This window comes from Brevundimonas albigilva (assembly GCF_023503965.1).
Taxonomy (GTDB): domain Bacteria; phylum Pseudomonadota; class Alphaproteobacteria; order Caulobacterales; family Caulobacteraceae; genus Brevundimonas; species Brevundimonas albigilva.
The window spans coordinates 1,109,234-1,166,344 of sequence record NZ_CP097298.1 but is presented as its reverse complement, the minus strand read 5'-3'; the positions used below and the strand labels follow the sequence as shown (position 1 = coordinate 1,166,344).

General features: G+C 70.9%; 45 protein-coding genes and 8 pseudogenes (2 of these 53 only partly in view). 35 read left to right on the top strand and 18 right to left on the bottom strand.

Annotation, left to right across the window (positions count from 1 at the left end):
• The 3 genes from MU852_RS06075 to MU852_RS06065 all read right to left on the bottom strand — a co-directional run.
• Positions 1 to 361, bottom strand: partial view of a prolyl hydroxylase family protein gene (locus MU852_RS06075; RefSeq protein WP_249751441.1) — the beginning only. It extends 764 nt beyond the left edge of the window; only the first 361 of its 1,125 coding nucleotides appear in the window; its start codon is at positions 359 to 361; its stop codon lies beyond the left edge, outside the window.
• Positions 358 to 945, bottom strand: a complete 588-nt coding sequence (gene folE / locus MU852_RS06070; RefSeq protein ID WP_249751440.1) for a GTP cyclohydrolase I FolE — start codon at positions 943 to 945, stop codon at positions 358 to 360. Before folE ends, MU852_RS06075 begins: the two co-directional genes overlap by 4 nt.
• Before the next feature lie 195 nt (positions 946 to 1,140).
• Complete coding sequence (locus MU852_RS06065) at positions 1,141 to 2,532, bottom strand: SLC13 family permease (protein ID WP_249751439.1); 1,392 nt, start codon at positions 2,530 to 2,532, stop codon at positions 1,141 to 1,143.
• Positions 2,533 to 2,620: 88 nt separating this feature from the next.
• On the opposite strand from MU852_RS06065, the gene MU852_RS06060 reads away from it, so the two are divergent.
• From MU852_RS06060 to cckA, 5 genes are all read left to right on the top strand, one after another.
• Entirely contained in the window at positions 2,621 to 3,463 is an 843-nt protein-coding gene (locus tag MU852_RS06060) for a hypothetical protein (RefSeq protein ID WP_249751438.1), read from the top strand.
• Positions 3,464 to 3,625: 162 nt separating this feature from the next.
• A complete protein-coding gene (fliQ, locus tag MU852_RS06055; protein ID WP_249751437.1) occupies positions 3,626 to 3,889 on the top strand; it encodes a flagellar biosynthesis protein FliQ in 264 nt (87 codons plus the stop codon).
• Between the two features lie 29 nt (positions 3,890 to 3,918).
• Positions 3,919 to 4,692 (top strand): flagellar biosynthetic protein FliR, encoded by a 774-nt coding sequence (fliR, locus tag MU852_RS06050; RefSeq protein ID WP_249751436.1) that lies wholly within the window; start codon positions 3,919 to 3,921, stop codon positions 4,690 to 4,692.
• The gene (gene flhB, locus MU852_RS06045) at positions 4,685 to 5,761 is read left to right on the top strand and encodes a flagellar biosynthesis protein FlhB (protein WP_249751435.1); all 1,077 of its coding nucleotides are present in this window, start codon (positions 4,685 to 4,687) and stop codon (positions 5,759 to 5,761) included. Before fliR ends, flhB begins: the two co-directional genes overlap by 8 nt.
• A 71-nt stretch (positions 5,762 to 5,832) precedes the next feature.
• The gene (cckA, locus tag MU852_RS06040) at positions 5,833 to 7,860 is read left to right on the top strand and encodes a cell cycle histidine kinase CckA (RefSeq protein ID WP_249751434.1); all 2,028 of its coding nucleotides are present in this window, start codon (positions 5,833 to 5,835) and stop codon (positions 7,858 to 7,860) included.
• A gap of 73 nt (positions 7,861 to 7,933) precedes the next feature.
• Here cckA and MU852_RS06035 read toward each other — a convergent pair whose 3' ends face one another.
• Positions 7,934 to 9,505 carry a hypothetical protein gene (locus MU852_RS06035; protein WP_249751433.1) on the bottom strand — a complete coding sequence of 524 codons (1,572 nt, stop codon included), beginning with the start codon at positions 9,503 to 9,505 and terminating at the stop codon, positions 7,934 to 7,936.
• Positions 9,506 to 9,652: 147 nt separating this feature from the next.
• Here MU852_RS06035 and MU852_RS06030 point away from each other — a divergent pair, with 147 nt between their 5' ends.
• Positions 9,653 to 11,485: a DUF885 domain-containing protein gene (locus MU852_RS06030; protein WP_249751432.1), complete on the top strand. Its 1,833-nt coding sequence runs from the start codon at positions 9,653 to 9,655 to the stop codon at positions 11,483 to 11,485.
• A 7-nt stretch (positions 11,486 to 11,492) separates the two neighbouring features.
• Here the strand turns inward: MU852_RS06030 and MU852_RS06025 are convergent, their stop codons facing one another.
• The 3 genes from MU852_RS06025 to MU852_RS06015 are packed head-to-tail and all read right to left on the bottom strand — an operon-like array spanning position 11,493 to position 13,871.
• On the bottom strand, positions 11,493 to 12,401 hold the full coding sequence (locus tag MU852_RS06025) for an NAD(P)/FAD-dependent oxidoreductase (RefSeq protein WP_249751431.1): 909 nt from the start codon (positions 12,399 to 12,401) through the stop codon (positions 11,493 to 11,495).
• A complete protein-coding gene (locus tag MU852_RS06020) occupies positions 12,398 to 13,597 on the bottom strand; it encodes a DUF1176 domain-containing protein (RefSeq protein WP_249751430.1) in 1,200 nt (399 codons plus the stop codon). Before MU852_RS06020 ends, MU852_RS06025 begins: the two co-directional genes overlap by 4 nt.
• Positions 13,533 to 13,871 carry a hypervirulence associated TUDOR domain-containing protein gene (locus MU852_RS06015; RefSeq protein WP_249751429.1) on the bottom strand — a complete coding sequence of 113 codons (339 nt, stop codon included), beginning with the start codon at positions 13,869 to 13,871 and terminating at the stop codon, positions 13,533 to 13,535. The genes MU852_RS06020 and MU852_RS06015 overlap by 65 nt, the downstream gene beginning before the upstream one ends.
• A 180-nt stretch (positions 13,872 to 14,051) precedes the next feature.
• On the opposite strand from MU852_RS06015, the gene MU852_RS06010 reads away from it, so the two are divergent.
• From MU852_RS06010 to MU852_RS06000, 3 genes are all read left to right on the top strand, one after another.
• Positions 14,052 to 15,272 (top strand): NADP-dependent isocitrate dehydrogenase, encoded by a 1,221-nt coding sequence (locus MU852_RS06010; protein ID WP_249751428.1) that lies wholly within the window; start codon positions 14,052 to 14,054, stop codon positions 15,270 to 15,272.
• Positions 15,273 to 15,391: 119 nt separating this feature from the next.
• On the top strand, positions 15,392 to 15,958 hold the full coding sequence (locus MU852_RS06005; RefSeq protein ID WP_249751427.1) for a DUF2939 domain-containing protein: 567 nt from the start codon (positions 15,392 to 15,394) through the stop codon (positions 15,956 to 15,958).
• Between the two features lie 17 nt (positions 15,959 to 15,975).
• Positions 15,976 to 16,530 carry a DUF2939 domain-containing protein gene (locus MU852_RS06000; RefSeq protein WP_249751426.1) on the top strand — a complete coding sequence of 185 codons (555 nt, stop codon included), beginning with the start codon at positions 15,976 to 15,978 and terminating at the stop codon, positions 16,528 to 16,530.
• Between the two features lie 42 nt (positions 16,531 to 16,572).
• Here MU852_RS06000 and alaS read toward each other — a convergent pair.
• Positions 16,573 to 19,235 (bottom strand): annotated as a pseudogene (gene alaS, locus MU852_RS05995) (alanine--tRNA ligase).
• Between the two features lie 131 nt (positions 19,236 to 19,366).
• Here alaS and MU852_RS05990 point away from each other — a divergent pair.
• The gene (locus MU852_RS05990; protein WP_249751425.1) at positions 19,367 to 20,488 is read left to right on the top strand and encodes an acyltransferase family protein; all 1,122 of its coding nucleotides are present in this window, start codon (positions 19,367 to 19,369) and stop codon (positions 20,486 to 20,488) included.
• Here the strand turns inward: MU852_RS05990 and MU852_RS05985 are convergent.
• Positions 20,485 to 20,718 (bottom strand): hypothetical protein, encoded by a 234-nt coding sequence (locus tag MU852_RS05985; protein WP_249751424.1) that lies wholly within the window; start codon positions 20,716 to 20,718, stop codon positions 20,485 to 20,487. The genes MU852_RS05990 and MU852_RS05985 overlap by 4 nt on opposite strands.
• Positions 20,719 to 20,811: 93 nt before the next feature.
• Here MU852_RS05985 and MU852_RS05980 point away from each other — a divergent pair, with 93 nt between their 5' ends.
• The 6 genes from MU852_RS05980 (at position 20,812) to MU852_RS05955 (ending at position 24,961) form a co-directional block, all read left to right on the top strand.
• Positions 20,812 to 21,801 carry a helix-turn-helix transcriptional regulator gene (locus MU852_RS05980; protein WP_249751423.1) on the top strand — a complete coding sequence of 330 codons (990 nt, stop codon included), beginning with the start codon at positions 20,812 to 20,814 and terminating at the stop codon, positions 21,799 to 21,801.
• 72 nt (positions 21,802 to 21,873) lie between these two features.
• Positions 21,874 to 22,650, top strand: a complete 777-nt coding sequence (locus tag MU852_RS05975; RefSeq protein ID WP_249751422.1) for a hypothetical protein — start codon at positions 21,874 to 21,876, stop codon at positions 22,648 to 22,650.
• Positions 22,596 to 23,312 carry a hypothetical protein gene (locus MU852_RS05970; protein ID WP_249751421.1) on the top strand — a complete coding sequence of 239 codons (717 nt, stop codon included), beginning with the start codon at positions 22,596 to 22,598 and terminating at the stop codon, positions 23,310 to 23,312. The genes MU852_RS05975 and MU852_RS05970 overlap by 55 nt, the downstream gene beginning before the upstream one ends.
• Before the next feature lie 85 nt (positions 23,313 to 23,397).
• On the top strand, positions 23,398 to 24,228 hold the full coding sequence (locus tag MU852_RS05965) for a universal stress protein (protein WP_249751420.1): 831 nt from the start codon (positions 23,398 to 23,400) through the stop codon (positions 24,226 to 24,228).
• Between the two features lie 74 nt (positions 24,229 to 24,302).
• Positions 24,303 to 24,557: a type II toxin-antitoxin system Phd/YefM family antitoxin gene (locus MU852_RS05960; protein ID WP_249751419.1), complete on the top strand. Its 255-nt coding sequence runs from the start codon at positions 24,303 to 24,305 to the stop codon at positions 24,555 to 24,557.
• Positions 24,554 to 24,961, top strand: coding sequence for a type II toxin-antitoxin system VapC family toxin (locus tag MU852_RS05955; protein WP_249751418.1), 408 nt, complete (start codon positions 24,554 to 24,556; stop codon positions 24,959 to 24,961). Before MU852_RS05960 ends, MU852_RS05955 begins: the two co-directional genes overlap by 4 nt.
• Here MU852_RS05955 and MU852_RS05950 read toward each other — a convergent pair.
• A complete protein-coding gene (locus tag MU852_RS05950; protein ID WP_249751875.1) occupies positions 24,940 to 26,367 on the bottom strand; it encodes a helix-turn-helix domain-containing protein in 1,428 nt (475 codons plus the stop codon). The genes MU852_RS05955 and MU852_RS05950 overlap by 22 nt on opposite strands.
• A gap of 156 nt (positions 26,368 to 26,523) precedes the next feature.
• Here MU852_RS05950 and aceA point away from each other — a divergent pair, with 156 nt between their 5' ends.
• Positions 26,524 to 27,804 (top strand): isocitrate lyase, encoded by a 1,281-nt coding sequence (aceA, locus tag MU852_RS05945; protein ID WP_249751417.1) that lies wholly within the window; start codon positions 26,524 to 26,526, stop codon positions 27,802 to 27,804.
• 14 nt (positions 27,805 to 27,818) lie between these two features.
• A complete protein-coding gene (locus MU852_RS05940) occupies positions 27,819 to 28,028 on the top strand; it encodes a hypothetical protein (protein WP_249751416.1) in 210 nt (69 codons plus the stop codon).
• A gap of 115 nt (positions 28,029 to 28,143) precedes the next feature.
• On the opposite strand, the gene MU852_RS05935 is transcribed toward MU852_RS05940, so the two are convergent.
• The 3 genes and pseudogenes from MU852_RS05935 to MU852_RS05925 form a co-directional block, all read right to left on the bottom strand.
• A complete protein-coding gene (locus MU852_RS05935) occupies positions 28,144 to 29,484 on the bottom strand; it encodes a sigma-54-dependent transcriptional regulator (RefSeq protein WP_249751415.1) in 1,341 nt (446 codons plus the stop codon).
• Positions 29,484 to 30,448: pseudogene (locus tag MU852_RS05930) on the bottom strand (sensor histidine kinase). The gene MU852_RS05935 and the pseudogene MU852_RS05930 overlap by 1 nt, the downstream one beginning before the upstream one ends.
• The gene (locus MU852_RS05925) at positions 30,364 to 31,308 is read right to left on the bottom strand and encodes a cache domain-containing protein (RefSeq protein ID WP_249751413.1); all 945 of its coding nucleotides are present in this window, start codon (positions 31,306 to 31,308) and stop codon (positions 30,364 to 30,366) included. Before MU852_RS05925 ends, MU852_RS05930 begins: the two are co-directional and overlap by 85 nt.
• A 241-nt stretch (positions 31,309 to 31,549) precedes the next feature.
• Between MU852_RS05925 and MU852_RS05920 the strand changes: the two genes are divergently transcribed.
• The 7 genes and pseudogenes from MU852_RS05920 (at position 31,550) to MU852_RS05890 (ending at position 39,776) form a co-directional block, all read left to right on the top strand.
• Positions 31,550 to 32,905 carry a dicarboxylate/amino acid:cation symporter gene (locus MU852_RS05920; protein ID WP_430641198.1) on the top strand — a complete coding sequence of 452 codons (1,356 nt, stop codon included), beginning with the start codon at positions 31,550 to 31,552 and terminating at the stop codon, positions 32,903 to 32,905.
• Positions 32,906 to 32,968: 63 nt separating this feature from the next.
• Positions 32,969 to 33,559 (top strand): TonB-dependent receptor plug domain-containing protein, encoded by a 591-nt coding sequence (locus MU852_RS05915; RefSeq protein WP_249751412.1) that lies wholly within the window; start codon positions 32,969 to 32,971, stop codon positions 33,557 to 33,559.
• Positions 33,526 to 34,137 (top strand): hypothetical protein, encoded by a 612-nt coding sequence (locus MU852_RS05910; RefSeq protein ID WP_249751411.1) that lies wholly within the window; start codon positions 33,526 to 33,528, stop codon positions 34,135 to 34,137. Before MU852_RS05915 ends, MU852_RS05910 begins: the two co-directional genes overlap by 34 nt.
• Positions 34,134 to 36,035, top strand: a complete 1,902-nt coding sequence (locus MU852_RS05905) for a TonB-dependent receptor domain-containing protein (RefSeq protein ID WP_249751410.1) — start codon at positions 34,134 to 34,136, stop codon at positions 36,033 to 36,035. Before MU852_RS05910 ends, MU852_RS05905 begins: the two co-directional genes overlap by 4 nt.
• A 177-nt stretch (positions 36,036 to 36,212) precedes the next feature.
• A complete protein-coding gene (locus MU852_RS05900; RefSeq protein WP_249751409.1) occupies positions 36,213 to 37,391 on the top strand; it encodes an alpha/beta hydrolase in 1,179 nt (392 codons plus the stop codon).
• A gap of 95 nt (positions 37,392 to 37,486) precedes the next feature.
• Positions 37,487 to 38,801 (top strand): annotated as a pseudogene (locus MU852_RS05895) (UDP-glucose dehydrogenase family protein).
• A 1-nt stretch (position 38,802) separates the two neighbouring features.
• Positions 38,803 to 39,776 (top strand): annotated as a pseudogene (locus tag MU852_RS05890) (NAD-dependent epimerase/dehydratase family protein).
• 136 nt (positions 39,777 to 39,912) lie between these two features.
• Here MU852_RS05890 and MU852_RS05885 read toward each other — a convergent pair.
• The 3 genes from MU852_RS05885 to MU852_RS05875 form a co-directional block, all read right to left on the bottom strand.
• Positions 39,913 to 40,410, bottom strand: a complete 498-nt coding sequence (locus MU852_RS05885; RefSeq protein ID WP_249751408.1) for a TonB-dependent receptor — start codon at positions 40,408 to 40,410, stop codon at positions 39,913 to 39,915.
• The gene (locus tag MU852_RS05880) at positions 40,374 to 42,617 is read right to left on the bottom strand and encodes a TonB-dependent receptor domain-containing protein (RefSeq protein ID WP_249751407.1); all 2,244 of its coding nucleotides are present in this window, start codon (positions 42,615 to 42,617) and stop codon (positions 40,374 to 40,376) included. Before MU852_RS05880 ends, MU852_RS05885 begins: the two co-directional genes overlap by 37 nt.
• Positions 42,618 to 42,799: 182 nt before the next feature.
• The gene (locus MU852_RS05875) at positions 42,800 to 45,352 is read right to left on the bottom strand and encodes an ATP-binding protein (RefSeq protein WP_249751406.1); all 2,553 of its coding nucleotides are present in this window, start codon (positions 45,350 to 45,352) and stop codon (positions 42,800 to 42,802) included.
• Positions 45,353 to 45,552: 200 nt separating this feature from the next.
• Here MU852_RS05875 and rpsT point away from each other — a divergent pair, with 200 nt between their 5' ends.
• The 6 genes and pseudogenes from rpsT to gyrB all read left to right on the top strand — a co-directional run bounded on the left by rpsT (position 45,553) and on the right by gyrB (position 53,248).
• Complete coding sequence (gene rpsT, locus MU852_RS05870; RefSeq protein ID WP_249751405.1) at positions 45,553 to 45,822, top strand: 30S ribosomal protein S20; 270 nt, start codon at positions 45,553 to 45,555, stop codon at positions 45,820 to 45,822.
• 451 nt (positions 45,823 to 46,273) lie between these two features.
• Positions 46,274 to 47,749 (top strand): annotated as a pseudogene (dnaA, locus tag MU852_RS05865) (chromosomal replication initiator protein DnaA); the annotation flags it as partial.
• A gap of 277 nt (positions 47,750 to 48,026) precedes the next feature.
• Positions 48,027 to 49,145, top strand: coding sequence for a DNA polymerase III subunit beta (gene dnaN, locus MU852_RS05860; RefSeq protein WP_249751403.1), 1,119 nt, complete (start codon positions 48,027 to 48,029; stop codon positions 49,143 to 49,145).
• 62 nt (positions 49,146 to 49,207) lie between these two features.
• On the top strand, positions 49,208 to 49,495 hold the full coding sequence (locus tag MU852_RS05855; protein WP_249751402.1) for a GIY-YIG nuclease family protein: 288 nt from the start codon (positions 49,208 to 49,210) through the stop codon (positions 49,493 to 49,495).
• A gap of 49 nt (positions 49,496 to 49,544) precedes the next feature.
• Positions 49,545 to 50,674: pseudogene (gene recF / locus MU852_RS05850) on the top strand (DNA replication/repair protein RecF).
• Between the two features lie 144 nt (positions 50,675 to 50,818).
• A complete protein-coding gene (gene gyrB, locus MU852_RS05845) occupies positions 50,819 to 53,248 on the top strand; it encodes a DNA topoisomerase (ATP-hydrolyzing) subunit B (RefSeq protein ID WP_249751401.1) in 2,430 nt (809 codons plus the stop codon).
• A gap of 9 nt (positions 53,249 to 53,257) precedes the next feature.
• Here gyrB and MU852_RS05840 read toward each other — a convergent pair whose 3' ends face one another.
• On the bottom strand, positions 53,258 to 53,674 hold the full coding sequence (locus tag MU852_RS05840; protein ID WP_249751400.1) for a DUF6491 family protein: 417 nt from the start codon (positions 53,672 to 53,674) through the stop codon (positions 53,258 to 53,260).
• A gap of 40 nt (positions 53,675 to 53,714) precedes the next feature.
• On the bottom strand, positions 53,715 to 54,200 hold the full coding sequence (locus tag MU852_RS05835; RefSeq protein WP_249751399.1) for a hypothetical protein: 486 nt from the start codon (positions 54,198 to 54,200) through the stop codon (positions 53,715 to 53,717).
• On the opposite strand from MU852_RS05835, the pseudogene MU852_RS05830 reads away from it, so the two are divergent.
• The 4 genes and pseudogenes from MU852_RS05830 to MU852_RS05815 all read left to right on the top strand — a co-directional run.
• A pseudogene (locus MU852_RS05830) lies at positions 54,085 to 55,185 on the top strand (ABC transporter transmembrane domain-containing protein); the annotation flags it as partial. The gene MU852_RS05835 and the pseudogene MU852_RS05830 sit on opposite strands and share 116 nt — an antisense overlap.
• A gap of 179 nt (positions 55,186 to 55,364) precedes the next feature.
• Positions 55,365 to 55,544: an ATP-binding cassette domain-containing protein gene (locus MU852_RS17780; protein ID WP_347342372.1), complete on the top strand. Its 180-nt coding sequence runs from the start codon at positions 55,365 to 55,367 to the stop codon at positions 55,542 to 55,544.
• Position 55,545: 1 nt separating this feature from the next.
• Positions 55,546 to 56,100, top strand: a pseudogene (locus MU852_RS05820) (ATP-binding cassette domain-containing protein); the annotation flags it as partial.
• Positions 56,097 to 57,111, top strand: the 5' portion of a protein-coding gene (locus MU852_RS05815) for an HlyD family type I secretion periplasmic adaptor subunit (protein ID WP_249751398.1). 317 nt of this gene lie beyond the right edge of the window; only the first 1,015 of its 1,332 coding nucleotides appear in the window; the start codon lies at positions 56,097 to 56,099; its stop codon lies off the right edge, out of view. The pseudogene MU852_RS05820 and the gene MU852_RS05815, both read left to right, overlap by 4 nt.

The following is a 57,111-nucleotide window of genomic DNA, read 5'->3' as shown; positions in this document are numbered from 1 at the left end:
CGCTCAGCAACAGGTCCAGCGCCGCGTCGCCGCTCGGCGGGCGGCCCAAACCGCGCAGCAGCAGGACGGCGGCGCGCATCGCGGCCTCCACGCCGCCCATTTCGGCCGCGCGGTGGATGCGTTCGGCGCCCTGCGCCGGGGCGAAAGGGGCGGCCCGACCCACCAGAAGCCGCGACCCCAGAGCCGTTTCCGCCTCGAGGCTCCCGCCAGCGGCCGCCTGCTGCAACCACCCCAGCGCCACGTCGTGACGTCCCTCTCGGTCGAAGATCGCCGACAAGGCGATCTGCGCTTTCACGTCGCCGTCCCTGGCCCGGGCGTGAAGCGCCAGCGGATCCAACGGTTCGGTGACGGGCGCGGTCACCCTCGCACCAGCCGCAGGAACTCCTCGCGGGTGCGGGGGTCGTCGCGGACCACGCCCAGCAGGCAACTGGTCGACAGGCTGGCGCCGGGCACGTTGACGCCGCGCAGGGTCATGCAGCTGTGCTCGGCCTCGATGACCACGCCGACGCCCTGGGGCTTGAGCACCGTCTGGATGGCCTGGGCGATCTCGGAGGTCATCTTCTCCTGGATCTGCAGCCGCCGGGCGAAGCCGCGCACCACCCGCGCCAGCTTGGAGATGCCGACCACGCGGTCGGTCGGCAGATAGGCGACGTGCGCCTTGCCCACGACCGGCAGCATGTGATGCTCGCAGAAGCTGACGAAGCGGATGTCCTTGAGCACCACCAGCTCGTCATAGCCGCCGACCTCCTCGAAGGTCTTTTCCAGATACTGCAGCGGGTCGACCTCGTAGCCGGCGAACAGCTCGCGATAGCTGCGGGCGACGCGCGCCGGGGTCTCCAGCAGCCCCTCGCGGGCGGGATCGTCGCCGGCCCACTGGATCAGGGTGCGCACGGCGGCCTCGGCTTCGGCCTGGGAGATTTTCGGAGCGTGGGGGGCGTCGGTCATGGGGCCTTCATAGTCACGCGGGACGGCGAAGGGGAGAGCCGGCGGCCGGATAAGCGAAAACGCCCCTTCGGACCCGCGACGAAAAACACCGTATGAATAGTGTGAATCGTGTGAAATCCGCCGGACGCGAGACGGCGCCCGACAGGCCAGATGGTCGCGCGACGGCCGTTTTCAAGCCGCCCCGCGCGCCCGGCCTCAGAACGGGAAGAAGATCGGGATGGCGATCATGGCGGCCGCCCAGGTGATCAGGTTCAGCGGCACCCCGACGCGGACGAAGTCCATGTAGCTGTAGCCGGCCATGTTATAGACCAGCACATTGGTCTGATAGCCGAACGGCGTGGCGAAGGCGGCCGAGGCGGCCATCATCACCGCCACCAGGAACGGGCGGGGATCGACCCCCAGGCTTTCGGCCAGGGCCACGGCGACGGGCGTGATCAGGACCGCGACGGTGGCGTTAGACAGCAGTTCGGTGGCGAACAGGGTCACGCCGTAAAGCACGATCAAGGCGCCCAGCGGTCCCAGCGGCCGGATCACGTCGATCAGCCGTTCCGCCCCGGCCTGGGCCAGGCCCGTCACCTCGATGGCGGTGCCGACCACCACCATGCCGGCGATCAGCAGCAGGATTTCGGGACGCAGGCCGGCGTAGGCCTCTTCCGGGGTGATGGTCCTGAGCAGGATCAGCAGCACCGCGCCGGCGAAGGCCGCCGCCGCGATCGGCGCCCACCCCAGGGCCGCCGCCGCGATCACCAGGATGAAGACGACCAGCGAGGTCAGGGCGGGGCGCAGCTGGAACGGCCGGTCGGCCGCGCCGTAAAGCTCGACGTCGCCCAGATGGGCGTCGCCCGAGCCGTCGGACTGATTCCGCGATTCCCCCAGGCGAGGCAGGTTGAACGGCAGGCGGCGGCGCCGTTCGGCCCGCGCGCGCTGCAGCGCCTCGGCCTCCAGCCGGGCGGCCTCGGCCTCGTCGCGGGCGACCGTGCGCCCCAGCTGGCGCGCGCCGACGAAATAGAGCCACAGCCCGCCCACGGCGGCGATGACCAGGCCGACGGGGGTGATCTCGAACAGGCTGAACACCGGCTGGCCGGCGTTGCGGGCCATGTCGTTGACCAGCAGGTTGGTCGAGGTCCCGATCAGCGTCAGCAGCCCCCCCAGGACCGTGACGTGGCTGAGCGGCATCAGGAAGCGCTTGGGCGACAGCTTCAGCGACTTGGCCACGTCCCGGATCACCGGCGCGGCCAGCACCACCACGGGCGTGTTGTTCAGAAAGCCGCCCACCGCGCCGCACAGGCCGATGACGATCCAGATGCCGCGCGCGCCCACCCGCGACGCCAGCCGCGTGGCCTGGCGGATCAGCAGGCCCAGAAGCCCCGACAGCTCGATGGCGTAGGCGATGACGAACAGGCCGGCCAGGGCGATGATGGCCGGGCTGGCGAAGGCGCCCTGCACCTCGACCGGACGCACCACGCCGAGCAGAAGAAGCGCGGCCGAGCCCGTCAGCGCGACGACATCGGCGCGCGCCTTGCCGTGGATCAGCGCGCCGACGACGGCGACGAGCACGACCAGGGCGGCGATCTGATCGAAGGTCATTGGCCCTTGGAGACTCCCCTGCGCGGTCCAGGTCAACCTTTTTCCGCGCCCGCCCCCCAACCAGCGAACGGCGTGCTAGGGTGGTTCCATGCTCGAACCGATCGCGATCCGTCGCCTGCCGGTCGTCGCGCTCGCCGCGTCCGGCCTGGTCCTGACCGCCTGCCAGGAGGAGCCGGAGACGACCCCGGCCGCGCCGCCGCCCGCCGCCCGACCGACGTCGGCGCCCGCCACGCCGCCGACGCCGCCCGTGCTCAGCCGCGCCGACCTGATCCAGGCCGCCGAGGCCGCGGCCTCGGCCTATGCGGCCGGGGGCGCGGCGGACCGCGACAGCCTGTCGGGACGCCGCTTCGCCGTGCGACAGGCCTTCGGCTGCCAGGGCGCCGCCCCCGCCCCCGCCGCGGCCGAGGACGCCGCCGGCGACGGCCTGGCCCGCTGGTCGTGGGGCGCCGAGCGCAAGACCCTTCGCCTCAGCCTGACGCCCGGCGACTGGACGCAGTCCGCGCTGATCTCGGGCGGGGACGCCGGGTGGGAGGCGGTCGAGGGCTTCTGGTTGAACCGGCCTTGGATGCGCGCGGAGGGGTGCCCGGCCGCGCAGGGCGACCCGCTGGCCAGCGGCCCGGCGGCGCCCTCGCCCCAGACGGTGGGGCTGGCGGCGGTGCACGAGCAGGACGGTTCGCGCCTGGGCCGCCGCAACGGCCGCGCCTACAGCTTCGTGGTGCGCGGCGAGGGCGACCAGCCGGCGGCCGCGCCCGTCGGCGGCTATCGCCTGGTGCTGGAAGGCCGCCTGACCGCCTTTCCCGACGGGCGGGCGTTCCAGTGTCGCGCCACCAGCCCGGACCAGCGCCCGGTGTGCGTGGCCGCGGCCCAGATCGACCGCGTCGCCTTCGAGGACGCGGCCGGCGCCGTGCTCAGCGAGTGGCGACCGGGCTGAGGTCGACGGGCGTTCGCCCGCGCCAGGGCCGCCCGCGCGCGATCCTGGCGTGCGCGGGCCGATCCCACTGGGGCGATTTAGGGCGCGCGGCCGGCGGAAGTTAGCGCGCCGTTAACCATCCTCCCGGCATTTTCTGCCCGGTAGTTTTCCGGGGAGCGGCCGATGAGCGGCGCCGAGGTTTTGGACGTGGGCCGCGACGCCATCTGGCTGACGATCCAGCTGTGCGCGCCGGTGCTGCTGGTGGGCCTGGTGGTCGGCGTGGTGATCGGCCTGTTCCAGGCGCTGACCCAGATCCAGGAACAGACGCTGATCTATGCGCCCAAGATCATCGCCATCTTCGTCTCGCTGCTGCTGTTCCTGCCGCTGATGGGCGCGCTGCTGGGCGGCTTCATGCGCCAGATCGCGGCCCGCATCGCGGGGATGTAGTGGGGCGCCTGCGGATGGAGCGCTTCTAGATGGAGCCCTGGGCCACCGCCGACCAGGTCTGGGCGGGCGGGCTGATCTTCGCCCGGACGGCCTCGATCCTGATGCTGATCCCCGGCGTGGGCGAGGCCTATGTGCCGCCGCGCATCCGCCTGTCGCTGGCGCTGGTGCTGACCCTGGCGCTGTGGCCGGTGGTGGCCGGGACCCTGCCGGCCGTGCCGTCCACCGTCGGGGGCATGGCCGGGTGGGTGATCCGCGAGGCGGTGGTCGGCCTGATGATCGGCCTGTTGCTGCGAATGTTCATGGCGGCCCTGTCCACGGCGGGCGAGATCGTGTCGCTGCAGACCACGCTGAGCTTCGCCCAGACGGCCAATCCGCTGCAGGCCCAGCCGGGCACGACGATCGCGGCCTTCCTGACCCTGCTGGGGGTGACGCTGCTGTTCGCCACCAACACCCACCACCTGTTCATCGCCGGGATCGTCGGCTCGTACCAGCTGATGGCGCCGGCCAAGCCGCTGATGCTGAACGACTTCGCGGCGGTGGCGGTGCGCACGATGGGCGAGGCCTTCCTGCTGGGGGTGCAGCTGTCGGCGCCGGTGCTGGTGTTCGCCCTGATCTTCAACCTGGCCTCGGGCCTGGTGGCGCGGGTCATGCCGCAGTTCCAGATCTTCTTCGCCGCCGCGCCGCTGAGCGTGATCCTGGGGCTGTCGGTCTTCGCCCTGAGCCTGGGGGTGCTGGGCACGGTCTTCATCGACCGCTACCGGCGCCTGGCCGAATATTTCGTGGCGGGAGGGTCCGGTGGCTGAAGGCGCCGATCCCGAGTCCAAGACAGAAGAGGCCACCCCGCGAAAACTTGAGGAGGCGCGCAAGAAGGGCGACGTCGCCAAGTCCGCCGACGTCGGCCAGGTCATGGCCCTGACGGGGGCGGCGGCGGTGATCCTGGGCGGCGGGGGCTGGTTCGCCTCGTCGATGGCCGAACAGCTGCTGCCGTTCATCGCCCAGCCGCACGAGATGCTGGGGGCGCTGGACGGGGGCGGCGGAACCGAGATCTTCGCCCACGCCCTGTGGGCCATGGCGCCCTTCCTGGGGGCGGTGATGCTGGCCACCATCATCGGCGGGGCGGGCGGGCATCTGGCGCAGTCGGGCCTGATCTTCTCCGGCGAGAAGCTGAAGCCCAAGTGGTCGATGGTGAACCCGCTGGAGGGGTTCAAGCGCATCTTCGGCGTCGACGGCCTGGTCCAGTTCCTCAAGACCTTCCTGAAGCTGATCGCGGTGTGCGTGGTCTGCTGGCTGGTGCTGAAGCCGCACACGCGCGAGCTGGAGAACCTGGCGGCGATGAGCCCCCTGGCCCTGCTGCCGCTGGCGCGGGACATGGCGATCAGCCTGTTCGTGGCGGCCATCATCCTGCTGGGGGCGACCGCCGGGGCCGACTTCCTGTGGCAGAAGTTCCGCTTCGCCAAGCGGATGCGGATGTCCAAGGAAGAGCTGAAGGAGGACTACAAGCAGACCGAGGGCGACCCGCACGTGAAGGCCAAGCTGCGCCAGATCCGCATGCAGCGCAGCCGCCAGCGGATGATGCAGAACGTGCCGAACGCCACGGTGATCGTCACCAACCCGACCCACTATTCGGTGGCCCTGCGCTATGAGCCGGACCAGGGCGACGGGGCCCCGATCTGCGTGGCCAAGGGGGTCGACGCCCTGGCGTTGCGCATCCGCGAGGTCGCGCGCGAGCACGCCGTGCCCATCGTCGAGAACGTGCCGCTGGCCCGCGCCCTCTACGCCCAGGTCGAGGTCGACGAGGTGATCCCGAAGGAGCATTTCGAGGCCGCCGCCAAGATCATCGGCTTCGTCTTCCAGTCGCGCCGCCGCCGATAGGGGCCCGGTAAGGGTCCGGCAGCAATTGGGCGTATGATCGCCCTTCTGATTCGCCTTCGCCGCGAGGCCCCATGACCGCTCCCCGACGCCTGCCCTTCGATCCGTTGCTGGTCGTGATGGCGGTCGGGCTGGTGCTGGCCGTGGCGGCGATGGCCTATCCGGCCTTCCGGTCGGACCCGCTGTCGGCGCCGGGGCTGATGCTGATCGTCACCGCCGGCCTGATCGCCCTGATCGGCCTGTTCGCCTTCCGCCGGGCCGAGCCGCGGGCGGCCGACAGCGACGCCGCCATCGACATCCTGGACGCCATGGCCGAGCCGGCGGCCCTGGTCTGGGCCTCGGGCCAGGTGCTGGCCTTCAACGCCGCCTGGGCCGAGGCGAACGGGGCGACCACCGCCCTGCCGCGCGGCAAGTCGGCCCAGGCCCTGTACATGGCCTTCGCCCAGGCGCGGAAGGGCCTGCCCGGCCACGCCATCGTCACCATCGGCGCGCGCGAGGTCGAGGTGGTGATCGGACAGGCGGGCGAGGGGCGCTTCCTGCTGCGCGCGGCGCCCGAGGCGGCGCTGCCGGTTCCGGTCGCACCGCGTCCCGCCCCTGCGACGGGCGAGGCCCGCGCCATGGCGGCGGGCGCCCCCTTCGGATCGGCGGTGATCGCGGGCGAGGACCTGTTCGCGGGCCGCACCGAGGAGCCCAACGCCGCGCTGCAGGTGCTGACCGGCCCGGCCGCCGCGCGCGACGCCGCCTTCGGCCACCTGTTCGACGCCGCCGGCGTGATCGAGGCGCGGGCCAAGCTGGCCGCCGGCTCGTCCGGGCCGATCGAACTGGTCGCGCGCGCCTTTCCGGACAAGGCGCTGCATCTCTATGTGGCGCCCGAGGGCGACCGGCGGCGCATCTGGCTGTTCGACGTCTCGGCGCAGAAGTCGATGGAGCTGCAGCTGTCGCAGGCCCAGAAGATGCAGGCCGTGGGCCAGCTGGCCGGGGGCGTGGCGCACGACTTCAACAACCTGCTGACGGCGATCCAGCTGCAGCTGAGCGGCCTGCTGGAGCGGCATCCGGTGGGCGATCCCTCCTACGAGGGGCTGAACGAGATCCGCCAGACGGCGATCCGCGCCGCCGACCTGGTGCGCAAGCTCTTGGCCTTCTCGCGCAAGTCGACGGTGCGGCGCGAGCGGCTGGATCTGGGCGAGCTGGTGGGCGAGTTCGCCATCCTGCTGCGCCGGCTGCTGCGCGAGGACGTGCGGCTGGAGACCGACTACGGCCGCGACCTGCCGGTGGTCGTCGCCGACAAGAGCCAGCTGGAGACGGCGGTGATGAACCTGGCCGTCAACGCGCGCGACGCCATGCGCGGCCATGTCGAGCCGGGCGCCGGCGTCGTGACCATCCGCACCCGTCGCTTGACCGCCGAACAGGCGCGCGGCCTGGGCTGGGCCGAGGCGACGACCGACGAGGTGGCCCTGATCGAGGTGGCCGACACCGGCCCCGGCGTGCCGCCCGAACTGGTCGACAAGATCTTCGAGCCCTTCTTCACCACCAAGGCGGTCAACGAGGGCACCGGCATGGGCCTGGCCACCGTCTATGGCATCGTCCAGCAGGCGGGCGGCCACATCACCGTCGGAAACGGCGAGGCGGGCGGCGCGGTGTTCCGCATCTTCCTGCCGGCGGCGGGCGAGGCGGAACTGGCCGAGGTTCAGCCGGTCGAGGTCAAGGTCAAGGCGCCGCGCGACCTGTCGGGCGCCGGCCGCATCCTGTTCGTCGAGGACGAGGCGGCCGTGCGCGGCATCGCCGCCCGCCTGCTGCGCCAGCGCGGCTATGAGGTGATCGAGGCCGCCGACGGCGAGGAGGCCCTGCTGCTGGCCGAGGAGAACGCGGGTCGGATCGACATGCTGATCTCGGACGTCATCATGCCGGGCCTGGACGGGCCGTCGCTGCTGAAGAAGGCGCGCCAGTACCTGGGCGACGCGCCGGTCATGTTCATCTCGGGCTATGCCGAGAGCGACTTCTCGGACCTGCTGCAGGACGAGAAGGGCGTGTCCTTCCTGCCCAAGCCCCTGGACATCAAGACCCTGGCCGAGCGCGTCAAGCAGGAGCTGCACGCGGCGTAGCGCGCCGGCGCCCGGCGCGCGGGCCTCCGGCCCCACGCGCGTCTGGAGACGCGCGCTCTGGATCTGGGCCGCGTCAGCGCTTCAGCGGCGGCGCCACGGCCACGGCCCAGACCTGGGGCGTCTCAAGCGGGGCGTCGCAGGCGGCCTCCAGCACCGCGCCCTCGCGCGTGCGGTAGCGCACCGGCAGCGTCTCCGCGCAGCGCTTCTGGACCGCCTCGAACATCGCGGCGCTGTCCTGCTGCGGATCGAAGCCTTCCACCGCGTCGATGACCGGGCCGCCGGACAGGGGACCGCAGCGGTCCCCGTCCAGCTTCAGGGCGCCGGGCTCGTCGTAGAATCCGTAGGTGCCCTGGCAGTTGGCCGCGGCCACATGGAACAGGGCGGCGACCCGCAGGTCGTTCGGCCCCGGCGCGTTGACGAAGCGGACGCCCAGGCGGGCCATGCGGTCCTGAAGCCTCCGCCAACGGCCCTCTCCCGGCTCCTTCAGGAAGGTCCGGGCGGCGCTGTCGGGAGGAAGGGCGGCTTCGAAGTCGGCGACGCCATAGCCATCCTGCGGGTTGCGGCGGCCGGCGCCCAGCACGTCGCGCCAGACCGAAAAGACATCGCCCGCGCCGGCCTGCCGAAGTTCCAGGTCCGCGAGCCACTGGACCAGGGTCCCGCAGTCATAGACCGCGCCGCCGGAGCGGAGCGAGCTCTGATCCAGGCCGTCGACGCCGATGGCCCGGCGGCAGCCGTTCAGCCGGCCCGCCAGTGCGGTCCGGGCCTGCGCCTCGGACATGGCGTCGCTGGAGACGGCGCCCGCCAGGGCGGCGTATTCGGCCCCGCCTTCGTGCAGCCAGGGCGCGGCGTCGCCGTCGCGCGTCACGACGCCGTGGCCGTTCCAGAGGTGGAAGACCTCATGCCAGACGAAGAGGGCGACCGCATCGGGATCGTATCTCCAACTGTCGCCGTGAAAGCGGACGGAGATCACGCCGGTGTCGGTCACGTCGCCGCGAAAGCCGCTGGGACCGGGACTGTCGGTGCTGACCACGATCGCGGGCCGGTAGGGGAGGTCCAGCCCCAATCGCGCCTGATAGAAGGCCATGGAGGAGACGAAGGCGTCGCGGATCGGCTGCGCCAGGTCGGCGGGCAGGTCGGGGCGAGCGACGATGGCCCCACGCTCATCGCCGCCGACATGGTCCGCCGGACCGACGAAGGCGTAGCCGACGATCGCGTTGTCGGCCGGCAGGGCCACGTCCGACGCGGCGTCGGAAAACCGCAACCGCGTGTCCTGGCCCCTTGCGCGCAGGGCCGGGCCATAGACCACGTACCCCTCGCCCGCGCGGCTCAGGCCCATGTAGATGCGGTCCACCTCGGCCGCGTCGGGCGTGATCCGCAGGTCGAAGCTGGAGAAGGGGGCGTCGCCCGTCACGACGCCGTCGGCCAGCGCCAGCCCCTGGGTCTCGACCCGCCAGCGGTCGCGGATGACGTCCTTGTCGTCGAACGTGAAGGACCGGACGGGGGCGGGCAGGCGGTATCGGACCAGAACGCCCTCCGCCGTGCGTTCGACCCGGGCCTCGACCGGCGGCGTGGACGAGCTCGGCGTTGAGGCCGCAGAAGAGGCCGTCCACGCAAGCGCCATGAGCGATGCGGCGATTCCGTTCATCGTCTTTCCCCCGATTTCGCCTGGAGGCTAAACGTGTCGGTTGCGTCGATGCAAGCGACGACGGCGCCAAGGTCCACGCGCACATTTCGCTTGCGGCGCGGACGGACCAGGGCTCCAGTACGCGCCTGTCTTTGGGGAGCTGAAACCATGATCGATCGTCGCCGCCTGATGTTCACCGCCGCGGCCGGCGCCGCGCTGGCCGCTTCGGGCCAGGCCCTGGCGCAGGATGCGCCCGCCGCGCCCGCCGGGGACGCCGCCGGCCAGCTGAACGCCCTGATGGACCGCATCTTCAAGGAGATGCTGCTGGACTCGCCCGAGACCCTGACCAGCCTGGGCTTCGACAAGGGGCCGAACGCGGCGATGAAGTCGCGGCTGGACGACCGGTCCCAGGCCAAGGTCGAGGCCGACAAGGTCAAGTTCCGCCAGGCCATGACCGACCTGTCCGCCATCGACCGCGCGGCCCTGCCGGCCGCCTCGGCCGTGCACTACGACACGCTCAAGTATTTCGGCGACACGGTCGTCAGCGGCTACGACTTCCCCTACGGCGGCGGCTTCTTTCCCTCGCCCTATACGGTCAGCCAGCTGAGCGGCGCCTATCAGAGCATTCCCGACTTCCTGGACAGCCAGCATTCGATCGAGACGGCCGAGGACGCCGAGGCCTATCTGTCGCGCCTGGAAGCCTTCGGCCCCGCGCTGGACCAGGAGACCGAGCGGGTGCGCGCCGACTTCGCCGCCGGCGCCGTGCCGCCCGACTTCATCATCGCCAAGACCCTGCAGCAGATGGGCGCGATCACCGGGGCGGAACCGGCCAGCCTGACGCTGGTGGACTCCATCCGCCGCCGCACGGCCGAGAAGGCCATTCCCGGCGACTGGGCCGCGCGCGCCGAGGCGATCGTGAACGCCGGCGTGCTGCCGGCGCTGAACCGCCAGGCCGACGTGTTCAAGGCCGCCCAGCCGACCGCGGTGCACGACGCCGGCGCCTGGCGCCTGCCTGACGGCGACGCCTATTACGATTTCGGCCTGCGCTACTTCACCACCACCAACATGACCGGCGACGAGGTGCACGAGATGGGCCTGGCCCAGGTGGCCGAGCTGACGGCGCGCGCCGACGAACTGCTGAAGGCCGAGGGCATGACCCAGGGGTCGGTCGGCGAGCGCATCGCGGCCATGAGCAAGGACCAGCGCTTCATCTATCCGAACACGGACGAGGCCAAGGAAGAGCTGCTGGGCAAGCTGAACGAGCAGATCGTCGCCATGGAGGCGCGCCTGCCCCAGTATTTCGGCCGCATTCCCAAGTCGCCGGTCGAGGTCAGGCGCGTGCCCAAGGCGATCGAGGCGGGGGCGCCCGGCGGCTATTACAACAGCCCGGCCCTGGATGGGTCGCGGCCGGGCTACTACTACATCAACCTGCGCGACACGGCGGAATGGCCCAGCTGGACCCTGCCGACCCTGACCTATCACGAGGCGACGCCGGGCCATCACCACCAGATCGCCCTGCAGCAGGAAAACGCCGACACCCCCATGCTGATGAAGATCCTGGGCTTCTCGGCCTATACCGAGGGCTGGGGCCTGTACGCCGAGCAGCTGGCCGACGAGATGGGCGCCTATGAGGACGACGCCTGGGGCCGCATCGGCTATCTGCAGTCGCTGATGTTCCGCGCCGCGCGCCTGGTGGTCGATTCCGGCCTGCACGCCAAGCGCTGGAGCCGCGAGCAGGGCATCCGCTACATGGTGGACACGCTGGGCGACCAGGAAAGCGCGGTGACCACCGAGGTCGAACGCTATTGCGTCTGGCCGGGCCAGGCCTCCAGCTACAAGGTCGGGCACACCAAATGGGTCGAACTGCGCGAGAACGCCCGCCGCGACCTGGGCGACAAGTTCGACATCCGCGCCTTCCACGACACCGGGCTGAACGCCGGCGGCGTGCCGCTGACGGTGCTGGAGCGGGTCATCGGCGACTGGAAGGCCACGGTGGCCTGAGCCTTCGTCAGTCCGCCACCGTCCAGCCGTCGGCGCGTCTGAGGGCGTTGTGGATGTCGGTGGCGGCGACGGCGGCCTCGGCGGTGGCGACGGCGATCTGGTTCAGGCCGCGCACCACGTCGCCGGCGGCCCACAGGCCGGGCAGGCTGGTGGCCTGGTGCAGGTCGACCTCCAGCCGTCCGTCGGCGGCCAGCCGGGCGCCCAGGTCGCGGGCCAGTTCGGCGTTGGGCGATGTGCCGAGCGCCGAATAGACCAGGTCGAAGGCGCGGCTCTGGCCGCCCCAGCCCAGGGCGGTGACGCGATCCTGCTCCAGGCGCACGGCCTCCAGCGGGGCGGCGATCACCTCCACCCCCAGGCGGGCCATCTCGTCGGCCTGGGTCAGTCTGTCGGCCGGGCCGATGTGGATCAGGGTCACGCGGTCCGAATAGGTGCGCATGAAGGCCGCCTCGCGCGCGCCCTTGTCGCTGTCGCCCAGGATCGCCACGGCCTTGTCCGTGGCCTCGTAGCCGTCGCAGATCGGACAGATGCGCACCAGGGCGCGCTGCACGGCGCGCTCCACGCCGGGCAGGTCGGGATGGTGGTCCACCACGCCGGTCGCCAGCAGCACCGCCCGCGCGCCGATCCGCTGGCCGTCCATCACGGCGACGAAGGCGTCCTCGTCCCGCATCAGGCGCTCGACCCGGCCCGGACGGATCTCGGCGCCGTATTCCAGCGCCTGTTCGCGCATCCGGCGCAGGATGTCGGGGCCCGACACCCCGGCGGGGAAGCCGGGCATGTTGTGGCTGAGGGGGATCCAACAGGCGCGCGGCTCGCCCGCATCGACGACCAGCACCCGGCGGCGGAACCGACCCAGATACGTGGCCGCCGTCAGCCCCGCGGGGCCGGCGCCGACGATCACGACCTCGGGGGCGCTCATCGGCTGCGCCACAGGCTGGGCCACAGGTCGCGGGGCACGCCGGCGCAGTCGCGCATCTCGGACTGCTCGGCCAGGGCGAAGCCGCGCCCGTTCCAGACCCACCGCTGGGCCACGCCGCAGTCGCCGACGCCGCGGCCCTTGTTGAAGGCGCTCAGGCTGCGCGTGGCGGGGTCGTAGGCGGCGTTGACCACGGTGTCGACCGTCCCGCCCTCGGCGACGGGAAAGGCGAGGGGCGTGGGATCGGCGCCGTTCGGCCCGGTCACATAGACCGCCGAGCCCAGGTTGTAGGCCCCCGCGAAACAGGGCACGGCCCACAGCTCCCGGTCGGCCGAGAGCCGGGCCGAGAAGACGGCCTTCTGGACATAGTCGTTCCAGGCCGTCTCCTGGCGGCAGGCCTTGACGGCGGGCAGGGCCTCCAGGGTCCTGGGCAGGGTCTGGTCCTCGTCGCCGAAGCCGGCCTGATCGGCGGGCGGGGCGGCGGTCACCCGGGGCAGGTCGGGCGCGCGGGTCGAGGCGGGGCGGTCGCCGACCCGGACCAGGGCGCCGGGCGTTTCCAGCCGGCCCTGCCGCTCGTCGATCCACAGCAGGGCCGCCGCGGCGCCGGACAGGGACAGGTCGACGCGCTGGCCGCCCGCCGACAGGATCGCCTTTCGGCCGGCCGCCAGCGCCCGCGCCACGACGGGGGCGTCCGCGGCCTCCACCTGGCTGACGGGCAGGTCGGCGTCGGGGTCTCGCTGCGTGACGAAGGCGCGGCCGTCGATGGTCAGGGTCAGGGGCGCGGTCGGGGCGAGCCCTTCGGCGCCCGGCGACCACAGGCCCACGGCGATGCGGGGCGCGGCCTGCGCCTCGGGCGCCAGGGCCAGGCGCAGCCAGCCCTGGTCGGGCAGGCTGGACGGGGCGAAGGCGAAACAGGCCGCGCCGTTGTCGCAGGCGGCGCGCCAGTCGCGGAACGCGCGCTGTTCGGGTCGGGCGGACAGAACATCGCCGGCCGGTCGGTCCATCGCCGCCGGCAAGGCCGGCGCGGCGGCGTCGCCCTGGTCGTCGCCTTTCTGGCCGGCGCCCTGGCCGCACCCGGCCAGCAGAAGGGCGGACAGGCTGCAGATCGCCAGGGTCTCATCGGTGGTCTCCCGCTCAGGCCTTGCGCAGGGCGTCGGGCTTGTGCGCGGCCCGGGCGCCGGTCTTGTCGCTCTCGACAAGATACTCCGGCTCCGATGGAGAGGCGGCGACCTTGTGGCCCTTGATCTTGGTCGGCCGCGTCAGCTTGCGCACCACCTCGCCCTTGCTGGAACCCTGGCTGTGGTCCCAGCGCACCGTGTCGCCGGGCTTGAAGGTCTTGTCGGTCATGGCGGGCTCCGTCCTGGCGTCATGCTCAGCGAGCAGGCGGCGCATCAGTTCCGGATCGACGACGGGCGGAGGTTCCAGGAAGGTCAGGATCCAGCGATCCAGCAGTTTTCGGTCCTCATCTTGCATCCAAACCCCGCCTTGCTTCGCCGATGGGCGGAGATAACCCGCCGGCTCCGGAACGGTTCAGCTTGGCCGTGGGCGGCTTTTTCAGGGCGGGGTCGACGGCGGTCGGGGTTTGCGCGGCCGTTCGCGGCGGCTATATCGCCGCCACGACATTCCTTCCCCAGAGCAGAGGCGGACGCCCCCATGGCCAAGATCAAGGTCCAGAACCCCATCGTCGACATCGACGGCGACGAAATGACCCGCATCATCTGGCAGATGATCAAGGACAAGCTGGTCTTCCCGTTCCTGGACCTGGAGCTGGACTACTACGACCTGGGCATGGAGAACCGCGACGCCACCGACGACCAGGTGACGATCGACGCGGCCCACGCGATCCAGAAGCACGGCGTCGGCGTCAAGTGCGCCACCATCACCCCCGACGAGGCGCGGGTGAAGGAGTTCGGCCTGAAGAAGATGTGGAAGTCGCCGAACGGCACCATCCGCAACATCCTGGGCGGCGTGGTCTTCCGCGAGCCGATCATCTGCTCGAACGTGCCGCGCCTGGTGCCGGGCTGGACCCAGCCGATCGTCGTCGGCCGCCACGCCTTCGGCGACCAGTACAAGGCCACCGATTTCAAGGTCCCCGGCCCGGGCAAGCTGACCATCAAGTTCGTCGGCGACGACGGCGAGACGATCGAGCACGAGGTGTTCCAGTTCCCCGGCGCCGGCGTGGCGATGGGCATGTACAATCTGGACGACTCGATCCGCGACTTCGCCCACGCCTCGTTCGGCTATGGCCTGGCGCGCAACTATCCGGTCTATCTGTCGACCAAGAACACCATCCTCAAGGCCTATGACGGGCGCTTCAAGGACATCTTCCAGGAGGTGTTCGACGCCGAATACGCCGAGGAGTTCAAGAAGCGCGGCCTGACCTACGAGCACCGCCTGATCGACGACATGGTCGCGGCCGCGATCAAGTGGTCGGGCGGCTTCGTCTGGGCGTGCAAGAATTACGACGGCGACGTCCAGTCCGACATCGTGGCGCAGGGCTTCGGCTCGCTGGGCCTGATGACCTCGGTGCTGATGACGCCGGACGGCAAGGTGCTGGAGACCGAGGCCGCCCACGGCACCGTGACCCGTCACTATCGCCAGCACCAGAAGGGCGAGGCCACCTCGACCAACTCGATCGCCTCGATCTTCGCCTGGACGCGCGGCTTCAAGCACCGCGCCAAGCTGGACGGCAACGCCGCGCTGGATACCTTCGCCGACACGCTGGAGAAGGTCGTCGTCGACACGGTCGAGGCCGGCTACATGACCAAGGATCTGGCGCTGCTGGTCGGCGACCAGCAGGGCTGGCTGACCACCGAGGGCTTCCTCGACAAGGTCGCCGAGAACCTGAAGGCCGCCCTGCCCGAAGCGGCGTAAGACAGAAGGTCCTCCCCGCCTCGCGGCGGAGGATTTCAAAGCCCCGTCGGAGCCATCCGGCGGGGCTTTTCGTTGCGCACCTGTCCGGGCCGTGCATGATGGCCGTGGGGAGTGCAAGCGTGAAGCGGCTGTTCGGCAATCTGATCCTGGCGGCGGTGGTCCTGGCCGTCGTCGCCTTCTTCGCGGCGCCCGCCGTGGCCTTCCTGGCCATCCGTTCGGCGGCCGAGGCCAGCGACGTCCAGGGGCTGAACCGGCTGATCGACTTCAACGCCGTGCGCCAGTCGATCCGGCCGCAGCTGACCGGCCGGGCCGAGGCGATGGCCCCGCCGCCCGCCTTCCTGGAAGACCCCATCGGCGCGCTTCGCCGCCAGTTCGAGAACAATCCCATCATCCGCCCGCCCGACGCGGACGCCTATCTGACGCCGGCGGCCCTGGCGGCCCTGACGCGGGGGGAGGGGCGCCAGGCCGACCGCTGGTCCGCGACGCCGCCGCCCGCCGCGGCCGAGCCGGTGCGCAAGCCCTGGCCCCGCCCCGCCTATTGGGGCGTCAACCGCGCGCGGCTGGCGGTGTCCGACCGCGCGGGCGCCCGCACCGTCTTCACGTTCGAGCGGCGCGGGCCGTTCGAATGGCGGCTGGTCCAGATCGGCCTGCCGCCGGCGCCCGCGCCCGTCCCTCCCGCCGCCTGAACGCCAAGGTCACGCCAATGCGTCGCAAGCTTCTTCTGGGTCTGGGGATCGCCGTCGTCGCGGGCGTCGTGATCGCGGCCTTCGTCTCGCCCTTCGTCGCCGCGCAGGGACTGATCCGCGCGGCGCGCGCGGGCGACGCAGCCGGACTGGAACGGCGCGTGGATTTCCCGGCCTTTCGCCAGAGCCTGAAGACCGAGCTGAACGCGCGGGCCGCCGTGGAAATCCGCGAGCGGGCCGGCGACGACCGGGGGCTGGCGGCGCTGGGGATGCTGCTGGCGCCCAGCCTGGTCGACGGCGCGGTCGACAGCTTCGTCACCCCCCAGGCGATCGCCGCCATGGTCCGCTCGGCCGAACGCCCCGAACCGGAGGAGCCTGCGCCGTCCGAGGACACGCCGGCGGTCCCCAAGGACAGGGTGCACCAGGCCTGGGCCTATCGCGGGGTGAACACGTTCGCGGTGACCCTGACGCGCGACGACCAGCCCGACGAGGCGCTGGTCCTGATCATGAGCCGTCGGGGGCCGTTCACATGGAGGCTGTCGGGCGTGGACCTGACGCCCGATCCGATGATGTAGCGCAGATCCTCCCCCGTTTCGCTGCGCTGCACGGGGAGGATCTTAGCCCTGAAGCGCCGCTCGGACCGCCGCCAGGCCGTCCTCGGCCTTGGAGCCGTCGGGCGCGCCGCCCTGGGCGAAGTCGGGCTTGCCGCCGGCGCCCTGGCCGCCCATGGCCAGCACCGCCGCGCGGGCCAGGTCGGCGGCGTTGACGCGGTCCGTCACGTCGGAGGTGACGGCGACGGTGACCGCCGCCTTGCCGTCCGTGACGCCGATCAGCGCCACGACGCCCGAGCCGACCTGCTTCCTGAAGTCCTCGGCCACGCCGCGCAGGCCCTTGCCGTCCACCCCGTCCAGCACGCGGGCGATCAGCTTGATCCCGCCGATCTCCTCCGGCGCCGCCTCGGCGCCCGAGCCGCCGCCCAGGGCGAGTTGCTTCTTCAGCTCGGCGACCTGTTTCTCCAGCGCCTTGACCGAGGTCTGCAGGCCCTCGACCCGGCCCGGCACGTCGGCGGGCTGGATCTTGAAGTCGCGGGCCAGGCCGCGCGCGACCTTGGCCTGGCCCTCCAGATAGAGGCGCGCCGCCTCGCCGGTCAGGGCCTCGATGCGGCGGACGCCGGCGGCGACGCCGGTCTCCTGCACCACCTTGAACAGGCCGATGTCGCCGGTGCGGGCCACATGGGTGCCGCCGCACAGTTCGACCGAATAGGGCGCGTTGTCGGACGTGAGCGACCGGCCCAGCGTCAGCACCCGGACCTCGTCGCCGTACTTCTCGCCGAACAGGGCGATGGCGCCGGCCTCGATGGCGTCTGCGGGGGCCATCAGCCTGGTTTCGGCCGGCACGTTCTGGCGGATCACGGCGTTGACCTCGGCCTCGATGGCGGCCAGTTCGTCCTCGGTCACGGGGGCGGAGTGGCTGAAGTCGAAGCGCGCGCGTTCGGCGTCGACCAGCTGGCCCTTCTGCGCCACCGCCGCGCCCAGCACGTTCTTCAGCGCCGTGTGCAGCAGGTGGGCGGCCGAGTGGTTGGCGCGCGTCGTGGCGCGCTTGTCGGCGTCGACCAGCTGGGCGACGCGGGTTCCGATCTCCAGCTTGCCGGCCGTGACCTGGACCGACAGGACGTGCAGGTCGCCCGCGTGCTTCTTGACGTCGATCACCTCGGCGTCGCCCGAGGTTCCGTCGGCGCCGGACCATTCCAGGGTCCCGTGATCGCCCGCCTGGCCGCCGCTTTCGGCGTAGAAGGGGGTCGTGTCGAACAGGACCTCGACGATGTCGCCGGCCTCGGCGGCCTCGACCGGCTGGCCGGCCTTCATCAGGGCCAGGACCTCGCCCGATCCCTCGACGGCGTCATAGCCGGTGAAGACGGTCGGTCCCATGCGGTCGCGCACGGCCAGCCATTCGCCGGCGTTGGCCGTCTGGCCCGAGCCCTTCCAGTTCTCGCGCGAGCGCTGGCGCTGCTCGGCCATCGCCGCCTCGAAGCCTTCGACGTTGACGGAAAAGCCGCGGCGGCGCGCCTCGTCCTGGTCAGGTCCAGCGGGAAGCCGTAGGTGTCGGACAGGGTGAAGGCGGTCTGGCCGTCCAGCATGTCGCCGGGGCGGAAGCCCTGAACCGCCGTGTCGAACAGGGCCATCCCCTTGGACAGGGTGGTGCGGAAGCGGATCTCCTCCTGCTTCAGCGTGTCCTCGATGAAGGCCTGGGCGCGGGCCAGTTCGGGATAGGCGGCGCCCATCTCGGCCACCAGGGTCGGCACCAGCCGGTGCATCAGCGGGTCCGAGGCGCCCAGCAGGTGGGCGTGGCGCATGGCGCGGCGCATGATCCGGCGCAGGACATAGCCGCGCCCCTCGTTCGACGGCGTGACGCCGTCGGCGATCAGGAAGGAGGAGGAGCGCAGGTGGTCGGCGATGACCTGGTGCGAGGGCTTGCGCTCGCCCTCGGCCCTGGTCGAGGTGGCGTCCTCGGAGGCCGCGATCAGGGTCTTGAACAGGTCGGTCTCATAGACCGAATGCACGCCCTGCAGCACGGTGGTCATGCGCTCCAGGCCCATGCCGGTGTCGATGGACGGCTTTTCGAGCTTGCGAACGATCTCATCGTTCTCCTTCTCGAACTGCATGAAGACGTTGTTCCAGATCTCCACGAAGCGGTCGCCGTCCTCGTCCGGGCTGCCGGGAGGGCCGCCGGGCACGCTGTCGCCGTGGTCCCAGAAGATTTCGGTGCAGGGGCCGCACGGGCCGTTTTCGCCCATGGCCCAGAAGTTGTCCGAGCCGGCGATGCGCACGATCTTGTCGTCCGAGAAGCCCGCGACCTTCTTCCAGATCGCCGCCGCCTCGTCGTCGTCGATATAGACGGTGACCATCAGCCGCTTGGGATCCAGGTCGAAGTCCCGCGTCACCAGGTTCCACGCCCGCTCGATGGCGTGTTCCTTGAAATAGTCGCCGAAGGAGAAGTTCCCCAGCATCTCGAAGAAGGTCAGGTGCCGGGCGGTGTAGCCGACATTGTCCAGGTCGTTGTGCTTGCCGCCGGCGCGGACGCACTTCTGCGACGAGGTGGCGCGCGGATAGGGCGGCTTGGCGGCGCCGGTGAAATAGTCCTTGAACGGCACCATGCCCGCGTTGACGAACAGCAGGGTCGGGTCGTTCTGCGGCACCAGCGGAGCCGAGTGCACCTTCTCGTGGCCGTCGGCCGCGAAATAGTTCAGGAAGGTGGAGCGGATCTCGTTCAGGCTGGGCATGGCGTCTCGGGCTTTTAGGCGCGGGGCTTTGGGGAAACAGGCCATATAGGGCGTCGCGGCGCGCGAGGCCATGCGTTTCGCGACCTCAACGCCCCGCTATCGCCCGCTGCGGGTTGGCGCTATGGGGCGGGATGATCTCCAAGACCACCCGGTTCGACGTGCTGGACGCGCTCAGGGGCCTTTGCGCCATACTGGTGGTCTTTTTCCACCTGCCCGTCAGCAGCCACTTCCACGCGCTGCCGCTGACCCGCCACGGCTATCTGTTCGTCGACTTCTTCTTCGTCCTGTCCGGCTTCGTCATCGCCCACGCCTATAGCGGGCGGATCGGCACGGTCGGCGACGCGGGGCGCTTCCTGGTGCGAAGGGTGGGGCGGGTGTGGCCGCTGCACATGGCGATCCTGGCCGCCTTCGTGCTGCTGGAGCTGTGTCGGCTGTGGTTCCGCTTCGACGCCGTGCCGCCCTTCTCCGGCGACCGGGCGCCGCAGTATCTGATCTCCAACATCCTGCTGGTCCAGGCCTTCGGCCTCCATCATCACCTGACCTGGAACGGGCCGGCGTGGAGCATCAGCGTGGAGATGGGCTGCTACGTCCTGTTCGCCCTGATGCTGCTGGCGGCGCCGCGCCGGTTCACGCCGATCGCCGTGATCCTGGCCGTGGTCGGGGCGCTGGTCGTGCTGACCTTTGCTCCGCGCTACATGAACACGACCTACAACTTCGGCTTTCCCCGGGCGATGTACGGCTTCCTGCTGGGCTGTCTGGTGCAGCGCATCTGGAGCGCGGCGCCCGATCCGGGGCAGGGCCTGGTCCGGTGGCTGGAGCCGATCAGCCTGATCGCCGCCGTGGCCTATGTGTCGCTGGCGCGCGGGCCGTGGACGGTGCTGGCGCCGCTGATCTTCGCCGTCTGCATCTGGGTGTTCGCCTCGGAGGCCGGGCGGGTGTCGCGCTGGCTGTCGGCGCGGCCGCTGCTGCGCCTCGGCCACTGGTCCTATTCGATCTACATGACCCACATGCTGGTCATCACCGTCATGCTGATCGTGGCGCGGAAGGCCGGGATCATGGAGAACCGGCGCATCGACTTCGGCTCGGTATGGCTGAACGACCTGTTCGCCCTGGCGGTGCTGGCCTTCATCGTCGGCCTGTCGGCCCTGACCTACCGCTGGATCGAGACGCCGGGCCGCGACTGGGTCAACGGCTGGCTGAAGCGGCGGGACGCGCGGCGCGCGCGGCCCGTCCTCGCCGCCGAGACGGCCTAGGCGGCCATCCGCCATTCGGGCTGAACCTGGCCGAAGCGGCCTTCGTCCCACAGGGCGTCCTCGTCCGAATAGCGGGCGCTGGCGGCGGCGAAGACGACGTCCACCACCTGCTCCTCCAGCCGGTCCCAGATGACGGCCAGGTCGGCGCAGCCGTCGGCCTCGCACGGGACGATGATGTAGCGTTCGGCGTTGACGGCGGCGTGGGCGGGGTGGGGGCGGAAGCGGGCCATGTGAGGATCTCCTGAAGCGTTCGCCTCTTGTCGATGAGGACGTTATGGAGCAGCATTGCGCCAGAAACGGACGTATCATTTCGAGGGCGCGCGGTGCGGCACGACAAGGCGGCGATGGTGATCGAACTGGCGCGGCGCATGGCCGCCAGCGCCGAGGGCCTGACCATCGACGAGATGGCGCGCGAGATGCGCGTGGGCCGCCGCACCGCCGAGCGGATGCGTGACGCTGTGCTGATGCTGTTCCCCCAGGTGGACGAGGTGTCGGACCCGCCGACCAAGCGCTGGCGCATCCGGGGCGGGCTGTCGGCCTTCGAACAGGCGCCGACCGCGACCGAGATGCTGGAGCTGACCAAGGCGGCCGCGGCCCTGACCGCCGCCGGCGAACCCGTGCGGGCCGCCGCCCTGCAGGGGCTGGAGCGCAAGATCAAGGCGGCCATGCGCTCGACCACGCTGAACCGGATGGCGCCGGACCTGGAGGCCCTGGTGCGGGCCGAGACCATCGCCGTCCAGGCCGGGCCGCGCCCCTCGGCGGACGAGGCCATGCTGACGGCGATCCGCGCGGCGGTCCTGGCGCAGCAGCCGCTGGGGTTCACCTATTGCCGACCGGGCGCCGAGCCGCGACGGCGCAGCGTGGCCCCGTGCGGCGTCATGTTCGGCCGCGCCAACTATCTGGTCGCCGCCGACCGCGAGACGGGCCGCATCCAGACCTTCCGCCTGGACCGGATGAGCCACGTCGCCCCGCAGGAGGGCGTGGCGGCCCCGCCCGCCGACTTCGACCTGACCGTCTTCGCCAGCCAGTCCTTCGGCATCTATCAGGACGAGATCGAGGACGTGGTCCTGCGCATCTCGCCCGAGGGCGCGGCCGAGGCGCGCGGCTGGCGCTGGCACCCGACCCAGAGCTTCGAGGACCAGCCGGACGGGTCGGTGATCGTGCGCTTCCGCGCCTCGGGGATGCGCGAACTGGCCTGGCACCTGTTCACCTGGGGCGAACAGGCGACCATCCTGGCCCCCCAACGGCTGAAGGCGGTCATGGCCGGGGAACTGGACGCCGCCCGGCGCGCTCTGGACGCCGCCGGAGGATGACCAAGGCTTAAGGTGACGCGGGCGCGCCGCCGACCTAAGCCGTTGGACCTCTTCCTGTCAGTGGAGATCCGAATGCCCCGTCGCCCGGCCCTCGCCGCGTCCTTCCTGGCCCTGTCCGCCTTGTGCGTGGAGGCCTGCGCCCCCGTCGCCGCGCCGCCCCCGTCGTCCGCCCAGCAGGCGCCGAGGGTCGAGGTCTCGGTGGTGCGCGACGGCGACGACTGGAGCGTGGACTATGTGCTGGATCGCGACGCGCCGGCGTGGGCCTTCTTCAACTCGGCGCTGTTGCGCGACAGCCGCCGGCCGTGGCGGCCGGACTGGTGGACGGTCCAGACGCCGGGCGTGACGATCGAGCGTGTCGGGGACTATGACGTGCTGCGGTCGACCGACGGCGGGCCCGTGCCGCGTCGCGTCAGCATCCGGATGCGGCCGCGCCCCGGCGACCTGGAGGCGGCATACGACCCGGCGCTGGTCTTCTCGGACGGGACCGTGGCCCTCTATTCCGAACAGTTCGACGTCATCCCGCTGGAGGCCGCCGCCGCCGCCCGCGACCTGCCGCGCGACCTGAACGGGGTCGCCGTGCCGGGCGGGCCGGCGCGCGTGACCTGGCGCGACGCGGCCGGGCCGGTGCTGTTCAAGGGCGAACGGCGGGCCGAGGTCACGGCCGTGGAGGCCGAGACCTATGTGCTGTTCGGCGAGGCGACGACCCGCCAGGGCGACGGCGTGACCACCGTGGTGTCGATCCCGGCCTGCCGCGCTGGCTGGGCGACGAACTGGCCGGCTTCACCCCGCGCGTCATGGGCTATTACGCCCGGCGGCTGGGGCCGGCGCCGGGCGACGCCCCGACCCTGATGGTCAGCTGGACCGGCCCGACCAGGTCCCTGTCCAGCATGGGCGGCAGCGTCCTGCCGGGCATGATCTCCATGAGCTTCGAGGGGGAAGGGGTGCTGAACCCCGACCGGGAGGCGCTGGACCGCGCCCACTGGTTCATCGGCCACGAGGGCGCGCATTTCTGGCTGGGGCAGGCGGTGCGCTATGAATACGCCCGCGACATGTGGATCACCGAGGGCGGCGCCGACCTGATGGCGGTGCGGGCGCTGAAGACGCTGAACCCCGCCTATGACGCCCGGGCCGAGTTGCAGACCGAGGTGGACGACTGCGTGCGGCTGACCCAGGGGCGCTCGGTCGTCACCGCCGCAGACCGGGGCGAGCACCGGGCGCACTACGCCTGCGGCGCCGTGTTCGCCATGGCGGCCGAGGGCGCGCAGAAGGCCCGGACCGGCGGCGACTGGTTCGACTTCATCAAGCCCCTGCTGGCCCAGCCGGACGGCGTCCTGACGCGCGAGGAATGGCTGTCGGCCCTGACCGGCGTGTCGCGCGACCCCTCGCTGCGCCTGGGCGTCGAACAGTTGCTGGACCAGGGCGCGGCCGACCCCGCCGCCGTCGTCGCCCGCCTGTTCCAGCGCACCGGCGTCGCCTTTCGCATGGACGGCGGGCGGGTCGTGCTGATCTAGGTCGCCGCGTCCAGGGATTGATGCGGATCAAGGCGCGGCGGCCCGGGCGGGCGCATCCAGGCTTCGAACACAAAGGAGCCTGGCCATGACCTGCGCCAATCTGATGGTCTATGTGGACGACGAGCCGGACAATGTCGCGCGGATCGGCTTCGCCTGCGATCTGGCGCGGGCGCTGGACGCCGAGGTGATCGGCGTCTCGGTCAGCGAGGCCGAGCCGCCCCTGGCGGACGTCGCCGCGGTGGGCGGCATGGCCGGCGAAATCCTGTCCCTGCGGCGCGACCAGGCCGCCGCCGAACTGGCCGAGGCCCGCGCCCGCTTCGCGGCGACGGCCGAGGCGGCGAACGTACGCCATTCCTGGCGCGCGCAGATCGGCTATCCGGCGGCCTGGCTGGCGCGTCAGGCGCGCGCCGCGGACCTGCTGCTGATCGGCCGCGAAGGGGGCCGCCGCCCCTATCGCGCCCCGGATGCGGGCGACCTGGTCATGGCCGCCGGCCGTCCGGTCCTGATCGCCCCGCCGCAGGCCCAGGCCGCGCCGCTGGACGGCGTCGCCCTGGTCGCGTGGCAGGACGGGCGCGAGGCCCAGCGCGCGACCGCCGGCGCCCTGCCTTTGCTGCGCCGGGCCCAGGCCGTGCGGGTGGTCGAAATCTGCGCCCCCGACCAGGCGGACGCGGCCCAGGCGCGGGTGCGGGACGTGGCCGACTGGCTGTGTCGCCACGGCGCAGCGGCCGAGGGCGAGGTCCGCATCGCCGACGACCGCCCGGCGGGCGACCGGCTGCTGGCCTGCGTGGAGGAGACGGGCGCCAACCTGGTCGTCGCCGGCGCCTGGGGTCATTCCCGCCTGCGCGAATGGGTGCTGGGCGGCGTCACCCAGGCCCTGATCGCCCGCTGCCCCGCCTGGTTGCTGCTCAGCCACTGAGGCGGATGCGCTCTTGTTATGGACCATTCAATGGTCCATATTGGCCCGGAAGGAGCGGACCCATGGAAGTTTCTGTGACGGACGCCAAGGGCCAGCTGACCGACCTGGTCCGGCGGGCCGAAGCGGGTGAAGAGGTGGTGCTGACCCGGCACGGCCATCCGGCGGTGAGGCTGGCTCCGATGCGGGCTGCGCCGGATCGGGACGCGCGCCGCACGCTTCTGAAGACGGTGCGCCAATCGGCCGGCGTCAAGGCCGCTGCGGTTGACGGACCGGCCGCCTCCCGCAGCCAGGACTTTCTTTTTTATGGGGCGGACGGCCTGCCCGAATGATCGCGGTCGACACCTCCGCCCTGATGGCGATCCTGTTGGGCGAGCCGGAGGCGGACGCCTGCGCCGAGGCGTTGGAGGAAGCCGACGTCTTGCGGATTTCGACGGCCACCGTCGCCGAGGCCCTGATCGTCGCCGCGCGCAGGGGACTGGGCGAGGAGATGCAGGCGCTGATCGACGGTCTGGGCTTCGAAGAGGCGGCCGTCACGCCGGCTGCGGCGCGACGCGTCGCGCGGGCTTACGGCCGGTGGGGCAAGGGCGCGCATCCGGCCGGGCTGAACTTCGGCGACTGCTTTTCCTATGAGGCGGCGGTTTCGGCCGATTGCCCGCTGCTTTACGTCGGCGACGACTTCGCCCGCACGGACGTGAGGTCGGGTCTTACCCCTCACCCCGCCGCGAACGGATAGGGGCTGACCGACTTGGACCAGTCGTCCACCGCCAGCGGGCGGTCGATGGGGGCGGCGGCGCGTTCGGCGCAGTGGCGGTGGCACAGGCGGCAGGCCGGCCCGATGGGGGTGGCGTCGGGCCGCTCCAGGTCCAGGCCGCGCGCATAGGCCAGGCGGTGGGCGTGGCGCAGTTCGCAGCCCAGGCCGACGGCCAGGTCGTGCGCCTCTCCGTAGCCGTCGTGGCCCTGGCGCTCGACCGTGCGGGCGAAGGTGAACCAGCGGTTTCCGTCCGGCGTCTCGATGATCTGGGTGACGATCCGGCCCGGCGTGCGGAAGGCCGAATGCAGCCGCCAGCGCGGGCAGGCGCCGCCGAAGCGCGAGAAGGGAAAGGCGCCGGCGGCATAGCGTTTGGAGATGTTGCCCGCCTGGTCCACCCGCATCAGGAAGAAGGGGACGCCGCGCGCCGACGGCCGCGACAGGGTGGTCAGCCGGTGCGCCGCCTGTTCGTAGCTGACGCCGAAACGGGCCTGGAGCCGCGCCATGTCGTAGCCGGCAGCCTCGGCCGCGCGCTGGAAGGCGGCGTAGGGCAACAGGGTCGCGGCGGCCAGGGTGTTGGTCAGCGCCACCTTCAGCAGCGCGCGGGTCGCCTCGTCCGGCGCGTTCGCGGCCCCGGCCAGAGCGTTCAGCGCGGGGCCGTGCTCGGCCAGCGCCAGCTGGTAGGCGATGGCGAAGGCGCGCGAGGCCGGGCCCAGGGTGTCGGACAACAGCAGGCGGCGGCGGTGCAGGTCGAAGCGGCGGGTCCATTCCACCATGACCTCGGCCGGCAGGGTGCGGACGCCCAGGTCGTGCTTCGCCGCCAGCCGCTGGCGGGCGGCGGGCTCGAAGCCGTCGCCGTGCGCGGGGGCGTCGGCGGCCAGAGCTTCGGCCAGCGCCTCGCCCATCTGGTCCAGTTCGGGGAAGTGGTTGCCGCGCGCTTGGACGTATTCGCGCACCCAGTCGGCCGGGCTGGCCTCCAGCAGGCCCTCGCCGGTGTCGGCGGCGGCGCGGGCCCGGGCGCGCTGGTCGTCGAAGGCGCGATACAGGCGCAGCAGGGCGTCGGCGGCGCCCGGCGCCTCCTCGATCAGCTCCAGCAGTTCGTGGCGCGGGACGGACAGGCCCTTGAACAGCGGGTCGGCCAGCGCCTCGGCCAGCCGCGCCTCGTCCGCCTCTCCGCCCTGGTTCAGGGTGCGCAGGTCGACGTCGTATGTCTCGGCCAGCCGCAGCAGCAGCTGGGCCGACACCGGCCGCTGGTTCCGCTCTATGTGGTTGAGATAGCTGGGGGAAACGCCCAGGTCGGCGGCCATCGCCGTCTGGGTCAGCGACAGGTCGCGCCGCAGCCGCTTCAGCCGCGCGCCGAGGAAAAGCTTGCGATCCGCCGCCGTGTCCATGGTCACAGAATGTCACTTTTGGATCGACAAAGCAAAGTCATATTGTGACATCATGACTTCGCCATTCGCGGTTGCCATGTATCGTTCGTGACACTGGCGTGTTCTTGTCCCTGAGACGGCGGCCCCGGCCGCGCCTTTCCAGAGACGAGATCGATCATGACCACCTTCGCCGACCTGGTTCCGTCCCCCGCCGGCCGCTTCGACGGCATCGAGCGCCCCTACACGCCGGAGGACGTCCTGCGCCTGCGCGGCTCCGTGCCGATCACCTATTCGCTGGCCGAGCGCGGCGCCAACCGCCTGTGGCAACTGCTGCACGACGAGCCCTTCATCAACGCCCTGGGCGCGGTGACCGGCAACCAGGCCATGCAGATGGTCCGCGCGGGCCTGAAGGCCATCTATCTGTCGGGCTGGCAGGTCGCGGCCGACGCCAACACGGCCGGCGCCATGTATCCGGACCAGTCGCTGTATCCCGCCAACGCCGCGCCCGAACTGTGCCGCCGCATCAACCGCACCCTGCAGCGCGCCGACCAGATCGAGCACGCCGAGGGCGGGGCCAAGCGGGACTGGTTCGCCCCCATCGTCGCCGACGCCGAGGCCGGCTTCGGCGGCCCGCTGAACAGCTTCGAGATCATGAAGGCCTTCATTGAGGCGGGCGCCGCGGGCGTCCACTTCGAGGACCAGCTGGCGAGCGAGAAGAAGTGCGGCCACCTGGGCGGCAAGGTGCTGATCCCGACCCAGGCGCACGAGCGCAACCTCGTCGCCGCGCGCCTGGCCGCCGACGTCTGCGGCACGCCGACCATCACGGTCGCCCGCACGGACGCCGAAAGCGCCCAGCTGATCACCTCGGACATCGACGAGCGCGACCAGCCCTTCATCGACCGCGACAATCGCACGCCCGAGGGCTTCTTCCGCCTCAAGGAAGGCACGGGCCTGGACCACTGTATCGCGCGCGGCCTGTCCTACGCCAACATCGCCGACCTGCTGTGGTGGGAGACGTCGCACCCCGACCTGGACGACGCCAAGAAGTTCGCCGAAGCGATCCAGAAGCAGCACCCCGGCAAGCTGATGGCCTACAACTGCTCGCCGTCGTTCAACTGGAAGGCCAAGCTGGACGACGCCACCATCGCCAAGTTCCAGCGCGAGCTGGGGGCCATGGGCTACAAGTTCCAGTTCGTGACCCTGGCCGGCTTCCACGCCCTGAACAACTCCATGTTCGAGCTGGCGGACGGTTATCGCGACAACGGCATGGCGGCCTATTCGGAACTGCAGCAGCGCGAGTTCGCCAACGAGGCGCGCGGCTACACCGCCACCCGCCACCAGCGCGAGGTCGGCACCGGCTATTTCGACCAGGTCGCCACGGTCATCTCCAACGGCACGTCGTCCACGACGGCGCTGAAGGACTCGACCGAGACCGCCCAGTTCACCCACGCGGCTTGAGGAAAGGACCCATCATGGAACCGCTGACCCGAACCGAAGCCATCATCGACTTCTGCCTGGCCCCGCTGGCGCTGGACGCCGGCACCGAGGCCGAGCGCGAGGTGCGCCGCCGCCTGACGCACGTGCTGCGCACCTACCAGGCCAAGGTCGCCAATCCGGTGGCCGTCGACTTCTCCAACATGCCCTCGCAGGTCATCAACGAGGCGGCCCACGGCTACGAATAAGCCTAACCCTTTAGGCGTCATTCCGGGGCTTCGCGCAGCGGAGAACCCGGAACCCAGGGCCGGCGCACGCCTCCTGGGTTCCGGGTTCGCTCCTCGAGCGCCCCGGAAGGACGCGTTAACTGCCCGATCTGAACGCCGCGGGCTTCAGCCCGTGGCGTTGCAGCTTGTCGTACAGCGTCTTTCGCGGCACCCGCATCTCGGCCAGGACGGCGGCGATGTCGCCGCGATGGGCCTCCAGCGCCGCGCGCAGCAGGTCGGCCTCGAAGCGGTTGAGACGTTCGGGCAGGCTCAGCCCCTCGTCGGCGGGACGGGCCGTCTCTTCCAGCGACAGGGCGACGCGCTCGGCGTAGTGGGCCAGTTCGCGGATGTTGCCGGGCCAGTCGGCCTCCAGCAGGCGCCGCCGGATCGCATCGTCGACCGCCGGCGGCTCCACCCCGTGGCGATCGGCGGCGCGGCGCAGGAAGTGGGCGAACAGCAGGGGGATGTCCTCGCGTCGCTCGCGCAGCGGCGGCACGCGCAGCCGCACCACGTTCAGCCGGTAATACAGATCCTCGCGGAACGTCCCCGCCTTGGCCGCCTCGCCCAGGTCGACCTTGGACGAGGCCAGCACCCGCAAATCCAGCGCGCGCGGTTCGTTGGCGCCGATCGGATGGACCTCGCGCTCCTCCAGCACCCGCAGCATCTTGACCTGGACGCCCAGCGGCATGCTCTCGACCTCGTCGAGGAACAGCGACCCGTTGTGCGCGCGCTCCACATGGCCGACGCGGCGGCGCAGGGCTCCGGCGAAAGCGCCCAGCTCGTGCCCGAACAGTTCGCTCTCGATCAGGCCGTCGGGCAGGGCGCCGCAGTTGACCGCCACGAAGGGCGCCAGCCTGCGCCGGCCGCCATTGTGCAGGGCCCGCGCCACCGCCTCCTTGCCCGTCCCCGTCTCGCCCTCGATCAGCACGTCCATGCGCGCGTCGGCGATCTGGGCGATGGTGGCGCGAAGGGCGGTGACCGCGCGCGACGATCCGGCCAGAGGCAGCTCCTGGCCCCCCTCGGCGGCGATGGCCGCCAGGCGGCGGTTCTCCAGCACCAGGCCGCGCTTCTCCAGGGCTCGCTTCAGGCTGTCCTGCAGCCGCTCGAACGGAAACGGCTTGGCCACGAAGTCATAGGCGCCGTCGTGCATGGCCGCGACCGCGTCGGCGATGTCGCCGTGGCCGGTGATCAGGATGACGGGCAGGGTCGGGTCCAGCGCCTGCAGACGGCTGAGCAGCTGGCGCCCATCCAGGCCCGGCATCCGCAGGTCGGTGACGACCACGCCGGGGAAGTCGGCGTCGAGGACCTTCAGCGCCGGCTCGGCCGCGGAGAAGGCCCGCACGTCGCAGCCCTCCAGCGTCAGGCGCTCGACCAGGGCCTGGCGGAAGTCGGCGTCGTCCTCGACCAGGGCGACCGATGCGGGATGGTCGAAGCTCATCAGGCTTTCCTCAGGGTGGCGGCGAAGGTCGCGCCGTCCTGGCTGTCCAGCAGGTCCAGCTCGCCGCCGAAGCCGGCCACGATGTCGCGACAGATGACCAGGCCCAGGCCCAGGCCGTTGGCGCGGGTGGTGACGAAGGGGGTGAACAGCTGGTCTCGCACCGCGGGGGCACGCCCGGCCCGTTGTCGGCCACGATCAGGCGGACGCGATCGGCGTCGTGCTCGACCGCCAGGATCAGGCGCGCGCCGGGGCGGCCCTCCAGCGCCTCGGCGGCGTTCTTGACCAGGTTGACGATGACCTGCTCCAGCCGGAAGCGGTCGGCGCGCACCTTCACGTCGGCGTCGCCCCGCCGGATCAGTTCGATCCCGCCCTCGTCCAGCCGCCCGCGCGTCAGCAGCAGGGCGCCGTGGATGGCGTCCTCCAAGCGCACGGGCTCGATCTTCGGATCGGTCTTGCGCGAGAAGACGCGCAGTTCCTGGGTGATGGCGCCGATGCGCTGGGTCAGGTCGCCGATCCGCGCCAGGGCGCCGCGCGCCCGTTCGGGCTCGGCCCGGTCCATCAGGACGCCGGCGGTCTCGGCCTGGGTCTGGATGGCGGCGACCGGCTGGTTGATCTCGTGGGCCACGCTGGCCACGATCTGGCCCAGGGCGGCCAGTTTGCTGGCCTGCACCAGTTCGTCGCGCAGCAGTTCGCGCGCGGCCTCGGCGCGGCGGCGCTCCTCGATCTGGCGGTTCAGGGCGGTGTTGGCGTCGCGCAGTTCGCGGGTGCGTTCGTCGATGCGCCGCTCCAGCTCCAGCCGCGCCTCCTCCTCGGCGCGGGCGCGGGCGCGGGCCTGCTGGCGGCGGCGCAGCAGGACGGCGGCCAGCCCCGCGATCAGGGTCACGACCAGGGCGGCCAGGGCGCGCGCGGCGCCGACGGCCACGTCGATCGCCCCCGGCTGGGCGACAGCAGGTGCAGGGTCCATCCCGGCGTCGCCGTGCCGACCTGGGCGTGCATCCAGCGCTGCTCCCCGGCGCCGACCGAGGCCTGGACCAGGCGGGGCCGGTCGCCCTGCGGCGTGGCGAAGGGCAGGGGGCGCAACGACTCGGGCCGCAGCGTCTGGTCGATCAGGGTCAGGCGCCGACGGCGCTCGTCCAGCGGCTGGGTGGTGCGGAACCGCCAGTCCGGCACGCTGGTGATCAGGACCACTCCGCCCGGATCGACGACATAGGCCGGTTCGCCCGAGGCGCGCCATTCCGCCTCCAGGGCGTCGAACTCGACCTTCACCACCACCACGCCCAGCGGCCTTCCGTCGGCGCGGTCGACCCGCCGCGCCAGATAGAGGCCCGGCCGCCCCGACACCGTCCCCAGGGCGAAGAACTCGGCCCGGCCGTTCCTCATGGCGTTGATGAAATACGGGCGAAAGGCGTAGTCGGCGCCGACGAAGCTGGTCGGCAGGCGCCAGTTGCTGGCCGCGCGCGTGCGGCCCCCGGCGTCGATGGCGTAGATGGCCGCCGCCCGCGTCTGGCGCGCGAGATCCTCCAGCTTGTGGTTCACCCGCTCCACCTGGGCGACGCCGGGCGTTTCCAGCAGCCGCTCCACGTCCGGGTCGCCGGCCAGGGCCAGGGGCAGGGAGCGGTGCTTCTCCAGCTCGCTGCGCAGGACCGCCGCGTGCAGGGCGGCGGCGGCCTCGGCCTGACGCGCCAGCTCCGCCTGGGCGTTGCGGCGGGCGGCCTCTCCGGCGCCCAGGGCCGCCACGACGGCCGCGACCAGCCAGACCGCGACGAACAGCATCCAGCCCCGGCGCAGGGCGGGAATCGAACGGCGGGCGGCGGCGTGGGTCATGCCGACATTGTGCGAAAAATCGCACGATGACGCCAGGCGGGCGGGCGATAAATCGCACTTTCGCCGTCCCGACTGAGGGCGGAATTGAGACAATATCCAGCCTAATCAACGAACTGAAATAATCGTCGAGTGCGGTTGGTCGATCTCCGACGCTTCCTCGATAGTCCTCTCACGGAGCGTGGCGAAGATCGCGCCTGTCGAGGAGACTGCGGGAAACCGTCCCGCACATCAGGAGCCTTTCGTGATCCCAGTCCCTTCCGAGACCGCGCCGGCCGTCCGCCGGCCGTTCTATCGCCACCTGTATTTCCAGGTGCTGATCGCCATCGCCCTGGGGGCGATGATCGGCCACTTCTGGCCGGTCTTCGGCGAGAGCCTGAAGCCGCTGGGCGACGGCTTCATCAAGCTGGTGAAGATGGTCATCGCCCCGGTGATCTTCCTGACCATCGTGACCGGCATCGCCGGGATGCGCGACCTGGGCAGCGTCGGGCGCGTGGCGGCCAAGGCCTTCGCCTATTTCCTGACCTTCTCGACCCTGGCCCTGATCGTGGGCCTGATCATCGCCAACATCGTGCGTCCCGGCCACGGGCTGAACATCGATCCCGCCACGCTGAACGCCGGCGCGGTCGAGCAATACGCCGCCGCCGCGCACGAGAGCACCATCGTCGGCTTCCTGATGGGCGTCATCCCCGACACCCTGGTCAGCGCCTTCTCGACCGGCAACATCCTGCAGGTCCTGTTCGTGTCGATCCTGTTCGGCGTGTCCCTGGCCCTGATCGGCGAGCGCGCCCAGCCGGTGCTGGACCTGTTCGAGACGCTGAGCATCGCCGTCTTCAAGCTGGTGGCCATCGTCATGAAGGCCGCGCCGATCGGCGCCTTCGGGGCCTTCGCCTTCACCATCGGGGCCTACGGCATCGCCTCGATCGCCAATCTGGCCGCCCTGATCGCCACCTTCTACCTGACGTCGATCATCTTCGTGGTGGGCGTCCTGGGGCTGGTCGCCATCGCCAACGGCTTCAACATCCTGAAGCTGATCCGCTACCTGAAGGAAGAGCTGCTGCTGGTGCTGGGCACCTCCAGCTCCGAGGCGGCCCTGCCCAGCCTGATCGCCAAGATGGAGCGCGCCGGCGCGGCCAAGTCGGTGGTCGGCCTAGTCGTGCCCACCGGCTATTCGTTCAACCTGGACGGCACCAACATCTACATGACGATGGCGGCCCTGTTCATCGCCCAGGCGCTGAACATCGACCTGACGATCTGGCAGCAGATCACGCTGCTGCTGGTGGCCATGCTGTCGTCCAAGGGCGCGGCGGGCATCACCGGCGCGGGCTTCATCACCCTGGCGGCCACCCTGTCGGTGGTGCCGGACGTGCCGGTCGCGGGCATGGCGCTGATCCTGGGCATCGACCGCTTCATGAGCGAGTGCCGGGCCCTGACCAACTTCATCGGCAACGCCGTGGCCACCGTGGTGGTCGCGCGCTGGGAGGGCCAGCTGGACCGCGACGCCCTGCACGCCGCGCTGAACGGCCAACCCGCGCCCATCGCGGCCAAACCCGATCCGGCCGCCGGGCCGGGCGACGACCTGGTCCTCGCGGACGACTGACCGCGCGGGCGAACTTTTGAAGGCGGGACCGTCGGCGACAACGGCGGCCCGGGAGGAGGAGACATGAAGATGCAGTCCAAGTTCACCCTGAGGGCGGGCGCGGCCTCGGCCGTCCTGCTGATGTCGGCCGGCGCGGCCCTGGCCCAGGAGGCGGACCCGGCGACGGACGGCCAGCCCGCCCAGGTCGAGGACATCGTGGTCGTCGGTTCCCAGATCCGCGGCGCCTCGACCACGGCCGCCCTGCCGGTCACCGTCGTGACGCAGGAAGAGATCGTCGCGACCGGCGCGGTCAGCGGCGACGACCTGCTGCGCTCCATTCCCCAGATGGGCGACGTGCTGTTCTCCAGCGCCAACAACCCCCAGACCTCGAACGCGGCCCGCGGCGACGTCAATTCGGTCAACCTGCGCTCGCTGGGCGTCGGCAACACCCTGGTCCTGCTGAACGGCCGCCGCATCGTCCAGCATCCGACCAGCCAGGGCACGTCGGACACCGGCACGGTGCCGGTGCTGAGCTACAACTCCAACGCCATCCCGGTCTCGGGGCTGGAGCGGCTGGAGGTCCTGCTGGACGGCGCCGCGGCCATCTACGGCGCGGACGCCGTGGCCGGCGTGGTCAACACGTGCTTCAGGAAGACTTCGACGGCCTGGAGATGAAGGCCCAGTACGGCGGGGCCGAGGGCACGCACCGACGCGAGTTCACCCTGGGCCTGTTCGCCGGCAAGGACTTCGAGCGCGGCAACATCTCGGGCTTCCTGGACTATACGGACCGCACGGCCCAGCGCGCCGAGGACATGGACTACACCGCCTCGGACGATCGCCGCGCCCTGTTCGCCGACGTGCCGGGATACGAGACGTCGACCGATCCGGACGCGCGCTCGTCCTATACGTCGTGGGCCAACTTCCAGACGCCGTTCCGGGTCCGCCAGGGCACGACCAACCTGACCTCCGCCGCTGGCGCCTTCCACAACCAGCCCTCGGCCCTGGGGTGCACCGCGCCGATCGGCGGCGACGTCTGCCTGGCCAGCGGCAACATCAGCTACAGCAGCGCCGCCGCGCGCGACCTGCGCTACGACGGCGCGCGGGGCGCCACCGTCTCGCCCGACGTCGAGCGGCTGAACCTGTTCGTCTCGTCTCGGGCCACTACGACCTGGACAACGGCGTCACCGCCTTCGGGGAGCTGGGCTATTACACGGCCACCACCCAGAACATCCAGCCCGCCACCATCCTGTTGAACCCGCTGTGGATTCCGGCCAGCAACTACTGGAACCCGTTTGGGCCGATCACCTTCGCCGACGGCACGGTCAACCCCAACCGCCTGCCGGGCTTGAGCAATGTTCCGGCCGAGGGCACAGACGTGAAGCTGGTCCGCTATCGCTTCAACGACGTGGGCGAGCAGGTCGTTGACGTCGACAACTGGCAGTCGCGCATCCTGGGCGGTCTGCGCGGCGAATGGCGCGGCTTCGACTGGGAAAGCGCCATCCTGTATTCGGAGGCCGAGGCGACGGACACCTCCAACGCCATCAACCTGACGGCGCTGCAGGCCAGCCTGGCCCTGTCGACGCCCGACGCCTACAACCCCTTCAGCGGCGGCTGCGTCGACGACACCAGCGGCGGCGACTGCACGCCCAGTTCGCAGACCGCGATCGACGCCATCAGCACCGACCTGACGCGGGTGTCCAAGACGACCCTGGCGCTCTGGGACTTCAAGGTGAGCCGTCCCGACCTGTTCACCCTGCCGGGCGGGCCGGTGGGGGTCGCCCTGGGCGTCGAGGCCCGCAAGGAGACCCAGCGCGACGACCGCGACGAGGACCTGGACGGCACCAACGTCTTCGTCGACATGATCAGCGGCGAAACCAGCATCTCGAACATCGCCGCCGTCAGCTCCAACCCCGACACCTACGGCGAGCGCGAGGTCTATTCGGCCTATGTCGAGTTCGCAGTGCCGGTGGTCTCGCCCGAGATGAACGTGCCGCTGGTGCGCAGCCTCGATTTCCAGATCGCCGGCCGGTACGAGCACTATTCGGACTTCGGCGACGTCGCCAAGCCGAAGATCGCGATGGCCTGGGACATCATCGACGGCGTTCGCGTTCGCGGGTCCTATTCGCAAGGGTTCCGCGCGCCGAACCTGGAACAGACCAATGCGGCCCAGTACGCGCGCCTGTCGACCAACAACGACTACATCCGCTGCGAGGCGGACCTGCGCCTGGGCCGGATCGACAACTTCAACGAATGCTCCCAGCCCGCCAGCGCCTCGCTGCTGGTGTCCGGCAACCCGGAGCTGGAGCCCGAGGAAAGCACCAACCAGTCGATCGGCCTGGTGTTCCAGCCCTGGTTCATCCCCGAGCAGTTCGGCCGCTTCACCTTCACCATCGACCGCTGGAAGATCGAACAGGAGAAGATCGTCGGCCTGCTGGGCGCCCAGTCCAACGTCGTGCTGGATTATCTGAACATCCTGCAGGGCACGACCAACGACAACGTCAACCGCGCCCCGGTGACGGCCGACGACATCGCCTTCTTCGAAGGCAGCGGCATCACCCCCGTGGGCCAGATCACCTCGATCGAGGACCAGTTCATCAATCTGCTGCCGCAGACGGTGGAGGGGTTGGACATCGGCATGCAATGGCGGCTGCGCGGCACGCCCTGGGGCGACTTCCGCGCCAGCCTGAACGCGGCCCATCTGATGGAATTCAACCGCTCGGCCGGCCCGCTGGTTGAATCGCTGTTCGAGGCGCGCGAACAGGGCCTGATCAACGAGAACACGCCGCTGCCGATCTCGGAAACCCTGCTGGCCCGCAACGGCCGGCCGGAATGGCGGGTGTCGGGCTCGTTCACCTGGTCGCAGGGCCCGTGGCAGGTCGGCGCCTTCACCCAGTACATCAGCTCGGTCACCGAAACGGGCTTCCTCAGCTCCGAGGGCGACGCCTGGACGGTCGACAGCCAGCTGACCGGCAATCTGTACGGCCAGTACGAGTTCGAGGACGGCTACGGCTTCGCCTCGGGCACGACGGTTCGGGTCGGCGCCCGCAACATCACCGACGAACAGCCGCCGCTGTCGTCGGAAGGCTATCTGGGATCGCTGTACCGTCCCTATGGCCGCTACTGGTACGTCAACGTCTCCAAGACGTTCTGATCCGAGGAGGCGAAGGATGCGCCCGATCCCGATGCTGGCGGCCGCCGCCGCCCTGACGCTGATCGGCGCGCCCTTCGCCGCCGCCCAGACGACGCAGGCCGCCGCCCCCGCCGCCGCCCCGTCCGATCCCTCCCCGGACCCGGCCGCCTGTCCCGACTTCCTGCCGCAGCAGACGCGGTGCTGGTCGGGGCGGGCGGCCAAGGGGGGTATTACTGGATCGCCGTGCCCAAGGACTGGAACGGGACGCTGGTGGTCCACGCCCACGGCGGGCCGCGCACGGCCGCGCCCGAACCCGACGACCCGCTGGAGGATCTGGAGCGGTTCTCCATGACGGTGAAGGAGGGCTACGCCTGGGCGGGCTCGACCTATCGCCGGGGCGGCTACGGCGTGCGGATGGCGGCCGAGGACACCGACGACCTGCGCCGGATCTTCTGGGACGCCTTCGGCCGGCCGCGCCGCACGATCCTTCACGGCCAGTCCTGGGGCGGCAATGTCGCGGCCAAGACGGCCGAGCTCTACGCCCGCGACGCGGAGGGGCAGGTGGTCTGGGACGGCGTGGTGCTGACCAGCGGCGTCCTGGCCGGCGGAGCCCGCGCCTATGATTTCCGCGCCGACCTGCGCGCCGTCTATCAGTTCTACTGCCACAACCACCCCGCCCCGGACGAGCCGCAGTATCCGCTGTGGCGGGGCCTGCCGATGGACAGCGCGATGACCCGCGCCCAGCTGGCCCAGCGGGTCCAGGCCTGCACCGGCGTCGGCCTGGCCGAGAGCCGGCGCACGGCCGAGCAGAAGCGCAACCTGGCCGACATCCTGGCCGTCGTCGGGATCGAGGAGGACCAGCTGGTCTCGCACCTGGCCTGGGCCACCTTCCTGTTCCGCGACATGGTGCAGACGCGGCTGGACGGGCTCAATCCGTTCGACAACAGCGCGACGGTCTATGCGGGCTCGCACGACGACGCGGCCCTGAACGCGGGCGTGCAGCGGTTCGCCGCCGATCCGATGGGCGAGGCGCGCCTGGCCTATGACGCGGCGCTCAGCGGCCTGATCGTGGCGCCGACCCTGACCATCCACGGCAAGGCCGATCCGACCGCCTTCGTCTCCAACGAGGCCGCCTATCGCCGGACGGTGGCGGCGGCGGGCCGGTCGGACCTCTTGGTCCAGACCTTCACCGACGAGGCCGAGCACAGCCGCCTGTCGGCGCCGCAGTACGTCGCCCTGTTCCAGGCCATGTCGCGCTGGCTGGACGCGGGCGACAAGCCGACGCCGCAGGGCGTGGCGGCGCTGTGCCAGGCAGCGGCCCCTCGCTATGACGGCGGCTGTCGTTTCGACGTGGATTTCACGCCGACCGTCGACTGAGGCCGGGATCGCGAAGCGACGCCTTAGCCGATCAAGGTCTAGCCCCGGCGCGGGCGCCTGTCCTATAGCGGGGCGTTCGTCACGGGAGCCTTCGTATGCGCGTCGCCATGATCGGGTCCGGCTATGTCGGCCTGGTGTCGGGAGCCTGTTTCGCCGACTTCGGCCACACGGTCGTCTGCATCGACAAGGACCCGTCCAAGATCGAGCGGCTGAACCGGGGCGAGATCCCGATCTTCGAACCCGGCCTGGACGATCTGGTCGAGACGAACGTACGCGACGGCCGCCTGTCCTTCTCCCAGGACGGCGCCGAGGCGATCCGGACCGCCGACGCCGTCTTCATCGCCGTGGGCACGCCCAGCCGGCGCGGCGACGGCCACGCCGACCTGTCCTACGTCCATGCGGCGGCCGAGGAGATCGCGGGCCTGATCCAGGGCTTCACCGTCGTGGTCACCAAATCGACCGTGCCGGTCGGCACGGGCGACGAGGTCGAGGCCATCATCCGCCGGGTCAATCCGGACGCCGACTTCGCCGTGGTCTCCAACCCCGAATTCCTGCGCGAGGGCGCCGCCATCGGCGACTTCAAGCGGCCCGACCGGGTGGTCATCGGCGTCAACGAGGACGCGGCGGCCGAGCGCGCCCGCACGGTGATGAGCGAACTCTATCGCCCGCTGAACCTGAACGAGAGCCCGCTGCTGTTCGTCAACCGCCGCACGTCGGAACTGATCAAATACGCCGCCAACGCCTTCCTGGCGATGAAGATCACCTTCATCAACGAGATGGCGGACCTGTGCGAGGCGGTCGGCGCGGACGTGCAGCAGGTCGCGCGCGGCATCGGCCTGGACAAGCGGATCGGCGCCAAGTTCCTGCACGCGGGCCCCGGCTACGGCGGGTCGTGCTTTCCCAAGGACACCATCGCCCTGGTCCGCACGGCCCAGCAGTATGGCGCGCCGACGCGGCTGATCGAGGCGACGGTGGCGGTCAACGACGCGCGCAAGCAGGCCATGGCGGGCCGGGTCGAGAAGACGCTGGGCGCCAGCGTCCAGGGCAAGACCGTCGCCCTGCTGGGCCTGACGTTCAAGCCGAACACCGACGACATGCGCGACGCCCCGTCGCTGGACATCGCGCCGGCCCTGATCGGCGGGCGCGCGGGTCCAGGCCTTCGATCCCGAGGGGATGCACGAGGCCGCGAAACTGCTGGACGGCGTGGAGATGAAGGACAGCGCCTATGACGCGGTCCAGGGCGCCGACGCCGTGGTCATCGTCACCGAATGGGACCAGTTCCGGGCGCTGGACCTGGACCGCGTCAAGCTGCTGATGAACCAGCCGGTGCTGGTCGATCTGAGGAACATCTACCGGCCCGAGGACATGCAGCGGCGCGGCTTCCGATACTCCGGCATCGGGCGCGGCTGAGATGGCGCGGCCGGTCATCGTCACGGGGGCGGCCGGCTTCATCGGCATGCACGTCGCCGAACGGCTGCTGAACCGGGGCGAGGCGGTCGTCGGCGTCGACGTCTTCAACGCCTATTACGACCCGCGCCTGAAGGAGGCGCGCGCCGCCCGGCTGGAGGGGCGCGACGGCTTCCGCATGGTGCGGCTGGACATCGCCGAGCACGAGGCGATGCGGGCCCTGGTCGCCGACAGCGGCGCCGACCGGGTGGTGCATCTGGCCGCCCAGGCGGGGGTGCGCTACTCGATCGACAATCCCTTCGCCTATGAGCGGTCGAACCTGGCTGGGCATCTGTCGATCCTGGAGGCCTGCCGCCACGCCGGGATCGAACATCTGGTCTATGCGTCGTCCAGTTCGGTCTATGGCGACCGGCCGCTGGACGGGCAGGGGTTCAGGGAGGACGATCCGACCGTCAGCCCGGTCTCGCTCTACGCCGCCACCAAGCGGTCGTGCGAACTGCTGAGCCAGAGCTACGCCCGCCTCTACGGCTTTCCGCAGTCGGGCCTGCGCTTCTTCACCGTCTATGGCCCGTGGGGCCGTCCGGACATGGCCTACTACAGCTTCACGCGCCGGATCGTGCGGGGCGAGCCGATCGAGGTCTATGGCGAGGGGCGCATGGCGCGCGACTTCACCTATATCGACGACATCGTCGACGGGGTGCTGGGCGTGCTGGACCACCCGCCGGCCGAGGGGCGCACGAGATCTACAACATCGGCGACAGCCAGCCGGTCGGCCTGATGGAGATGATCGCTACGCTGGAGGCCGCGCTGGGCGTGCAGGCGAACAAGATCATGCGCCCGATGCAGCCCGGCGACGTCACCGCCACCTACGCCGACATCTCCAAGCTGAACGCCCTGACCGGCTACAGGCCCAGGGTCGCGCTGGGCGACGGCCTGCCGAAGTTCGTCGACTGGTGGCGGTCGTTCGAGAACGGGTAGGCGTCCGCACCCTCGTCATTCCGGGGCGTCCGCAGGACGAACCCGGAACCCAGGACCGCATCACCCCGCGTGGACCGCCCTGGGCTCCGGGTTCCGCTGCGCGGCCCCGGAGCGACGATGGCCGGCGACCCGACCGTCAGAACAATATCTTCCTCAGGTTGATGCGGAACACGCGGCCCTGCGGGTCCAGATAGTCGGCCTGGTAGTTGACCGGCCGGGCGCCGTCGCTGGAGGTGGCCGAGACCCGATCGTCGAACAGGTTCTGCACCCCGACGCCGACGCGCGTGCCGTCCAGGAAGGGGAAGCGCGCGACCAGCGACTTGCGCTGCGACAGGTCGGCGAAGGCGAACAGGTTCACCGTCGTGCGGTCCGAGAACTCCAGGTCCGGCGAGCCCAGGGCGTCGCCCTCGACCGTCGTGCCCGACTTCCAGTTGGCGTTCAGAAAGGCGCCGTAGCCGTTCCGGAAGGCGCCGGCCTGCAGCTGCACCTCGTGGCGCGACTGACCGCCCGAGCCGCTGATGGAGTCGCCGTCCAGAAGGTCCAGCGGCGCCAGGCCGTCGCGGATGACGACCTCGTCCTGAACGCGCCAGGTGTGGGTCAGCGACAGGTTGAACATCCCCTGTCCGGGCTGCATGGCCGATCCGCGACCGCCGCGCATCCGGGCGCCGCCAGGACCGCCAGGGCCGCCGGGGCCGCCGGCGCGCGATCCGCCGTCGCCCGGCGGGGACCCCCGGGCGGAGGTCCGCCCGCGCCCGGGCCTCCGCCCCGGCCCCGACCCGCCGCCGCCGCGGGATTGGGCGCGCCGAACGCGCGCGAGAAGTTGAAGCCCCACTGCACGTCCTGCTGCTCGCGCTTGGCGAAGTTCAGCGGCCGAGCGTCGATCGACAGCAGGTTCCCGTCGTCGTCGCGGGTGAACCGCTCGGGCAGGGCGGCCTCCAGGTCCGGGGTGATGGCCGGGAAGCTGGAGATCTCGTTGTCGGTCTCGGTGCGGGTGTAGGCCAGGTTCAGCCGCAGGTCGCGTTCCGAGAACGGCTGCCAGTTGACCCCCAGCTTCAGGATGCGGCTGTCCTCGGCCTTCAGATTGGGGTCGCCGCCGGTGATCTGGGTGATCTCGACCGTCTGGCCGGTGGCGAAGTCGAACACCGGCGTGTTGGGGGTGGAGACGAACGGGTCGTTCAGCTGCTGGATGGTCGGGGCCTTGCCCTCGTCGGAATAGTTGGCCGACAGCGACAGCCGCTCCCACGGCGACCAGTTCAGCCCGGCGCCGATCTCATGCACGCCGCCGAAGTCCGACAGCTCGTCGTACTGCAGGTTCAGATTGGCCGACAGGTCGCCCAGCACGGGCAGGACGCCGCGATCCTTGTTGGCGATCGGCAGGTCGAAGTTGGCCTGGAAATTCCCCTGGTCGCGCGACTGCGACCGCTCGCTGGCCGCGCCGGACCGGACGCTCTCGGAATCCAGCGACTGGTGCTCGGCCCCCACCTTGAAGGTCGAGGTCAGGTCGCCGGCCGGCAGCTCCCAGGCCGTGCCGTTCAGCACGAACTCGGCTTCGGCCGTCTGCGAGACCGAGCGGGCGGTGTCGCGCAGGGCGTCGCCGACCAGGCCGTCGATGTCGCCGAACGGATTGACGGACGGGTCGCCCGCCTCGATCGCGGCCTGGAGAGCGTCGTCGTCCACGCCCCGCCCGGTCGAGGTCTTGGTCTCGGTGCGGGTGTATTCGCCGGTCGCGGTCCAGCGCCAGTCGCCCAGATAGCCGTCCAGAACGCCGCCCAGTTCGGCCGTGCGGGTGTCGACCGATCGGCTGAGCGCATCGGGGCGGTCGACATAGCGATACAGCAGCACGTCGTTGGCGAACGGCGAGAAGCCGCTGCTGGACGGCAGGGTCAGGGTCACGCCCGGCAGGCCCAGGTAGCTGAAGCTGGAGCTGTCCTCCAGGCTGCCGCTCAGGGTCAGGCCGACGCTGTCGTTCAGGTCGTGCTTGTAGGTCCCGGCGATCGAGGCCTCGTCCGACTGCGGCAGCAGGGTGCGATAGGCGTTCAGGTCGTCGGCGCGCGCGACCCCGGCGGTGGCGACGAAGTCGCTCAGGCTCGGCGCCCCGCCGGCGGCCGAGGCGGGCACGCCCGCCACCGTCACGGCGGACCCCGCCAGGGCTGACAGGGCCGGGTCGATCTGGGCGCCGTTCAAGCCCGTGACGTTGCCGACCCGGTCAAACAGCACGTTCGTTCCGGTGCGGTCGATGTCGCGTTCGGTCTCGTACAGCGGATTGCTGGTCTGACCGTTAATGTCCAGCGACCAGCGGTCCGAGCCTTCGATCCGCAGGATGTTGTTCTCGGACTGGGTGGTGGTGCGGCCGCCCTGCTCCGAACGGCTGACGTTGACCGAGGCGGTCAGCGAGCGGAAGTCGGCCTTCAGCACGATGTTCACGACCCGCTGGTTGGCGCTGTAGCCATAGGACAGCGCCGTCTCCTCGGGCAGGATGTCGAACCGTTCGATCGCCTCGGGCGGGATGCCGCGGATCTCGCGAAAGCCCGAGATGCGCCGGCCGTTGACCAGGAAGACCGGCGAGCCGCCGCGGGCGCTGCGGGTCTGGGCCTCCAGCAGCGTCACCAGCTCGCCGATGTTGGTGGCGCCGAACGCCTGCAGCTGGGTGGTGTCGTAAGAGACGATGGGCTCCTGGCCGCCCAGGGCCACGCCGCGCTGCTGGCCGGTGACGACGATGTCGGGCAGGACGGCGACCGCCTCGTCCTCGGGCGGCGTCTGGGTCTGGACTTGGGCGACCTCGACGTTGGCGGTCGCCGCCGTCGGGGCCAGGGCAAGCAGGAGAAGGGACGCGGCGGGCATGGGGAGAAGCCTCGAATGCGGAAGTGCGCCCTATGGAGGACGCTGCAAAGGTGACCATAAAGCGGCGAAATTCATGAACGATTGGAAAGCGTTGCGGCGATCCAACAGGCCGCGGAATTCAACGTTCGACGCGCGACGGAAACGCCGGCGACCCGCGTTGAAGTCCGTTTGAAGGCGATCGTCTAGGCCGCGCGCGCGGCGACCGCGCCCCGCGTCGCCTCCAGCGCCGCCGCCACCCCGTCGAGCAGGCTCTGCAGGGTGATGGGCTTGGACAGGTGCCCGTCCGCGCCCGCGGCGCGCGCCGCCTCGACGTGCTCGGGCAGGGCGTTGGCCGTCAGCATGATCAGGGGCGTGCGCCGCCCGTCGCCTTCGGCCTCCAGCGCCCGGATCGCCGCCGTGGCGCTCAGCCCGTCCATCACCGGCATCTGCATGTCCATCAGGATCAGGTCGAAGCCGCCCTTTGCGAAGGCGTCGACGGCGGCCCGGCCGTCCTCGACCGCGACCAGCTCGGTCTCGACGCCGCTCAGCATGATCTCCATCACCTTGCGGTTGGCTGGGTGGTCGTCGGCCAGCAGGACGCGCGCGGGGAAGGACAGGGGGGCGTCGGCGCCCGCGGCCTCAAGGGCCGTCTCGGCCTCGCCGGCGCTGGCGGCCGGGGCGGCCGGCGGCAGGGTCAGGTCGAACCAGAACCGCGCGCCTTCGCCGGGACGGGATTCGCAGTCCAGTTCCCCGCCCATCAGGCCGACCAGCTCGCGCGAGATGGCCAGGCCCAGGCCGGTGCCGCCGAACCGGCGGGTGATGGAGCCGTCGGCCTGCTGGAAGCGGGCGAAGATCCGCGTCTTGTGAGCGTCGTCGAAGCCGCAGCCGGTGTCGGCCACGGTGAAGCGGACCCGGTCCGCGCCGGCGTCGGCCACGCTGACCGTCACCGACCCGCCGTCGGTGAACTTCAGGGCGTTGGAGATCAGGTTGGACAACACCTGGCGCAGGCGCACGACGTCGCCTTCCACCGCCCGGTCCAGCGCCGGGTCGATCTGGACGCGCAGGGCGACGCCCTTCTCGTCCGCGCGGGGGCGATACAGGGCCGCGGCGCCGCGCACCGTCTCGGCCAGGTCGAAGGGCGCGGTCTCGATGACGATCTGGCCGGCCTCGATCTTGGCGGTGTCCAGGATGTCGGACAGCAGGCGTTCCAGCGTCACGCCCGAGGCGCGGATGACCTCGACCATCTCGTGCTCGCGCGGACGCAGCGCGGCGCGCGACAGGGCGTCGGCCATGGCCACCACGCCGTTCAGCGGGGTCCGGATCTCGTGGCTCACATTGGCCAGGAATTCGGACTTGGAGCGATTGGCGGCCTCGGCCCGGCGTCGCGCCTCGCGCAGGCGTCGCGACTGGCGCCACATCCAGAACAGGGCGACCCCGGCCGACAGCAGGAACAGCACGGCGATGCCGGTGATCCAGTTCTGGGCGCCGATGACCGCGCGTTGCAGATCGGTGTTGGCGCGCGCGGTCTCCAGCTGGGCGCGGCGCTCGGCCAGCTGCTGCTGCATGTCGCCCGTCACCTGGCGGATGCCGCCGCTGAAGCGACGGGCGTCGGCGATCTTCTCCTGGCGCGCGTGCTCGCGCATCCGTTCATAGGCCTCGCGCGGGCGGCCTTCGGCGAACAGGATCTCGGCCTCGACGTGGGGCAACTCCGAGGCGCCCTCCTCGCGGAACAGGCCGGCGGCGGCCAGGCGACGGATCTGGTCCAGGTCGCGCCGGGCCTCGACCAGGCGGCCGGTCTGGGCGCGGGCGATGGCGCGCGTCGGCAGCAGGTGGGGCGCCAGGAAGGAGGCCTGGCCCAGGTCTTCCCCATAGGGCGCAAGGCAGGTCAGGACGTCGTTCGGCGCCTGGCGGGCCTTGGCCACCATGGCGCACAGATTGGCGTCATAGACCTTCAGACTGGGCAGGCCCGCGCGCAGGGTCAGCCGGTGGTGGATCTGGAACAGGCGCTGGGCCTGCTGGACGTCGCCCATCCCCGTCGACAGCCGCGCCAGATTGTACACCGCGTCGAAGTCCGGGCGCGGATAGTCGGGATTGGCGAAGTCGATCTCGAAGCGGCCGAAGGCGGCGATGGCGCCGTCGATGTCGTTCAGCTTCATCAGGCCGATGCCGGTCATCTCCCACAGGCCGGCGCGCGCGACGTCGGCGTAGGGCGCCGTGTCGGGGATGAAGGCGTCGGCGTCCGCCAGCAGTTTCAGCCCCTCGCCGATCTTGTCCTGGTCCATCAGAGCCAGGGCCCAGATACGCGTGGCGTGGGCCTTGGCGAACCAGTCCTGTTCCGCGGCCGCCTGGCGGCGCATCTCGTCGGCCGCCGGGGTGTCGCCCTGATCGTAGCGCAGCACCAGGTCGTTCAGGGCGGCGATGCGGATATAGCGGCTGTCCTTCTGAAGGTCGGCGGCCTGCGCCAGGCGGCGGTTCCAGTCGGCGGCCTCGTCGAACTCGCCCTGGTTCAGCATGATCCAGGCGACGTGATAGAGGCGCTGCAGCCCCTCGCGGTCGTTGCGCTGCTCGGCCGCGCGGCCGAAGGCCCGCAGGGCGGCGAAGTCGGTCGCGCCGGCGCGGCGCTCGACGGCCTGGGCCAGTTCGATCGGCGAGCGTTTCGGACCGGGGGGCTGGGCCTGGGCGCCCAGGGCGACGCCCTGGACCAGCAGCGCGATCAGGGCGAAGAGGGCGAAGGAGCGGACTCTGGAACTGGACATGCGGCTTCCGATTTCGCCGCACCATGCCAAGGCTTGGTTGAATAAGGCTTATCAGGTCCATGCGGGCGACCGCCTAGTCGCCGTCGACGACGCGAAGAGTCCGCGTTGACCGTTCCGGGGCTTTCGGCTATAGGCCCGCCCTCTTGAGATTTTCGCGCCGTGGACGTGTGCTCCGCGGCGTTTCCGTTCGAAGGTTTGACATGGCCAACAACCCCGGCGCCCGCAAGGCGATCCGCAAGATCGAAGCGCGGACCGAAGTGAACAAGGCGCGTCGCTCGCGCGTCCGCACCTATCTGCGCAAGTTCCAGGAAGCCCTGGCCGCCGGCGACGCCGCGGTCGCCAAGGCCGCCTTCGTCGAGGCCCAGTCCGAACTGATGCGCGCCGTTTCCAAGGGCGTGGTTCACAAGAACACCGGCTCGCGCAAGGTCTCGCGCCTGGCCGCCCAGCTGAAGAAGCTGTCGGCCGCCTGATCGGCGACGCCTGACCGGACACGGAGCGGCTGTCGCCGTTTCGTTATGGGAATGTGTAGGTATTACAACGGCGAAGGGGCGAACGCTCCTTCGCCGTTTTGCATTCCGACGCCAAGTCCTCCTAGGGGCGAACCCCTAATCGTCGTCCGTCGAACGCCGAAATTCCCATGCAGAATTGGGCTTTGGCGGAGTCAAACAATTTAACTGCGAATCGACCAACGAATCATCGTTGACCCCACCCCCCGGCGCGTAAGTTTTGGCCTCTAACGCACTTCCATCCCGACACGGATGAAGACGGCGCGGGACCTTGTTTCGCGTCGGCGGGAGATGTCTGTCCAGAGGTTCGACCCCGCTCGGAAAGCCATGCTTTTCGGGGCAGGAGAAGTCGTCCCTGACGCATCCCCCTGAAGCGCGGCGGAACGGTGAAGATGAGCAGCGGGTGGCTGAGACGATGGTTGGGGGCGCGACGGCGATGGCGAACGGGGCAGGCAGGTCGGGCGGCGCCGATCTCGACCGCATCTGGAGCGAGGCGTCCGTGCGCCTGCGCGCCGAGATCGGCGACGGCCCCTTCAACTCCTATGTCGCCCCCTCGGCCGTGCGGATGGATTCCGCCGGCCAGCTGATCCTGGTGACGCCCACCGCCTACGCCCGCGACTGGGTGCGCAAGAACGCCCTGCGCCGCATGAACGAACTGTGGCTGGGCCTGGACGGCCAGCATCGCCGGCTGGAGGTGCGCTGCCGCGCCGAGGTGGGGTCGGCCCCGCCGGCCACGGCGGTCGCCGCCGCCGGCGGCAATGTGGTGGACGCCACGCCGCGTCTGGCCGCCCTCTCGTCCGGCGTGGCCGCCCCGACCGTGGGGCCGGTCGCCGACGGGGCCCGCGCCGTGCGCGCCGCCGGCCTGCAGGAGCGTCTGACCTTCGACAGTTTCGTGGAGGGGCAGGGCAACGCCTTCGCCCTGGCCATCGCCAAACAGGTCGCGACCTGGGCCGACGGCCACTTCAACCCCGTCTTCTTCTGCGGCCCCTACGGCTATGGCAAGACGCACCTGCTGAACGCCATCGCCTGGGAGGCCCAGCGCCTGCGCCCCGAGGCCAAGGTGGTCTATCTGACCGCCGAACGCTTCCTGTCGACCTTCGTCAAGGCGATGCAGGACCGTTCGACCGCCGCCTTCAAGGACAGCCTGCGCTCGGCCGACATGCTGCTGCTGGACGACGTCCAGTTCGTCGGCGGCAAGGCCTCGACCCAGGAAGAGCTGCTGTCGACCCTGACCGCCCTGATCGAGGACGGCAAGCGCATCGTCTTCTCGGCCGACCGCGCGCCGATGGCCCTGACCGAGGTCGAGCCGCGCCTGCGCAGCCACCTGGCCGCCGGCCTGACCTGCCCGGTCGAGGCGGGCGATCGCGAACTGAAGATCGCCGTGGCCAGGAACCGCCTGGCCGCCCTGTCGGCCCTGGGCGTCGTCAAGGGCGAGGCCGCGCCCGAGGTGCTGGCCCACCTGGTCGACCGCACGCCCGGCTCGATGCGCGAACTGGAGGGGGCGGTGAACACCCTGGCCGCCGCCGCCGGCGCGCGCCTGTCGGCCGTCACCCTGGACGAGGCTTCGGCCCTGCTGGGCGCCGCCCTGCGCGGCGGGCCCGAGCGCCGCATCACCGTCGACGAGATCCAGAAGACGGTGGCCGAGCACTTCAGCCTGAAACAGGCCGACCTGCTCAGCGAGCGCCGCACGCGCTCGGTCGCCCGCCCGCGCCAGATCGCCATGTATCTGTGCAAGCAGCACACGACCCGCTCCTATCCGGACATCGGCCGCCGCTTCGGCGGGCGCGACCACACCACCGTCCTGCACGGCGTGCGCAAGATCGAGGAGCTGATGCCCAAGGACGACCAGATCGCCCGCGACGTGGAAGCCCTGACGCGGAAACTGCGGGGTGAAATTCTCCCTCCCCTTCATGGGGAGGGTGGCCGAGCGCAGCGAGGTCGGGTGGGGGCGGCCGACGCGGCGCTTTCCGGATCGGGCGCATCTGGGCCGACGCGGCCTTTTCAGGCCGCCCCCAACCGGTCGCTTCGCGACCACCCTCCCCATGAAGGGGAGGGAGAATTCTGTGCACGGTCGGTGTCGCCTTCCTTGCCCTCGCCGCCTGATCCGCTAGTGTCCAAGGCCATTTAACCGCGGCCGTTACGAGTCGGGCCGCGTCGGGCGAGACGACATGCAGCTTACGATCGAACGTTCCGCGCTTCTCAAGGCCCTGGGCCACGTCCAGAGCGTGGTCGAACGGCGCAACACCATTCCGATCCTGTCCAACGTCCTGCTCAGCGCCGGGCGCGACCGGCTGGCCTTCGCCGCCACCGACCTAGACATGGAGATGGTCGACGAGGCCGAGGCCCAGGTGCAGGTCGAGGGCCAGATCACCGCGCCGGCCCACACCCTGTACGAAATCGTCAGGAAGCTGCCCGAGGGCGCCGAGGTCTCGCTGACCTATTCCGGCGACGATCCGCGCCTGGTGGTGTCTGCCGGCCGCTCGCGCTTCAACCTGCCGGTGCTGCCGGCGGGCGACTTCCCCGTCATGTCGACCGACAGCGCCGGGGCGTCCTACGTCCTGCCCAAGGAAGACCTGGCCCGGCTGATCGACAAGACCCGGTTCGCCGTCTCAACGGAGGAGACGCGCTATTATCTGAACGGCCTCTATCTTCACACCGTCGCCGAACAGGGCGTGCCCCTGCTGCGCGCCGTGGCCACCGACGGCCACCGCCTGGCCCTGGCCGAGACCCCCGCGCCGGAAGGCGCCGCCGGCGGCCCCGGCGTGATCGTGCCGCGCAAGACCGTGGACCAGGTCCGCCGCCTGCTGGACGACGCCTCCGGCCCGGTCGAGGTCCAGGTCTCGGCCCAGAAGATCCGCTTCCAGCTGGGAGAGGCCAGCCTGACGTCGAAGGTCATCGACGGCGCCTTCCCGGACTATCTGCGCGTTATCCCGCGCGGCAACGACAAGCAGGCCGACATCGACAACAGCCTGTTCGCCAAGGCCGTCGACCGCGTCGCCACCATCTCGGCCGAGAAGAGCCGCTCGGTGAAGCTGGCCTTCGACAACGACCGGGTGAAGCTGACCGTGCGCAACATGGAAGCCGGCCAGGCCGAGGAAGAGGTCGAGATCGGCTATTCCGACGAGCCGTTCGAGATCGGCTTCAACGCCCGCTACCTGCTGGACGTCGCCGGCCAGATCACCGGCGAAAACGCCGCCTTCCGCTTCGCCGACCCGGCCTCGCCCACGCTGGTCCTCGATCCGGGCGATCCGGGCGTGCAGTACGTGCTGATGCCGCTCAGGGTCTGATATTTCCGCTCATCCCGGCGAAAGCCGGGACCCAGTGCTTTCGTTCGCACCGGAGCCTGGCGTTGGCGTTCTACACCTACATCGTCGCCAGCCGCCGGAACGGGACGCTCTATACCGGATCGACTGATGACCTGGTCCGTCGCGTGGCTGAACATCGGGACAAGCTGCGCGCGGGCTTCACCCGGAAACACGGCGTGGCCCTGCTGGTCTGGTTTGAGGTTCACGATACCCGCGACGCCGCCTTCACGCGCGAACGTCAGATCAAGGAATGGAAACGGGTCTGGAAGCTGGAACTGATCGAGCGCAAGAACCCGGCATGGGCGGACCTGTTTCCAACATTGCTCGGCTAGATCGCGCCGAGCGAAAGGACTGGGTCCCGGCTTTCGCCGGGATGAGCGGATAGATTTGAGTCTGATTTCCCTCGCCCTCACCGACTTCCGCTCTTACGCGAGCGCGCGGCTGGATCTGGCGTCCGGGCCGGTGGTGCTGCATGGGCCGAACGGGGCGGGCAAGACCAATCTCTTGGAGGCGATCAGCCTGCTGACCCCCGGCAAGGGGTTGCGCAACGCCACCGCCGTCGAGATGGGCCGGCGCGAGCCGGGCGAGGCGACCGGCCGTCCCTGGGCCGTCAGCGTCGAACTGGACGACGAGACGCGGCTGGGCACCGGCGTGCCCGGTCCCGGCGCCGCCCGCCGCATCGTCCGCATCAATGGCGAGACCGCCCAGCCGGGCCGGCTGCTCGATCATCTGCGTCCCGTCTGGGCCACGCCCGAGCAGGACCGGCTGTTCTCCGACGCCCGCGCCGAGCGGCTGAAGTTCTTCGACCGCTTGGTCTTCGCCGCCGATCCCGACCACGCCGCCAGCGTCTCGGCCTATGAAAAGGCCCTGCGCGAGCGCCTGCGCCTGCTGAACGACGCCCAGGAGGGCCGGGAGGCCGATCCCGTCTGGCTGGACGCGCTGGAGGCGCGCCTGGCCGAGGCCGGCGCCCGCGCCGCCTTCGCCCGCGTCGCCGCCCTGCACGCCCTTCAGGCCGCCATCGACGCGCGCGGCGACCGGCCCTTTCCCCAGGCCGACCTGGGCCTGGCCGGCGAGGCCGAGGCGATGGTGGAAGGCGGCGCAGAAGGGGCCGAGGTCGTCTCCGCCCTGCGCGCCGGCTTCGCCCGCGCCCGCGCCCGCGACGGCGCCGCCGGACGGTCGCTGTTCGGCCCGCACCGCACCGACCTGACCGCCCTTCACCGCGAGAAGCGGCGCCCCGCCGCCGAGGGCTCGTCGGGCGAGCAGAAGGCCCTGGTCCTGAACCTGATCCTGGCCCAGATCGCCCGCCTGGCCGACCAGCCGGCCGCCCCGATCCTGCTGCTGGACGAGGCCCCGGCCCACCTGGACGAAGGGCCGCGCCCGCCCTGTTCGACGAGATCGTCGCCCTGAAGCTGCAGGCCTTCATGACCGGCACCGAACGCGCCCTGTTCGCCGGCCTGGACGGCCGCGCCCAGTTCGTCCGCATCGCCGGCGGGGCGCTGGAGGCGGGCTAGGATTCCGGCGCGGAAATCCTCGCTTTTTCGTCGGAATTTCCTATATGTTGCGGGCTTCGGCGCGGTGCGACTCCGTCGTCGATTCGAGCGTCCGCAGCGGCGCTCCATCCCTGTCCCGGTCGGGACTTCAGAGCCGACGATTTCATGACCGATCCGATTGCCGAACAGCCCGAATACGGCGCCGATTCCATCAAGGTTCTCAAAGGCCTGGACGCGGTGCGCAAGCGTCCGGGGATGTACATCGGCGACACCGACGACGGCTCGGGCCTGCACCACATGGTCTATGAGGTGGTGGACAACGCCATCGACGAGGCCCTGGCCGGCCACGCCGACCTGGTCCAGGTGATCCTGAACGCCGACGGATCGGTGACCGTCACCGACAACGGGCGCGGCATCCCCACCGACATCCACGAGGGCGAAGGTGTGTCGGCCGCCGAGGTCATCATGACCCAGCTGCACGCCGGCGGTAAGTTCGACCAGAACTCCTACAAGGTCTCGGGCGGCCTGCACGGCGTGGGCGTGTCGGTGGTCAACGCCCTGTCCGACTGGCTGCAGCTGAAGATCTACCGCAACGGCCGGCGCCACGAGATGCGCTTCGAGCGCGGCGACACGGTCAAGTCGCTGGAAGTCACCGGCGAGGCGCCCGTGCGCGAGACGGGCGAGAAGGCCGGCCAGCTGCTGACCGGCACCGAGGTCACCTTCTTCCCGTCGATCACGACGTTCAGCCACATCGATTTCGACTTCAAGACGCTGGAGCACCGCCTCAGGGAGCTGGCCTTCCTGAACTCGGGCGTGGTCATCCGCCTGGCCGACCTGCGCCACGCCGAGCCGATCGACGTCACCCTGCACTACGAGGGCGGGGTCGAGGCCTTCGTGCGCCACCTGGACAAGTCCAAGCAGCCGATCCTGAAGGACGTCATCGTCATTCGCGGCAAGAAGGACGGTGTCGAGCTGGACCTGGCCCTGTGGTGGAACGACAGCTACCACGAGACCATGCTGTGCTTCACCAACAACATCCCCCAGGATGGCGGCACGCACCTGTCGGCCTTCCGCGCCAGCCTGACGCGGGTGATGGGCGGCTATATCGAAAGCTCGGGCCTGGCCAAGAAGGAGAAGGTCTCCGTCTCGGGCGAGGACGCGCGCGAGGGCCTGACCTGCGTGCTGTCGGTCAAGGTGCCCGATCCCAAATTCTCCAGCCAGACCAAGGACAAGCTGGTCTCGTCCGAGGTGCGCCCGGCGGTGGAATCGCTGTGCACCGAGGGGCTGTCGGAATGGTTCGAGGAGCATCCGGTCGAGGCCAAGCTGATCGTCTCCAAGATCATCGAGGCGGCCTCGGCGCGCGAGGCGGCCCGCAAGGCGCGCGACCTGACGCGACGCAAGTCGGCGCTGGAGATCAGCAGCCTGCCGGGCAAGCTGGCCGACTGCCAGGAGCGCGATCCCGCCAAGTCCGAACTGTTCATCGTCGAGGGCGATTCCGCCGGCGGCTCGGCCAAACAGGCGCGCAACCGCGAGAACCAGGCGGTCCTGCCCCTGCGCGGCAAGATCCTGAACGTCGAGCGCGCGCGCTTCGACCGGATGCTGTCGTCGGACCTGATCGGGACGCTGATCCTTGCCCTGGGCACCGGCATCGGCCGCGACGACTTCAACGCCGACAAGCTGCGCTATCACAAGATCATCCTGATGGCCGACGCCGACGTCGACGGCGCCCATATCCGCACCCTGCTGCTGACCTTCTTCTATCGCCAGATGCCCGAGCTGATCGAGCGCGGCCACGTCTATATCGCCCAGCCGCCGCTCTATAAGGCGTCCAAGGGCAAGCAGAGCCGCTATCTGAAGGACCAGGCCGAGATGGACGCCTTCCTGATCGAGGAGGGCGTGTCCGAGGCCGAGTTGGACCTGTCGACGGGTGAGCGCCGCACCGGCCAGGACCTGCAGAGCCTGGTGCGCGAGGCCAAGGCCTTCAAGGCCGGCGTCGACCGCCTGAGCCAGCGCGCCCCCGCCTTCGCGATCGAGCAGGCGGCGATGGCCGGCCTGTTCGTCGAGGACGCGGACCTGGCGCGCGCCGCCGCCGCGGCGGCCACGCGCCTGGACCTGTACGCCGAGGAGGGCGACGGCGCCTGGAGCGGCCAGCCCGGCGCGCAAGGGGCGGTCGTCTTCACCCGCACCCGCCGGGCGGTGCAGGAGACGATCGTGCTGGAAGAGACCCTGATCCGCTCGCTGGACGCGCGTCGCCTGGCCGAGCGCGCCGCCGCCTTCGAGGGTTTCGACGCCCCGGCGACCTTCCGCCGCAAGGACAAGTCGACCACGATCCGGGGACCGATCGACCTGCTGAACGCGGTGCTGGACGCCGGCAAGAAGGGCCTGTCGATCCAGCGCTACAAGGGCCTGGGCGAAATGAACCCCGAACAGCTGTGGGAGACCACGCTGGACGCCAACGCCCGCACCCTGCTGAAGGTCTCGGTCGAGCACGAGGAAGAGGCCAACGACCTGTTCGCCAAGCTGATGGGCGACGTGGTCGAACCCCGCCGCGAATTCATCCAGGACAACGCCCTGGACGCCGCCGTCGACGTCTGACTCCGTCCGCTAGGGCCGGTCGCGGTCGGGCAGGGCGGCGATCTGCTCGGGCGTCAGCTGGCGCACGACCTGGATGCGGCACGGGCCGTCGGGGATGGCGCCGCCGCCGCGCGGAACGACGAAGGCGGTGTCCCCGGTGCAGACGGTCGACACGCCCTGTCCCGCCAGGGTGATGCCCAGCGCCCAGTCCAGATCGCGACAGGCCCCCAGCGCCCGCGCCTCGAACACGTCGCGGCGCGAGGTGCGAAGATAAAGGGTCTGGTCCGCCGTGGCGCGGAAGTTCTGGACCCGGTCCACCTGGAAGCACCGGCGCGGCGTGTCCGCAAGCCCGCTGGACGGGTTCGACCTGGTCGCGGGCGCGCAGGCGGTCGCGACCCCCAAGACGGCCAGGACGGCCAAGGCGGAGACGAAGGGCGAAGGGCGCATGGCGGGGTCTCCTTGCGAGGCCCCGCCACGCTCGCGCATTTTACGCCCCGCGCCAAGCGTCGCCGTCAATGCGCCTATTTCCGGCCGGCGGCGATGAAGGCCGCGATGTCGGGATAGGGGGTCCCGCCGGTCGGGTGTCGTCGCAGACGAAGGACACGACGTCGGCGTAGATGGTGCCGTCGGGCGCGCGCTCCCAGGGGCTTTCCTCGGTGTAGCGATCGGTCTCGGCGCCGTCGGGCCCATAGGCGACGCTGAGGCCCGAGCGCGACTGCTGGTCGGCGCAACGGACCTCGACCTCCTCGGTGTCGTAGCTGAGGTCGCCGGCGTCGCCGGTGCGGGGCACGCGGGCCAGACGCGTCGTCGCCGTCCCGTCGGTCGCGGCCAGGGTGTCGGCGTCCACCAGATAGGCCGTGCGGTCGGTGGTGGAGAACAGCGTCCAGTTCTGGGCCGCGGCGGGGCCGGCGCCGGCCAGGGGCCCCACGGCGCAAACGGCCGCGGCCGCGACGATCTTCATCCTGCTCTTCATTGTTTTTCCTCCCTCGAGCCCGCCGACTTCACACCCGCGCGGCGGAAAGTTCAATCCATCGATCCGCGTTCGCCAGGCGGCCTCGCTTGACACCCCGCCCGGCTTCGCGCCTGAGTCCGGGACGATCGCGTCCAGGTTAGACTCCGTGCTGAAGCTTACATCCGTCGACGACAAGGGCGCCGAGCCGCTGGCCGAGGCCCTGCGGGCCTGCCGGACGCATTTCGTCTGGGCCGCCGTCTTCAGCGCCCTGGTCAACATCCTGTATCTGACGCCGACCCTGTACATGATGCAGGTCTATGACCGGGTGGTGCCGACCGGCGGCGGCCTGACGACCCTGGTGCTGATCAGCGTGGCGGCGGTCTTCGCCCTGGCCTCGCTGGGACTGCTGGACTGGCTGCGGCAGCGGCTGCTGCTGCGCGCCGGGCTGCGGTTGGACCGGATGCTGTCGCCGCGCATCCTGTCGCGCGCCCTGGGGGTGCAGGGACGGACGCTGAACAGCCAGGTGCTGCGCGAGTTCGACAGCGTGCGGTCGGCCCTGTCGGGGGCCGGCGCGCTGGCCCTGTTCGACGCGCCGTGGACGCCGCTGTACCTGGCCTGCTGCTTCCTGCTGCATCCGGCGATCGGGGTGCTGACCCTGGTCGGCGGCGCCGTCCTGTTCGCCCTGGCCTGGCTGAACGAGCGCGACAGCCGCCCGCGCCTGGCCCGCGCCATGCAGTCCAACACCGCCGCCTACGCCGCCCAGGAGGGCGTGGCCGCCCAGGCCGAGGTCGTGCGCGCCCTGGGGATGCGCGCCGCCAGCGTGGCCCGCCAGACCGGCCAGCGCCGCGCCGCCGCCGACGCCCAGGCCGACGCCCAGCTGACCGGCGGGAAATATTCCGGCGCCATCAAGTTCGTGCGGATGACGCTGCAGTCGGTGTCGCTGGGGCTGGCCGCCTTCCTGGTGGTGCGCGGCGAGATTTCGGCGGGCTCGATCATCGCCTCCTCGGTCCTGCTCAGCCGGGCCGTGGCGCCCGTCGAGCAGCTGGTCGGCGCCTGGCCGAACCTGGTGCAGGCGCGCGCCAGCTGGGGCCATCTGGTCGAGCTGTTCAAACAGACCGCCGGCCAGGAGCGGGCGCGCACCGCCCTGCCGGCGCCCCGGGGCGGCTGCGGGTCGAGGGGACGACGGTGCGCCTGGTCGAGGGCGGTCCGCCCCAGCTGTCGGCCGCCAGCCTGTCGCTTGAGCCGGGCCAGACCCTGGGCGTGGTCGGGGCCAGCGGCTCGGGCAAGACCACCCTGGCGCGGGTCGTGGCCGGGGCCCTGGCGCCGGCGTCGGGCGCGGTGCGTCTGGACGGGGGCCGACTATGACGCGCGCGACAGCGACGACCTGGCCGCCCACATCGGCTATCTGCCCCAGGTCCCCAGCCTGTTCGCCGGGACGATCAAGGACAACATCTCGCGCTTCGCCGCGGCGCGGGGCGCGACGCCGGACCAGATCGACCGCGACGCCGTGGCCGCCGCCCAGGCCGCCGGCGCCCACGAGATGATCCTGCGCCTGCCGCTGGGCTACGACACCGAACTGGGGCCGTTCGGCCAGGGGGTTTCGGCCGGCCAGGCCCAGCGCATCGCCCTGGCGCGCGCGCTGTACGGCGACCCGGCCCTGCTGGTGCTGGACGAGCCCAACTCAAACCTGGACCAGGAGGGCGAGGCGGCCCTGATGGCGGCCGTGCTCCAGGCCGCCCAGCGCGGCGCGGCCGTGGTCATCGTCGCCCACCGCGCCGGCATCCTGTCGCGCGTCGACCGGCTGCTGGTGATGGCCGACGGCGCGGTGCAGATGGAGGGCCCGCGCGAGGAGATCCTGGCGCGGATGCGCGCCGGCCGCCCGACCCCGGCCGCCCCGGTGCACAAGGACGCCGCTTCATGAGCGATTTCGCCGCCGGGGCCGCGCCGGCCCAGACCGATTCTCCGCGCTTCGAGCTGCGAGCCGGCATCGCCGTCATCGTCGCCTTCTTCGGGCTGTTCCTGGGATGGGCGGCGTTTGCGCCGCTGGACGCGGGGGCCTTCGCCCACGGGCGGGTCGCCGTCTCGGGCAATCGCCAGGCCGTCCAGCACCGCGAGGGGGGCGTGGTCCGCAGCCTGCGCGTAGCGGAAGGCGACCATGTGGCGAAGGGCCAGGTGCTGGTCCAGCTGAACGACGGAGAGCTGCGCGCCGCCGAACGCGGCCTGGCGGGCCAGGTTTACGCCCTGTTGGCCCAGCGCTCGCGCCTGATCGCCGAGCGGGACCGGCTGGGCGCCCTTCCGGTCCCGCCCGAGTTCGCCGATCTGTCGGCCGACGATCGGGCCGTCGCCGACGAGGCGCTGCGCCTCCAGCGCCAGCAGTTCGCCGCGCGCGGGGCGGGCCGCTCGACCCAGACCGGCGTGCTGGGCCAGCGCGTCGGCCAGCTTCAGGACCAGATGGACGGCTATCAGCGCCAGATCGAGGCCAACGCGGAACAGCAGCGCCTGATCGGCGAGGAGCTGGAGGGCATCCGCTCCCTGGCCGCGCGCGGCTATGCGCCCCAGACCCGGGTGCGGGCGCTGGAACGCACCGCCGCCGCCCTGGAGGGGGAACAGGGCTCATTGCGCGCCCAGGTCGCGCGCACCCGCGAACAGATCGGCGAGACCCGCTTGCAGATGGCGGGCGTGACCACCACCCTGAACGAGGACGTCGCCGAACAGCTGCGTCAGGTCGAGGTCCAGCTGAACGACCTGCAGCCGCGCCTGGCCGACCTGCGCAGCCAGATCGCCCGCGCCGAAATCCGCAGCCCGGCGACGGGCCAGGTGGTGGGTCTGACCGTCTTCACCCAGGGCGGCGTCATCGCGCCGGGCCAGACCGTGATGGAGGTGGTGCCCGACGACGTCTCGCAGGTGATCGTGGCCGACGTCGACCCGTCCT

Coding starts and splice junctions, on each gene's coding strand:
- MU852_RS05835 (WP_249751399.1), bottom strand. CDS start 54,200: ATGAAGAGCAGGATGAAGATCGTCGCGGCCGCGGCCGTTTGCGCCGTG.
- dnaN (WP_249751403.1), top strand. CDS start 48,027: ATGCAGCTTACGATCGAACGTTCCGCGCTTCTCAAGGCCCTGGGCCAC.
- rpsT (WP_249751405.1), top strand. CDS start 45,553: ATGGCCAACAACCCCGGCGCCCGCAAGGCGATCCGCAAGATCGAAGCG.
- MU852_RS06035 (WP_249751433.1), bottom strand. CDS start 9,505: ATGAACGGAATCGCCGCATCGCTCATGGCGCTTGCGTGGACGGCCTCT.
- MU852_RS05990 (WP_249751425.1), top strand. CDS start 19,367: ATGATCTCCAAGACCACCCGGTTCGACGTGCTGGACGCGCTCAGGGGC.
- MU852_RS05935 (WP_249751415.1), bottom strand. CDS start 29,484: ATGAGCTTCGACCATCCCGCATCGGTCGCCCTGGTCGAGGACGACGCC.
- MU852_RS05950 (WP_249751875.1), bottom strand. CDS start 26,367: ATGGACACGGCGGCGGATCGCAAGCTTTTCCTCGGCGCGCGGCTGAAG.
- MU852_RS05970 (WP_249751421.1), top strand. CDS start 22,596: ATGGGCTATTACGCCCGGCGGCTGGGGCCGGCGCCGGGCGACGCCCCG.
- MU852_RS05925 (WP_249751413.1), bottom strand. CDS start 31,308: ATGACCCACGCCGCCGCCCGCCGTTCGATTCCCGCCCTGCGCCGGGGC.
- MU852_RS05985 (WP_249751424.1), bottom strand. CDS start 20,718: ATGGCCCGCTTCCGCCCCCACCCCGCCCACGCCGCCGTCAACGCCGAA.
- MU852_RS05915 (WP_249751412.1), top strand. CDS start 32,969: ATGAAGATGCAGTCCAAGTTCACCCTGAGGGCGGGCGCGGCCTCGGCC.
- MU852_RS05885 (WP_249751408.1), bottom strand. CDS start 40,410: ATGCAGCCCGGACAGGGGATGTTCAACCTGTCGCTGACCCACACCTGG.
- cckA (WP_249751434.1), top strand. CDS start 5,833: ATGACCGCTCCCCGACGCCTGCCCTTCGATCCGTTGCTGGTCGTGATG.
- MU852_RS06000 (WP_249751426.1), top strand. CDS start 15,976: ATGCGTCGCAAGCTTCTTCTGGGTCTGGGGATCGCCGTCGTCGCGGGC.
- folE (WP_249751440.1), bottom strand. CDS start 945: ATGACCGACGCCCCCCACGCTCCGAAAATCTCCCAGGCCGAAGCCGAG.
- MU852_RS05975 (WP_249751422.1), top strand. CDS start 21,874: ATGCCCCGTCGCCCGGCCCTCGCCGCGTCCTTCCTGGCCCTGTCCGCC.
- MU852_RS05880 (WP_249751407.1), bottom strand. CDS start 42,617: ATGCCCGCCGCGTCCCTTCTCCTGCTTGCCCTGGCCCCGACGGCGGCG.
- MU852_RS06015 (WP_249751429.1), bottom strand. CDS start 13,871: ATGCAAGATGAGGACCGAAAACTGCTGGATCGCTGGATCCTGACCTTC.
- MU852_RS06060 (WP_249751438.1), top strand. CDS start 2,621: ATGCTCGAACCGATCGCGATCCGTCGCCTGCCGGTCGTCGCGCTCGCC.
- MU852_RS05940 (WP_249751416.1), top strand. CDS start 27,819: ATGGAACCGCTGACCCGAACCGAAGCCATCATCGACTTCTGCCTGGCC.
- MU852_RS06065 (WP_249751439.1), bottom strand. CDS start 2,532: ATGACCTTCGATCAGATCGCCGCCCTGGTCGTGCTCGTCGCCGTCGTC.
- fliR (WP_249751436.1), top strand. CDS start 3,919: ATGGAGCCCTGGGCCACCGCCGACCAGGTCTGGGCGGGCGGGCTGATC.
- MU852_RS05840 (WP_249751400.1), bottom strand. CDS start 53,674: ATGCGCCCTTCGCCCTTCGTCTCCGCCTTGGCCGTCCTGGCCGTCTTG.
- MU852_RS06010 (WP_249751428.1), top strand. CDS start 14,052: ATGGCCAAGATCAAGGTCCAGAACCCCATCGTCGACATCGACGGCGAC.
- MU852_RS06030 (WP_249751432.1), top strand. CDS start 9,653: ATGATCGATCGTCGCCGCCTGATGTTCACCGCCGCGGCCGGCGCCGCG.
- MU852_RS06025 (WP_249751431.1), bottom strand. CDS start 12,401: ATGAGCGCCCCCGAGGTCGTGATCGTCGGCGCCGGCCCCGCGGGGCTG.
- aceA (WP_249751417.1), top strand. CDS start 26,524: ATGACCACCTTCGCCGACCTGGTTCCGTCCCCCGCCGGCCGCTTCGAC.
- MU852_RS05955 (WP_249751418.1), top strand. CDS start 24,554: ATGATCGCGGTCGACACCTCCGCCCTGATGGCGATCCTGTTGGGCGAG.
- gyrB (WP_249751401.1), top strand. CDS start 50,819: ATGACCGATCCGATTGCCGAACAGCCCGAATACGGCGCCGATTCCATC.
- MU852_RS05965 (WP_249751420.1), top strand. CDS start 23,398: ATGACCTGCGCCAATCTGATGGTCTATGTGGACGACGAGCCGGACAAT.
- fliQ (WP_249751437.1), top strand. CDS start 3,626: ATGAGCGGCGCCGAGGTTTTGGACGTGGGCCGCGACGCCATCTGGCTG.
- MU852_RS05875 (WP_249751406.1), bottom strand. CDS start 45,352: ATGTCCAGTTCCAGAGTCCGCTCCTTCGCCCTCTTCGCCCTGATCGCG.